The sequence below is a fragment of the Kitasatospora sp. NPDC048194 genome (assembly GCF_043202455.1).
Lineage (GTDB): Bacteria > Actinomycetota > Actinomycetes > Streptomycetales > Streptomycetaceae > Kitasatospora.
On sequence record NZ_JBIDAK010000016.1, the window covers coordinates 1 to 56671 of the forward strand.

Here is a 56671-nt window from a genome sequence, read left to right on the forward strand (position 1 = left end):
TGAGCCATGGAAAAGCCTCCTACCAGCGGGGTACGGGTGACAACGCCGTTGATCCTACTGCCCGCCCGCACCGGTGCACCGGGCGTGACCGAGGAGCGGACAGCCCTGAGCCGGACCGCCCTCCGCCCCTGAAGCGGTCGCAGGAGGTCGGCACCGGCGCCGACACCGGCGCCGGTCGGTGGGGAGGTACCCGATCTATGGCGCGGCCGTCGGAGCTGACCGGTGAGCGGAGCTGCCACCGCGCGCGGAGCCGCGCGTCGGCGGGAGCGCCGAACGGCCCGGGGGCTCCTTGCCCGAACATCCGGGTGGCACCCGATAGGCTCCGTCACCTTGGAGGTGCCTCCGGCCGGAACGGGAACCAGGGTCTCGACGGTCCTCGTCCCGGCCGGTCACGGGCACGCTGCGCTCTACCTGACGACGGGGTGAATGCGATGCCGCTCGAGGGCGAGTACGAGCCGAGTCCGGCCCAGTGGGTGCGCGACCAGGTCGAGCTGTACGAGAGCTCGGGTGGCACGCAGGGAACGACGCTTTGGGACACGGGCCTGCCCGTCGTCATCCTCACGACGCGCGGCGCGAAGAGCGGCAAGATCCGCAAGGTCCCGGTGATGCGCGTGGAGCACGGGGGGCGGTACGCGGCGGTCGCCTCGAAGGGCGGCTTCCCGCGTCACCCGGTCTGGTACTTCAACGTGAAGGCCGACCCGCACGTGGAGCTCCAGGACGGGCCCGTGCGCCAGGAGATGACGGCGCGTGAGGTGACCGGGGACGAGCGGGCGCAGTGGTGGGAGCGCGCGGTCGCCGCGTACCCGCCGTACGCCGACTACCAGCAGAAGACGGACCGGGTGATCCCCGTTTTCGTGCTGGAGCCCGCGCGCGGGTAGGACCGCCCGGGCGGTGCGGACCGCTGCCAGGCCCGCACCGCCCGGCCCCGGCCCGGCCTACCCGGCCCCGGCCTGCCGGGTCGTCGGCGCAGCCGGGGCCGGAGCCGGGGTCGGCTCAGCCGATCACCGGCCGTGCCCGCTGATGAGCTCGATCAGGGCCTGGCCCACGTCGCCCCCGGCACCGCCCTCCGGCAGCCAGGCGGCGGCTTCCGCGCTGCGGGGGAACATCGCCTGCTCGTACGCGGAGAGCGCGGCCTCCACGTCACCGGGGTGCGCGGCGAGCGCCCCGCCGAGCTCGGCGCCGTCGAGCATCGCCAGGTTGGCGCCTTCGCCGTTCGGCGGGGAGAGGTGGGCGGCGTCCCCGAGCAGGGTCACCCCCGGCACCCGCTCCCACCGGTGCCCGCCCGGGAGGGCATAGAGGTGGCGCAGGACCGGTGCGCCGTCCGCCTCGGTGATCAGCGCGGTGAGCTCCGGCGCCCAGCCGGTGAACTCCCGTGCGATCCGCGCGGTGGCCGCGGCCGTGTCGGTGACGTCGATGTCCGCGAACCAGTCCAGCGGCTCGCTGATCCCCACGTAGGCGTGCAGGGTGTCGCCGCTCTCCCGGTGGGCGAAGATCTCCCGGCCCGGCGACGACGCGATCATCGACCCGCCGCCGACCGCCCGCGCGGTGGCCGGGTACCGGGTGCGGGCGTCGAACAGGTACGTCTCGACGATCGACCTGCCGGTGTACTCGGGCCGCGCGGCCGAGAGCAGAGGCCGGACGCGCGACCACGCGCCGTCCGCGCCGACCAGCAGGTCCGTGACGACGCTGCCGCCGTCGGCGAACGCCACCTCGTGACGGCCGCCGCCCAGCGGCCGGACGGCGGTCGCCTTCCGGCCCCACCGGACGGTGCCGGCGGGCAGCGAGTCGAGCAGGATCCGCCGCAGGTCGCCGCGCTGCACCTCGGGGCGCCCGCCCGTGCCGTCGTCGGCCGTCTCGAACAGGACGGACCCGTCGGGGTCCAGCACCCGCATCGCCTGGCGGCCCTCCAGGATGATGGCGCGGAACTCCTCCGTCAGACCGCCCGCCCGCAGGGCGAGTTGCCCGTTGTAGTCGTGGATGTCGAGCATGCCGCCCTGGCTCCGCGCCGACGGGGAGGGCTCGGCCTCGTGCACCGTGACCGGTATTCCGTGCAGGTGCAGGACCCGGGCCAGGGTGAGACCGCCGAGCCCGGCGCCGATGATCGTGACGGGTGTGCGCATGGTGACTCCTTCAGGATCGGGCCGCCCGATGGCTCCGGTCGGCCGCTCCTGAAAGGTGTCAGGCGCCGCCTTCGGGTCGCCGTCATCCGGCTGACGGCCGCACCGGAGCACCGGCAGAGCACCGGCAGGCCACCGGCAGACGACTGTCGGACGACCGACACCGCAGGTGGCGGGGTCCGAACGGCGGGCAGCGGCCGGTCGGGGGCCGGCCGCGGATCGGGAAATCTCCGGGACGGCGGCGAGCTCCGATGGGATGCTGTGGCCTCGGCCTGACACCGCATCGAACCGGAGGAGCCACCCGTGCCGCTGTTCGGCAACCGCAAGAACCTTCCGAAGCCGCTGTGCGACGAGCACGGCCCGTGCAAGGCGCTGGCCAGGATCTCCGTCTTCGAGGTCCGGGACCGCCTGCGCCTGCTGGTCACCCCGACCCGTGTCCTGGGCCCCGACCCGATGGCCCGGCCGATCGACGACGAGCTGTCGGTCGTCCTGTGCGTGGACGGCGGCAAGCGCGGCGGGACGACGGAGGCCCTGTCGATAGCCGAGCACGCGGCCGACCAGTGGAGCGTCAGCCGGGCGGAGCTCTGGGAGCGGGCCTTCGCCAACCTGGCCGGCGAGCCGCTCAACCGGCAGTCCTTCAACGCGTCGAACGGCGACGTCCTCTACGCCGTCAACGGGAAGGGGGCGTGGCCCGGAGCCGCCCAGGCCCTGCGCCTGGAGAACGCCCTGGGCGGCGTCGAGCTGCCCCACGGCGCCCTGGTCACCCTGCCGACGAGGAACGCGTTCTGCGCGGCGCCGATCCGCAGCGGCGCGTCGCTGAACGCGATCCGGTTCATGATCGACCTGTCCAAGCAGCTCCAGATCAAGGATCCCGCCCCGCTGACCTCGTCGATCTTCTGGTACCGGGACGGCTGGCTGGAGAACCTGAACGTCGGCGACAACGGCATGATGCGGCCCTCCGCACGGTTCCGGGAACTGGCGAACAGCCTCCCCGCCACCTGATCGCCGCTCAGCCGTCCTCGGCGAGGTCCTGCTCGCACCAGATGGTCTTGCCGTGCGCGGACTGCCGGGTGCCCCAACGCTGGGTGAGCTGGGCGACCAGCAGCAGGCCGCGGCCGCCCTCGTCGAACATCCTGGCCCGGCGCAGGTGCGGTGCGGTGCTGCTGCCGTCGGAGACCTCGCAGATCAGCGAGCGGTCGTTGATGAGCCGTAGCTGGATCGGTTCCCTGCCGTAGCGGATGGCGTTGGTGACGAGTTCGCTGACGACCAGTTCGGTGACGAAGGCGGCGTCCTCCAGGCCCCATGCCGTCAGGCGGCGGACGGCGTCGGCCCGGACGTCGGCGACCGCCGCGAAGTCGGCGGGCACCGCCCAGGTCGCGACCCGGGCGTCGTCCAGCCGCCGGACCCGGGTGAGCAGCAGGACGGCGTCGTCGGCGGGGTGCTCCGGCACCAGGGCCCGCACGATCCGGTCGCACCGGGTCTCCAGCGAGCCGTCCGAGCCGGCCAGGAGGCCCTGCAGCTCGTCGAGTCCGGCGTCCAGCGCGCGCTGCGGGGAGGCGACCAGGCCGCCGGTGTAGAGGGCGAGCAGGCTGCCCTCGGGAAGCACCGTCTCGGCGGCTTCGAAGGGCAGCCCGCCCAGGCCGAGCGGAGGACCGGCGGGCAGTTCCAGAACGGCCGTGGTGCGGTCCGGGTGGGTCACGGCGGGCGCCGGGTGGCCGGCGCTGGCCGCCGAACAGCAGCCCGACACGGGGTCGTAGACGACGTACAGGCAGGTGGCGGCGACCTCTCCGGCGGTCGCGGCGTCCGGGGCCGGGGCGGTGTCGGCGGCCAGCCGGATGACCAGGTCGTCGAGCTGGGTGAGCAGTTCCTCCGGTGTGAGGTCGACGTCGGCGAGGGTCCTGACGGCGGAGCGCAGCTGCCCCATCACGGCGGAGGCCCGCAGACCGCGCCCGGTCACGTCCCCGACCACCAGCGCCACCCGCGCGCCGGACAGCGGGATCACGTCGACCCAGTCGCCGCCCACGCCGAACCGGGGGTCGGCCGCCAGGTAGCGGAAGGCGGCTTCCACGGCGGAGAGCTCCGGGAGCCGCTGGGGCAGCAGACTCCGTTGCAGGTCGAGCGCCGTGCTGCGCTCCCGCGTGAAGCGCCGGGCGTTGTCCAGGGCGACCGCCGCCCGGGCGACCAACTCCTCAGCCAGGGCCAGGTCGTCCTCGTCGAACGGCTCGGCGTTGCGCGAGCGGACGAACTCCACCACGCCCAGGGGCGTGCCCCGGGCGATCACCGGCACCTGGATCCAGGAGTGGAATCCGTACGTGTCGGCCTTGGCGGCCCGTGCCGGATCCTCGGCCAGCCATGCCGTGACGGCCGCGTCCGGTGCCCGGTGCAGTTCGGAGCGCCCGGTGGCCATGCTGCGCAGGTGGGGCGAGTCCTCCGGGTGGAAGTCGATCTCGCCCGCCCGGACCACCGCCTCCGGTTCGCCCTCCAGCACGGACCGGTGGGCCACTCGGCGCAGCACCCCACCGGTGACCGGTCCGGGGGCGGGCTCGTCCCCGCCCATCAGCTCCTCCAGCAGGTCGACGCTGACGAAGTCGGCGAGCCGGGGCACCGCCACGTCCGCCAGTTCCTGCGCCGTCGCGACGACGTCCAGAGTGGTGCCGATCCGGTCGCCCGCCTCGTACAGCAGCCGCAGCCGCTCCCGGGTCTCCTCCGCCCGCCCGGCCACCGCACGCAGCTCGGTGGTGTCCCGCAGCGTCGCCACGAAACCGGCGGGCCCGCTGCGGACGGCCATCGGCCGGAGGTTGACGGCCAGCAGGCGGCCCCCGGCCGGGTGCACCTCGTCCGTGACCGTCCGCCCCGAGGCCAGCAGGGCCGCCATGCCAGGGTCCAGGCCCAGCTCGTCCAGCCGCCGGCCCTCCGCGTCCGGGCGCAGGTCGAGCAGCTGCCGCGCCTGGTCGTTGGCGAGCATCAACCGCTGGTCGGCGTCCATGATCAGCACGCCCTCGCGGACCGCGTGCAGCACGGCGTCGTGGTGCTCGTACATCCGGGTCATCTCGACCGGCCCCAGGCCGTGGGTCTGGCGGCGCAGGTGCCTGCTCACCAGCACCGCTCCACCGGCGGCGACGAGGACGGCGCCCGCCGCGGCGCCGATCAGGACCGGCAGCTGGCGGTCCACGGTCGCACTGACGTCCGTGGTCTGCACGCCGGTGGCGACCAGCCCGACGACCCTGCCGTCCGCGTCCTTGACGGGGACGAGCGCCCGGACCGCGTTCTGCGGGGAGCCCTGGAAGACCTCCGTGAAGGACTGCCCCGCCGCCGCCCGGCTGATGTCGCCCTGGACGCGCTGCCCGACCAGCTCCGGCAGCGGATCGGTGTACCGGACCCCGTCGGTGCTCAGCACGTCGACGAAGTCGACGCCCGCGCCCTGCTGGGCGGCCGCGGCGAGCGGCTGGAGCACCGCGGTGGGGTCGGGCGACCGCAGCGCCGCGGCCAGGCCGGGCGAGTTCGCGAAGCCCTCCGCGACGGCGAGCGACCGGTGCCGGGCGTCGGCGTGGGCACTGCTCGTGGTCCGGACCACCAGGGCGGTGATCCCGAGCGCGGCGAGCACCAGCAGGACCGTCAGCTGCCACAGGAACGCCTGGCCGGCTACGCTCCGCAAGCCGAAGTGCGACGCCGGCCGCCCCCGCGCGGGCCGACCGCCGCCCGGCCCGGAACCCCGACCGCCCTCGGACGGCGGAGGGCGGGACGCCCGCCACGGCCGGCGACCCCGCGCCCCGAACGGGCGCAACTTACGCATACGCCATTTCTACCCGTACTGCCGCGAACCGCACGTCGCCGCCGGCCCCTGGGGCTGCCGAGGCGGCCCGTGACCCGCTGTGACCAGCCCCAGGGGCCGCCATCGCTGCGCGGCACGGCGCCCGCCGGGCGTCCCGGCGGTGCGCGGGGCCCCAGCGCTCCGGAGCGAGCCGGGTGCACGCCCTCGGGCCCTGCGGCCCGCCGTCCGGCGGGGCGGACGGGCGGTGCCCCAGCGGCCGGCTCACGGCGCGGGTCGCTGCCCGGCTCGTCAAGATCGCGTCAAGGTCGGCGCCGCCGGCGTCAAGAGCCTGTACGAACCGGAGGCCGGCCCGGCGGGCGGGACCACGATCGTCGGCATCACGATCGAGGAGCCACCGATGCCAGAGACCACGATTCCGACCGCCACCGCCACCGCCGCCGTCGACCCCGCGCCGCCGGATACCGGCGCCGGACAGGAGCGGCACCGGCTCACCGCTCCGGGCGGCCTGGCGGCGTTGTCGTTGGACGCGATGGCCTCGGTGGCGTACGGGCCGGAGTCGATCGTGCTGGTGCTGGCCGCGGCCGGTTCGTACGGGCTGGGCTTCACGCTGCCGGTGACGGTGGCGATCGCGGTGCTGCTGGCGGTGCTGGTGGCCTCCTACCGGCAGGTGATCGCGGCGTTCCCGGACGGCGGCGGCTCCTACGCGGTCGCCAAGGCGCACCTGGGCCGTCGGACGGCCCTGACGGCGGCCGCCTCACTGGTGATCGACTACGTGCTGAACGTGGCGGTCTCGGTCACCGCCGGTGTGGCCGCGCTGACCTCGGCGGTGCCGGGCCTGTACGGCCAGCGGGTCTGGCTCTGCCTGGGCGTGCTCGCCCTGGTCACCGCCGTCAACCTGCGGGGCATAGCGGAGTCGGCGCGCTGGTTCATGGCACCGACGGCGGTGTTCGTGCTGTCGATCCTGGCGATCATCGCGGTGGGGCTGTTCCGGGACGCCCCGGCGAGCACCGCGGCCGCCGCCGGGCACGCCTCGGCGCTCGCCGAGAACGCCACCACCGTGGGCGCGCTGCTGCTGCTCAGGGCCTTCGCGGCCGGCTGCTCGGCGCTGACGGGGGTGGAGGCGGTGGCCAACGCCGTCCCCTCCTTCCGGACCCCGCGGGTCAGGCGGGCCCAGCACACCGAGGTCGCCCTCGGCGCGCTGCTCGGCGTGATGCTGATCGGGCTGGCCGTGCTGATCGGGCGCTTCCACCTCCAGCCCGTCGAGGGCGTCACCGTGCTCGCCCAGCTCGCCGACGCCTCGCTCGGCCACGGCGCCGGCTTCTACGTCGTCCAGTCCGCCACCGTCGTCCTGCTCGGCCTGGCCGCCAACACCTCCTTCGGCGGCCTGCCGGTGCTGCTCGACCTCCTCGCCCGCGACAACCACCTCCCGCACGTCTTCACGCTGCGCGCCGACCGCCAGGTGTACCGGTACGGCGTACTGTTCCTGGCCGCGGCGTCCGCGGCGCTGCTGGCCGGCTCCGGCGGCGACGTCAACAGCCTGGTGCCGCTGTTCTCCATCGGCGTGTTCGTCGGCTTCACCGTCTGCCAGGTCGGCATGGTCCGGCACTGGCACCGGCACCGCCCGCACGGCTGGCGCTCCAAGGCCGCCCTGAACGGCTTCGGCGCGCTGCTCACCGGTGTCGCCGCCCTGGTCGTCACCGGCACCAAGTTCACCGAGGGCGCCTGGGGCATCGTGGTGGCCCTGCCGCTGCTGGTGCTGCTCTTCGAGGCGATCCACCGCGGCTACGCACGGATCGGCGAGCGCCTGGAGCTCGGCCGGGTGCCCGGCGCGGTCATCCGCCGGCGCAGCCTGGTCGTCGTCCCGGTCACCGCGATCAGCCGGCTGACCCGGGACGGCCTGTCGGCGGCGCTGTCGCTGGGCGACGAGGTCATGGCGGTCACCGTCGTCCACGAGCCTGCCCCGGCGGAAGCACTGCGGCGGGACTGGGAGCTGTGGCGGCCGGGCGTGCCGCTGGTGGAGATCCCGGACGAGCACCGCCGACTGGGCCGGCCGATCGCCGCCTTCGTCAACGAGCTGGGAGCGGAGCACGTCTACGACCGGGTGACCGTGCTGATCCCCGAGGTCGAGCCCGCCCACTGGTGGCAGCGCGCCCTGCAGAACCGGCGCGGCGCCGTGATCGACCGCGCCCTGCGCCGGCACACCGACGCGGTGGTCTGCCGCCTGCGCATGCGGATGTAGCGGGGGAGGGCGGGCCCGCGCCCTCCGCTCCTGCGGATCGCCGCTAAAGCCCCGATAAGATGACCACAGGTGTGCCGGGAAGCCTGGTCGGCGCGGGGGATGACTGCAGCGATCCGGCGGCGGTGACCCCGATTCTTGCGAGGGGTCCTCTCCACCGATGCACAGTGTGGCGATCGTTCTCGTCCTGGTGGTCCTGGCCACGACGGTGGCCACCTTCGCCCGGCGCCTGCGGGTGCCCGCGCCGTCGCTGCTGGTCCTGGCCGGCATCGGGGTCGCACTGGTACCGGGCGTCCCCGCCCTGCACGTCCCCCCGCAGATCATCGGCACGGTGGTCCTGCCACCGCTGCTCTACGCCTCCGCCGAGGAGCTGTCGCTGCGCGACCTGCGCACGGTCTGGCGCCCGGTGACGATCCTCTCCTTCGGGCTGGTCTTCGCCTCCGCCGCCGCCGTGGGCTTCACGGCCGTCGCCGTCGCCGGGCTGCCGCCCGCGATGGCCTTCGTCCTCGGCGCCGTGCTCTCCAGCACCGACCCGGTGGCCGTCACCGCGCTCGGCCGCCGCCTCGCCCTGCCGGGGCGGCTCCAGGTGCTGGTGCAGGCGGAGAGCCTGTTCAACGACGCCACCTCGCTCGTCCTGTTCAAGGTCGCCATCGGCATCGCGGTGGCCGTCGGCGCCTCGGTCAGCCTTCCGGCGGCGGGCGGGGAGTTCCTGCTGCTCGGCGGGGGCGGCAGCCTGGTCGGCGCCGCCGTCGCGGGCCTGGTGTGGCTGGTGCGCCGCCGCACCACCGACCCGGTGCTGGAGACGGTGATCGCGCTGGTCACTCCGTACGCGGCGTACGTGCTGGCCGAATCCGCGCACACCTCGGGCGTCACGTCCGTGGTGGTCGCCGGGGTGCTGCTCGGCCGCTCCGGCCACCGGCTCACCGACGCCCACATCCGGCTGCAACTGCACGCCGTCCACGCCGTGGTGGTCTTCCTGCTGGAGAGCGTCGTCTTCAGCATCGTCGGCCTTGAACTGCCCACCCTCGTACGGGACCTGCCCGCCGGAACCGGCTGGTGGCCGCTCCAGGCGCTCGCCCTGGCCGCCGTCCTGATCACCGTCCGCGTCCTCTCCACCCTGCCGCTCACCCGCGGCGTCAAACCCGGCCACGGCAGCGGCCGGCTGTCCTGGCGGGTCGCCGGGGTGGTCACCTGGGCCGGCACCCGCGGCGTCATGCCGCTCGCCGCCGCCCTCTCCATCCCGCTGCTCGCCGACGACGGCACCGCACTCACCGGACGCCCCCTCGTCCTGGTGCTCACCACCGCCGTCGTCGTCTTCACCCTCGTCGTCCAGGGCCTCACCCTCGCCGCCGTCGTCAACCGCTCCGGACTCGCCCTCGAACCCGAACACACCGCCCGCGAGGAGGACGACACCCGCGACGCCCTCAACCGCGCCGCCCTCCACCACGTCGAACACCTCGCCGAACTGGAAGCCGTCCCCGACACCGCCCTCGACCGGCTCCGCCGCGCCCTCACCGCCCGCCTCGACCGCACCCCGGAAACCCCCGACGGCACCACCGCCGACACCGCCTACCGCCAGCTGCGCCGCGAGGTCATCGCCGTCCAGAGCGCCGAGTTGCACCGCCTCTACGACGAGCACCGGATCAGCGACACCACCCGCCGCCGCGTCCAGCACGACCTCGACCGGGAAGAGGCCGCCCTCGGCAACCCGTGACCGCCGGGACGCCCGTTCGGGAGGAGCCCGGCGGCGGCACCGGCACCGGTCGGCAGCCTGCGCAGCGGGCGGCGGTCCGACCGGCTCGACCCGCGTAGTACCGAGGTACCGCTCCGGCTGCGAGGTTCCGTCCGGGGTACCGCGGTCCGCCGCCGCGCTGCCGCTAGCGTGAATGGCAGGACGGCCGGTCGGCCACCGGGTCGCCCCTCCGACCGGGTTCCGGCGGCAGGTTCCGACGCCACCCGGCCGTCCGTACTCGGGGTCAGCACCACCGTCGACGGCATGCGGAGGGTGGCATGAACGCTGTGACCTGTCCGACCAGGAGAGGCCCCGGGCTCACCCGGGCCGTTCGGATCCCCGACCCCGGCGTCACGCCGGCGGAGTGGGCGACCTGGAACACGTGGCCGATCTGGACGCCGCCCCCCACGGCCCGGCCCGCGCCGGGTTCGGCGGCGGCCACCTGGACCGTGCGGACGCCGGTGCCGCCGCGGTGCACCTGCCGGTGCGCGTCGTCGGCCGGGGCGTCGGCCCCGTGGCCGGCTCCGTCGGCCTCCTTCCCGTGGTGACCCACGCCCCGCCGAACGGCGCCCGCCAGCCGCCGCCCCGCCCCGGCACCCACCGCAAGGAGCACGGGAACGGCGTTCGACACCGGCGACGACACCGCCCGACTGGTGGTGGCCTACCTGGAATGCCTGTCCCGGTCGGCCGGTACGGGGGAGCCGCACCTGGCGTCCCGCTCTCGACCACGGCGCTGGACCTGCTCGCGGCGCTCGCCCACGAGCGCCGCGGCCGCTCCGGCCCGGAGGCGCCCGGGACGGCCCTCGTCACTCTGGCCCGGGTGAACTCAGCGCACCGTCTCCCGTCCGTCAGCGCACCGGCCTCTCCGGCCCGCCGGCGCACCGTCTCCGGTCCGTCCGTGCCGGAGCCGCCGGTCCGCCGGCGCACCCGCCGGCGGTGTTCCCGGCGGCCGGAGCGGAACGCGGAAAGCCCCGGGCTCTCCCGTCCCGCATGACGGGGGAGCCCGGGGCTTCCGCGCATCGCCGGGCGGGCAGGCCGCCCGGCGCGGCTACTTGGCGAGGAAGGCCAGCAGCGCGGCGTTCACCTCCTCGGCGTGGGTCCACAGCAGGCCGTGCGGCGCGCCCTCGATCTCCACGTACTCGGCCGAGGGCAGCGCCCGGTGGAACGGGCGGCCGGTGTTGTCGATCGGCAGGATGCGGTCGCCCGTGCCGTGCAGGATGAGGGCCGGCACGTCGATGCGGGGGATGTCGGCCCGGAAGTCGGTGTACCAGGTGGACGGCGCGGCCGAGGCGGCGTAGGCGCCGCCGCCCGCGGCGACGTTCCAGCTGTTGCGGACGGCCTCCTCGCTGATCCTGGTCCCGAGGTTCTCGTCCAGGTTGTAGAAGTCCCGGTAGAAGTCGGTGTAGTAGGCGAAGCGGTCGGCCTTCACCGCGGCGACGATCCCGTCGAAGAACTCCTTCGGGGCGGCGCCGTCCGGGTTGTCGTCCGTCTTCAGCAGGTACGGCTCCAGGGAGGCCAGGAAGGCGACCTTGGCGACGCGGGCGGAGCCGTAGCGGGCCACGTAGCGGGCGACCTCGCCGGTGCCCATCGAGAAGCCGACCAGCACGGCGTCCTGGACGTCGAGGGTCTCCAGCACGGTGTTCAGGTCGGCGGCGAAGGTGTCGTAGTCGAAGCCGGTGGCCGGCTGGGAGGACTGGCCGAAGCCGCGGCGGTCGTAGGTGATCACGCGGTAGCCGGCGTCGAGCAGCGCGGCGCTCTGCCGCTCCCAGGAGTGCCCGTCCAGCGGGAAGCCGTGGATCAGGACCACCGGCTGCCCCGAGCCGCGGTCCTCGTAGTACAGCTCGATGGGGGTGGTGTTCTCCTGGCCGACGGTGATGAACGGCATGGGCTGGGCTCTCTTTCCACTCGGGCAGCGGGCCGCTGCGGTGCGCCCACGCTAGGGCCGAGCGGGTGCGGACGGTTGCCGCTGCGGGCACCGCGTGTCGTCCGCGAGCGTCCATGCGTGCTCGGCCGGCGTCGGTCCTGGCCGTGTTCGGCCGCGTCCGGTGGCGTCCGGCCGCCCCCGGGAACACCGGGCCGGCTCCGCCCCCGGGAACACCGGATCGGCCCCCCGGGAACACCGGACCGGCCGGCCCGGGAGTGCCCCGGGCCGGCCGGCCTCGTGGTGGTGCGTCACGCCGTTGGGGGAGCGCCCCGGCGGATCAGTAGCGGGTCTTGATCTCGCTCCTGCCGTACGGCACCGTCCAGATGTGGTCCTGCCAGACGCCGATGGTGATGCTCACCCCCCGGCTGCCGCGTCGGTTGTTGGCCTTCTCGATGGCCTTGCCCCAGCTCTTCAGCAGCGAGCCCATGACCTTGAGGATGCCGCCGATGATCTTCGCGACGTAGTGCGGGAAGAGGGCGACGATCAGTCCGATGATCGAGCTGATCTTGCCGGTCTTCTTCAGCTGCTTGGCGACGTTGGCCGCACCGGCCTTGCTGAGCTTGGCGGTCCACTTCTTCAGCCAGCGCAGGCCGTCGAGGTCGTCGGTGGTGATCGGGTCGACCGGGTAGCCGTAGGCGTTCGGCGAGCCGGTCAGGACCGGGTCGGTCTGCAGGAAGCGGCCGGTGGTCGGGTCGTAGGCCCGGACCCCCATCAGGACCAGGCCGCTGACGGAGTCGGTGGCCCGCAGCTGTCCGCCGTGCCAGCCGTACTCGGTGGCGCCGGTGGCGTCGACGACGTTGCCGTACTCGTCGTAGTGGTAGACGGCGAGGTCCTGGGTGCCGTCGGGCGACATCTGGACGGAGGCGTCGCCGTGGAGGTTGGTCAGGATCAGGATCGCGCCGCCGTCGGTGCCGGTGGCGGCGACCAGCTGACCGGTGAGGTCGGTGACGTTGCGGGTGAGCTTGCCGTCGACCTCGCGGGTCCACGACGGGCTGTCGTCCGAGCCGTCGTAGTGGTTGGTGGCGCGGGCGGTGACCGTCCAGGTCCCGTCGTCGGCCCTGGTCTCCGTGGTGGCCGTGGCGAGGCGGCCGGCGGCGTCCAGGTCCCAGGTCCTGCGGGTGCTGCCGAGGGTCTCGCCGCGGACCAGGTCGTTGGCGAAGTAGCTCAGCTGGGTGCCCTTGGGCAGCGCCGTGGTGCGGCCGTAGGCGTCGTACGCGTAACCGGCGTCCGTGATGCGGTCGGCGGCGTCGTAGGTGTGGTTCTCGGTGGCGGTGACGGCGTCGGCGGTGGCCGGGTCGCAGTCGTCGCCGACCGTGGTGCGGTTGGTGCGGTTGCTGCTCCGGTCGAAGGCGTAGCTGCGGGTGGTGCAGTCCAGGCCGTTGCCGGAGACCGTCCTCAGCAGACGGCCGGTGGCGTCGTAGGTGTAGGAGTCGGTGGTGCTGCTGCCGTCGGTCTGGGTGCGGCCGGCCTGCTGCCCGTGGACGGTGTAGGCCGCGGTGTCGGCGAGCAGTACGGTGCCGGACTGGTTGGCGTAGGTCTTGCCGGTCTGGATGCCCCGGCTGTCGTAGCTGCTGGTGAGGGTGTTGCCGCCGGGCAGGGTCTGGGAGACCACCCGGCCCTCGACGTCGTAGCCGGCGGTGAAGGTGCCCGCGACCGAGTCGGTCATGGAGGTGGGCAGGCCGCGCGGGTCCTTGGCGGTGTCGTAGCCGTAGGTGACGCTGGAGGGCACCGAGTCGGACTTCTTCACCACGCGGTCGAGCCGGTCGTACTCGGTGGTGGTGACGTTCCCGGCGCCGTCGTCGTAGGAGACGGGGCGGCCGAGCCGGTCGAAGCCCTGGGTGACGGTCGCGCTGCCGTTGGCGATGCTGGACGCCTGGCCGGTGGCCGGGTCATAGCCGTACACGGTGTCGGCCACGGCGGTGCCGGTGCCGCCCGTCACGGAGACCTTGGTCAGGCGCCCGGCGGCGTCGTAGCCGCGGGTGGTGGTGCGGGTGACGCCGTTGGCGACCTCGGTGAGGACGGTGACGTTGCCCCAGCGGTCGTACTGGTACGTCTTGGTGGGCGTCTGCGCCGGGGCGCTGCCGCCGCTGACGGGTGCGGCCGGGGCGGTGGAGCAGACCAGTCCGGCCCACTCCGGGTGGCCGGCGCACGCGCCGGTGGCACCGGTGCCGTAGTACGTGGTGACGGTGGTGCCCGCGTCCGAGCCGGTGGAGTTCGGCCGGGACTGCGAGACGACCCGGCCGGCGGCGTCGTAGCCGGTGGCGGTGGTGATCTTCAGTCCGGCCGGGTCCTGCACGGTGCGGGTGGGCAGGCCCTGGGCCCAGTCGTAGGCGGTGGCGGTGGTGCGCACGTCCGCGTCGGCGGCGTAGCCGTCGATCCGGGCGCCGACCGCGACCGAGGTCTCGCGGTCACTGGCCGCGGCGTCCGCCGGGCGGTTCTCGTCGTAGCCGGTGACGGTGTGGGCCCGGGCCGGGACCTCGGCGCCGGCCGCGAGGGCCGGGGCGGTGCCGGAGGCGGCCAGGTCGTGCTCCAGGGTGACCAGCTGCAGCGGGTCGTACTGCTCGACCAGCCGCTTGCCGTCCGCCGAGTACACCGACAGCGAGGACAGCACCTGGGCACGGTCGGCGGTGGAGCGGCCGGCGATGCCGAGCGCCCGCAGCTTGTTCAGGCCGTCGCCGGTGGTGGCCAGGGCGAGGATGCGGTTCTCCGCGGAGAGGGTGCGCACCGGGCTGCCGTGCGCGTCGTACTCGGTGGTGGTGATCCCGCCGCCGGGGGTGGCCAGGTTGACCTCGCGCCCGGAGGCGTTGGTGTAGGTGAGCGAGGCGCGGGCGTAGGCGGCGGTGCCGAGGGCCTTGCCGTCGTGGCTCGCCGGCACGGCGTCGGGCGGGAGCACGGCCGTGGCGTCGGTCGGGGCGTCGCTCTGGCCCCAGGCGGCGACGTCGGAGGGCCCCAGCGGGTACGGGGCGTTGGCGCCGGACAGCGGCACGTCGTACACCATCGAGGTGGTCGCGGTGCCGTCGGTGACGTCCTTGCTGCCCTGCTTGAGGGTCGCCCGGGAGGCGGCGAGCAGCATGCCGTCGCCGGCCGTGGCGGCGTTGCCGGCCTTGCCGTACTCCAGCGTCCAGGGCAGCTCACCGGGCTCGGTCACGGTGGTGACCCGGCCGGCGGCGTCGTAGGCGTAGGCGGTCTTCAGCGCCGGGCTGATCCGCGGGTCCCACACCTCGCGCAGGCGGCCCTGCTCGTCGTAGGCGTACTGGGACACGACGACGGGGGTGGCGCTGCCCGCGCCGGGGTCGGTGGACCACAGGCGGATCTGCTTCACCTGCCCGGCCACGTCGCCCAGGGCGGCCGCGGTGGCGGTGGTGGTGCCGGCGTAGACGTACTCCAGCACGCGGCAGCCGGCGGTGGCGGGCGCCGCGGCGCAGTCCGCGGAGGCGGTGCCGGTGGTCGGGGCCAACACGTACTTGGGCCGGGCCAGGGTCCTACCGCCGGCCACGACCTTCTCGGAGACCACCGAGGTGGTGGAGTCGTTGCTGGGCAGCGAGGAGCCGGTGGCCTGCCAGGTGGTGGCCGCCGGGTCGACCTTGCCGAAGGTGACGGTGGTGCCGGCGGTGTCCTTCAGGGTGAAGGAGGCGGTGAACGCGCCGCTCAGGGCCAGGTCCTCGGCACCCGGCTCCGGCTTCCAGCCGCCGGTACCGGTGGCGGTGAAGCCGATCTCGCCGCCGTCCGAGGACACCACCGACACCGAGGTCGGGGAGGTCTGGCGGACGTAGCTGTAGGCGGTCTCGGTGAGTTCGGCGGAGGTGCCGGAACTCCACTGCGGGCCGAAGATCGCCGCCTGGCCCTCCTGGGCCGAGCCGTTCAGCGGCCGCCGGGAGGAGAACGACCGCTCGGCGCTCAGGCCGAAGCCCTGGGCGTCGGTGGCGGACAGGGTGAGGTCACCGGTGAGGGTGTTGACCTGGCCCGGGCCGATCGGCGTCTCCGGGGCGTCACCGGCGTTGCGGTCGACGGTGATCGTGGTCGGCGCGGTGGCGTCGGTGGCGGTGCCGTCGGTGAACACGGCGCGGACGTCGACCGGACCGTTCTCGGCGAGGGTGTCGGTGATGTTCCAGGTGAGCGCGCCCGGCTTGCCGCCCGGGGCGGCGAACGGCCAGGCGGCCACCGGCTTTCCGTCGGCCGTGGTGACGTCGGCGGTCGGCACGTCCTTCCAGGCGTCGGTCTCGCCGCGGCGGTACTGGTAGCGCACGCCGGTGTAGTTGCTGTTGCCCTCGGCCAGCAGCGAGGTGCGGCGGGCCGGGCGCTCGCCCGGGCCGGGGGCCGTCAGCGCGGAGCCCTTGCCCGCGTAGAAGGTGTACGCCTTGTCCGGCGAGACGTTGCCGGCCGCGTCACGGGTGTGCGCGGTGACGGTGTGGGTGCCCGCCTTGAAGGCGAGCTTCGCCGAGACCGGCGCACCGGTGGTCGCCGCCGTCACCCAGGTGCCGCCGTCCAGCCGGTACTGGACGTCCTTCACGTCGCTGGTGGGCGGGGTGAAGGTGAAGGTGCCGCTGAAATCGCCGTTCCCGTCGGGGGTACCGGACCACTGGCCGGCCGGGAAGTCCCCGGAGGAGATGCCGGTGGTGCCCGGCGCCGTGGTGTCCACGGTGAACGTGCGGAAGGCCGACCACGCGCTGTTGGCGGTGCCGTCCCAGGAGCGCGAGCGCCACTTGTAGGTGCCCTGCGCGAGCGCGGTGCCCGGCGTCCAGGTGAACGTCGAGCCCGAGGCGGCCAGCCCCGTCCGTCCGGACTGGAGGGCCGCGGTTCCGGTGGACGTCCAGACCTCGAAGTCCAGCGCGATGTTGCCGCCGTCCGGGTCGGTCGCCTTGGCGGACAGCGTCGGGGTGGCGTCGTTGAGCCGCACGGTGTCCGCCGGGGAGACCAGCGTGGAGACGGCCGGCGGGGTGTTGTACGTGACCGACAGGTACGGCGTGTTGGACGAGGCGTTGCCGGAGTTGAACTTCTTCCAGCCGTACGGGTCGGACTCGTCGGTGGCCCGGATGCCCAGGGTGTTGTTGGCGTTGCCGTTCGCCGCCCAGGCCTTGACCAGCGAGGTGATGTCCTGGTTCACCCAACCGTCGTTGCAGGAGCTGGAGTAGCCCTTCGTCGCGGTCGACGTGGCCCACTTCTTGTTCCAGTTGGGCTGGGCGGTCCACCGGGTGGCCGTGGTGGCCGTGCCGGTGTCCCAGACCTCCCAGCTCTTCGCGGTGCAGGACCAGCTGTGGAAGTTCCAGAGGTTGAGCTTGCCGCTGGTGATCTGCTTCCCGCTGATCTTCGCCATCGGGAACTGGAGGAAGGAGCGGGCGACCTGGCCCGAGCCGTTGTTGCCGAGCTTCAACTCGGTCTGCGCGGAGACGTCGGTGGAGTAGCCCTGCTGGACGAAGGTGTCGAAGCCGACCCCGATGTTGACCGCGGGGTCGATGGTCACCGGGTACGTGGTCCTCGGGTCGTTGAGGAAGGCCGCGTCCGGGGTGAGCGTCAGGTCGATCGCGTCGCCGGTCTGGGTGACCTTCAGCGCGACCGGCGCCGTGCGGGTGTGCTCGCCGCTGCGCTCGTCGACCTTCGCGTCCCACATCACCGGCGCCGGGAGCTGGCCGGCCTCCTGACCGGTCTTCGGGTCGAGGAACGACACCGAGCCGTCCGGGTTCTGCCGGGCCCGCAGGCCCGCGGCGTCGAGGGTGAGCGTCACGCTGCCGTTGGCGGCCACCGCCGAGCGGTCCTTCAGCTCCAGGAACTGCTCGAACCCGGTCCGGGTGGACTCGATGACCAGGTCGGTGGCGGTGAGCGCGTTCGCGTACCGGGCCCGGGCGCCCTCCACCGCGGGGGCGGGCAGGGCGCCGCGCCAGGACAGCGACATGGTGGTGCCGCTGCCGTTGTCCAGGGAGACGAGCGGTGTGCTCGGCGCCTTCTGGTCCCCGGCGGGGGCGCCGGAGGCCTTGAACGCGGACGCGGCGGCGGGCGGCGTGGCACCGGCCAGCGCGAGGCCGAAGGGGTGGCCCTTGGCCTTGAGGCTGCCGTCCGACTGCCGGGCCAGGTCGACGTCGATCGGCTGGAGGCGGCCCGACCGGTCCTTGTAGCGGATCGGCCCGGAGGCCATGTCCAGGGTCGTGGTGCCGTCCGGGTTGATCCAGGTGGTGGTCGACTCGGTGCGCTCGCCGACCACCTCGATGCGGCGGTTCTCCAACCGGGCCTTGAGGTGGGCGGTGGCCAGGTCCGCGGCTTCGGCCGGGCCCTGGGCCCGGACGGGCTTCGGGGCCTGCTCCTTGCCCACGGCCACGGCCTGACCGGTGGTCATGATGACGGCGGCCGACTCCGCCGCCAGCAGCACGGCCAGGGCGACGGCGGTGTTGCGCAGCGCGGAGCGCCGGCGTGGTGGGAGGGGAGGCTGCGGACCGGTTGCGGCCCGGGGCCGTGGAGGTTCGCCGGTGAGGCGTGACATGGAACTCCTCTGGGGGATCGTCCGGGGATGCGGAGCTGTTCGGGAATGGACGGATGGTCGGGGAGGCACGGTCGGTGACGGCGTGCCGTGACGGTGGTCCGACGGGCGCGGGAAGAGAGCCGACGCACTGCGCCGGAGCAATGCGCCGGATCAGTGCGGCGAATCAGCGCGCCGAAATCAGCGCGCCGAGTCAGCGCGGTGACCCACCGCGCGCACGCCGGCTCGCCGCTCCCGCGCCGGTCATGGCCTGGTAAAGCGATCGCAATGAATCAGCCAAATCGGCGGGCGGCCCGGGGTCGGCCGAACGCCGACCCGCGGAGCCGGGGGCGGTTCAGCTGCGATGGACGGGAGCGAGCGGACCGATGAGGGAGAAGAGCCGCAGGTCAGAACTGGTCTGCGCGGTCGGCGGCCGGCGGAGCGTCCCAACTGATCGACTGGACGGAGGGGCCGTCCCAGCCGATCGCGCCACCGGCGCCGCCGGTGGCGGCCGACGCGCTCGCGGCCGTGCTCGCGGGCGAGGCCCCGGGCGCGGTCGCGGCGGCGAGGACGAACACCACGGCGGCGAGGGCGGCGGTGGCGAGGGGGAGGAGGGTGGCGGCGAGCGGACGGACGGACACGACGGAGTCCTGTTCTGTGCGGGAACTGCGGCGGGCGGAGCCCGAGTTCGGGCGCCCGGACTTTCGGGAGAGTGCGCGCACGGCGAATCCTGCCGGTCGGCGGCCCGTGGTCGGAAGCGAATCCGGAGGCAGGATCAGGCCAGGCAGCTTGCTGCAAATCCGGCCCGGCGGCCGGATCGGGGCGTTGACCGGATCATGCCTTGTGAGGGCGTTCGGTCCGGAGGAAAGATCACCGACGGGCCGACCGAACACATACGGAATCGTCCACGGGGAGCAGGGGTTCGAAGTGCTGGAATTGCTGGGGCTGGACGCCACCGCGGAGGCCGTCTACCGCGAGATGCTCACGGACCCGGACGGCGGGGTCGCCGAACTCTGCCACCGGCTGGCGCTCCCGGAGCCCGTCGTGCGGGCCGCCCTCCACCGACTCGCCGACCTCGCCCTGCTGCGGGCCTCCCGGGAGCAGCCCGGCGCCCTGCGCCCGGTCAGCCCGGAGCGCGGACTGGACCTGCTGCTGCGCCGCCAGGAGGAGGAACTGGCCCGCCGCCAGCAGGAGTTGGCTGCCACCAAGGCGGCGGTCGCCCGTGCCCTGGCCCAGTACGCGACCCTGCGCGCCGACACCCCGACGGGTGGGCGCGAGCGGCTCATCGGCCTGGACGCCGTCCAGGACAAGCTGGAGGTGCTGACCGCCCGACTGACCACGGAGGTCCTGGCGGTGATGCCCGGGGGCGCGCAGTCCGCCGCCAGCCTGGCCGCCGCCCGTCCGCTGGACGAGGACGCCCTGGCCCGCGGGGTCAGGCTGCGCACCATCTACCAGGACGACATCCACGACGACCCGCGGACCCTCGACTACGTCCGCTGGATGACCGGCCTCGGCGGCGAGGTGCGCACCGCCCCGGTCCTGCCGCCCCGGATGCTGGTCTTCGACCGGAGCACCGCGGTGGTGCCGATCGACCCGGCCAACACCCGGGCCGGCGCGCTGTGCACCAGGGAACCGGGCATCATCGCCTCCCTGGTCGCCCTGTTCGAGCAGACCTGGGAGACCGCCGTCCCGATCGCCCACGACCGGGACGGCGCCGGGGACGGGCTCGGCGCGGACGGATCGGCCCTGAGCGCCGACGAACGCGAACTGCTGCGCCTGCTGTCCACCGGCCTCACCGACGAGGCCGCGGCCAAACGGCTCGGCATCTCGGTGCGCACCGTCCGGCGGCAGATGGCCGTCCTGATGGACCGCCTGGAGGCGGCCAGCCGCTTCGCGGCCGGTCTGAAGACCGCCCAGCGGGGCTGGCTGTAGGGCCGCGGCGTGCAGACGGTGGCGCGGTGGCGGTGGCGGCGGCACGGGAGCGGCGCCGCCACCGCGCTCGGGCCGGTGACTACCGGGTGACTACCAGCGGTCGTGCACCTGCGGCCGGATGCGGCGGTCGTAGAGCTCCCGCACGGCGTCGAGCGTGGCCGCGGGCAGCGGCTCCAGGGCCGCGGCCGCGACGTTGGACCGCGCCTGCGCCACGTTCCGGGCGCCGGGGATCACCGTCGTCACCCCGGGCTGCTGGACGACCCACCGCAGCGCCGTCTGGGCCGGGGTGGCGCCCTCGGGTGCGAGCGCGGCGAACTCCCGCGCCGCCTCGACGCCCGTCGCGAAGTCCACGCCGGAGAAGGTCTCGCCCTGGTCGAAGGCCTCGCCGTGGCGGTTGAAGCTGCGGTGGTCGTCCGGCGCGAAGGAGGTCCGCTCGCTGTAGCGGCCCGACAGCAGCCCCGAGGCGAGCGGTACCCGCGCCAGGATCCCGACCCCGGCGGCCGCGGCGGCGGGCAGCACCTGCTCCAACGGCTTGAGCCGGAAGGCGTTGAGGATGATCTGCACGCTCGCGACACCCGGGCGCGCGATCGCGGTCAGCGCCTCCGCGCACGTCTCCACGCTCACCCCGTAGGCGGCGATCCGCTCCTCCGCCACCAGGGTGTCCAGGGCGTCGAACACCTCGTCCGAGGAGTAGACCGGCGTCGGCGGGCAGTGCAGCTGCACCAGGTCCAGCCGCTCCACACCCAGATTGGCCCGTGAACGGTCCGCCCAGGAGCGGAAGTTGGCGAGGTTGTAGTGCTCGGGTCGCTGCTCCGCCCGACGGCCGAACTTGGTGGCGACGAACACCTCCGCGTCCGCGCGCTCCTTCAGGAAACGGCCGATCAGCCGCTCGCTGCGGCCGTCGCCGTAGACGTCGGCGGTGTCGAAGAGCGTGACACCCGCTTCGACGGAGGCGTCCAACACGGCCAGGGCGTCCTCCTCCCGGACGTTCCCCCAGTCCGCGCCGAGCTGCCAGGTGCCGAGTCCGACGATCGATACGGGACGGCCGGTGCGGCCGAGTACGCGCTGTTCCATGGCAGGAGCCTCTCACGTCCGTCGACCGGTCCGGGGGAACGACCCCGCCGCGGAACCGGCGCGGGGGCCGGTCTGCGCGAGGCCGGTCTGCGCGAGGGGTCGGCCTGCGCGGGTCGGGTCGGTCCGCCGGATCGGACGGTGCGGGCCCCGGTGCGGGCGGCGGGGCGTCAGGCGGGGCACCCGGCGTCGGCGAGCACGTAGAAGCCCGGGGACGTCTCCTCCAGGGTGTGGACGGTGAAGGTGTTCCACAGGCCCATGGCCTGGCCCGAGCCGTTGGCGTAGGTGAGGCCGCCGCTCTGGTGGGCGCGCCCTGCGACGGTCTGGGCGTAGTTGCTGTCCGTGAAGCAGGTCGGAGCCGGGGCGCCCCTGCCGCCGGCGCTCACGGCGGAGGACCGGGCGCCGACGGTCCCGGAGGAGTCGACGGCGGCGACGGCGTAGCCGTGGGCGACCGAGGTGTCGACACCGGTGTCGGTGTAGGTGGTGCCGGTGACGGCTCCGGTGTCGACCCTCACGCCGTCGCGGTAGACGGCGTACGAGGCCGCGCCGCTGACGGCGTTCCAGGACAGTGAGACCGCGTGGGCGGTGGTGCCGGTGACGGCGAGGCCGCCGGGTGCGGGCAGTTGGGCGGCACCGAGGCCCCAGAACCGAGCCGTGTAGTAGCTGGAGCAGAGGGCGCCCAGGAAGTACGCACTGGTCGTCCCGCACTGGTCGGGGCCGGAGCCGGGGTCGACGGCGAGGCCGTGGCCCATGCCGGAGACGGAGTACAGCGCGACGGCGGGCCGGCCGCCGCCGTCGTCGTAGGTGGTGAGGGTGGTGCCGCCGGGAAGGCTCTGGGTGCTGGACGGCGTCTGGCCGATGCCCCAGACGTCCGTCCACTGGTCGCGCAACTCGGTGCCGTTGACCGGCCGGACGGTGTAGTCGGCGGTGCCCTGCCAGATCGCCACGCGGGGCCACGGCCCGGTGTAGCCGGGGTCGGAGCCGCGGACCTTGTCGCCCCACTGCGCCGGCGTGAGGTGCTGGTCGTCGTTCTGGCAGCCGGAAGCGGCGCCGAGAGTGGTGGCGCACTGGGCCGGCAGCCCGGAGTCGACGGCGCCGCCGGCGAAGACGTCGGGATAGTCGGCGAGCAGGTCGGCGGTCAGCCCGCCGCCGGCGGACAGGCCGGTGACGAACACGCGGTGGGCGTCCGAGCCGTACAGCGACTCGGCCTTCGTCACCATCTGCACCACCGAGGCGGCTTCGCCGCGGCCGCGGGCGTCCTTGCCGGAGTCGAACCAGCTGAAGCAGGAGAGGCTGTTGTTGGCGGAGTCCGTCTGCGGGAAGACCACCGCGAAGCGGTACAGGTCCGCGTACTTGGGCCACCCGGAGGCGCTGTAGTAGTCGTTCGCGGTCTGGGTGCACCCGTGCAGCGCGACGACCAGGGGCGCTCCCGCCGGCAGAGCGGTCGGCACGTAGCTGTACATCGCGAGGTTGCCGGGGTTCGAGCCGAAGTCGCTGACCTGCTGGTACGTGCCGCTGCCGGCCGCTCCGGCGACCGCGGCGGGGGCCGGTGCGGCGGAGGCGGCGACGGCGGTGCCGGAGGCGAGGGTCAGCACGGTGGTGCCGACGGCGGTCCACCGGCGTACGGCGCGTACGGCGCGCGCGACCGGGCCGGACGTGCGCACGGGCTTGTCCATGGTGGGCTCCAGGGTGGGGGAGGGGCCCGTCGGCCGCTGGGAGGGGGGAACCGGCGGGCGAGGTCGTGCAGTGAAGCATGGAGCCGGGCGGACGGCCCGGTGAATGGGCGGGACGTCCACCTCCCACCGCCTCCCGGTGTGACGCGACGCCATGGTGCCGGGGTGGCTCTCCGGCCGACCGCCTCGGGCCGCCGACTCGGCACAGAACCCGCGGTGGTTCTGGGGCTCGGGCTCTGCGCGGTCACCTCCGCGTCGAGCAGCCGGACGGCCTCGTCCGTGCGCGGTCGGACCGGTGCGCGGATCTCCGCGAGGGCCGCGAGCCGTCGGTCGGTCCAGCGTCAACGAGTGCATGATCATGGACTGCTGACGGGGCAAATGATCACCCGTTTGAGGGGCCCCTGCGCGTGATCGGTCCGGTCGGGCGGGCCCGCAGGCGGCACGATGTGGCCCATGTGTGAGACCAGCAACCCCCGGACGGTTCGGAGCCCGGGGTCGAACGGTGCGAGCCGACGGGTGTCGGGCTGATCCATGGTGCACCCGATGCGAGCCGCTCTGCGGACGGCAGGTGCGCTGCTCGTGGCCGTGGTGGCGGTCGGCTGTGCGCCGTCGCCGTCGCCGTCGCCGTCGCCGTCGCCGTCGCCGGCCGGCCCGAGCGCGGACGAGGTGATCGCCGCGGCGACCCGGCAGCTGACCGACTCCTGCCTGCGGCGCCAGGGGATCACCCCGCCCGGGCCGGGGAAGCAGCCCCCGCCGGCGGCCGACCAGCAGCGGGTCACGGACGCGTTGTTCGGTACCGGACCGGCCCAGCTGGCCCTCACCCTGCCGACCGGATACGTCGTGCGGGCCCACACCGACGGCTGCCTGGCCGCCGCCCAGCAGCAGCTGTACGGCGACCAGGCCGGGTGGTTCCGGGCCTCGGTGGTCGTCAACAACCTCCAGCCCGAGGCCGACCACACCCACAGCAGCCTCGAACAGGTCCGCGCCCGCCACCAGGGCGACCTCGCCACCTGGCAGCGACTGCGGGCCCACGCCCTGGCCGAAGCCACGACCCTGCTCAGCAACCAACCGACTCCAGGAGGTCCACCCCGATGAGGCGCTTCACCACCCTGCTCACCACGGCCGTGCTCGCCCTCGGCTCGGCCGCCGGCACGGCCGTCCCGGCCGCCGCTTCCGCGCCGTGCGGGAGCGGGTACTTCTGCGTGTGGACGGACGCGAACTTCCAGGGCCTGAAGATCGAGCACTCGGGAGACGACCACTGGTGGGAGGGCGACATGTTCAAGCACGACTCCTCCTGGGCCGACCACGGCATTTCGGGCCCCGGCGTGAAGGACCACGTGAAGGTCTACGAAGGCCGTGAACTGCTCGGCCGCGTCACCATCTGCCTCGCCCCCGGGCAGGAGGTCGGCTACAACCAGGGCGCCAACGACCAGGGCGGGTCCCACACCTGGACGATGAGCTGCTGAAACCCGTCGGCGTCGGCACCGTCCCGGGGGAGCGGAGCACATCCGACCGGCCGGCGCTAGGCTGCCTTGCGCGCACCTCCGTTGACCGGTGCGCGCGAGGGGACGGGGGCGGGCGCATGGCGCTGCTGGAGAACGATCCGCGCGAGATCGGTGGTTACCGGCTGGAGGACCGGCTGGGCGCCGGCGGGATGGGCGTGGTCTACCTCGCCCGGTCCTTGTCGGGCCGGCAGGTGGCGGTCAAGGTGATCCGCGCCGACCTGGCCTCGGACACCGAGTTCCGCGCCCGCTTCCGGCACGAGGTCGCGGCCGCCCGGCTGGTCAGCGGGGCGTTCACCGCGCCGGTCGTCGACGCTGACGCCGACGCGGTGCTCCCCTGGCTGGCCACCCTCTACATCCCGGGCCCGTCGCTGGCCCAACGCGTCGCCGCCCGGGGCCCGTTCATCGCCGACGAGGTGCGACGGCTGGCGGTCGGCCTGGCCGAGGCGCTCCAGGACATCCACCGCGCCGGCCTGGTGCACCGCGACCTGAAGCCCGGCAACGTCCTCCTCGCCCAGGACGGCCCGCGCGTCATCGACTTCGGCATCGCCCGGGCCCTCGACGGCACCCAGCTCACCAGCACCGGGGTGGCCGTCGGCACCCCGCCGTTCATGGCGCCCGAGCAGTTCCGGGACGGCACCGCCGACCCGGCCACCGACGTGTTCGCCCTCGGCTCGGTGCTGGTGTTCGCGGCCACCGGCCGCGGCCCCTTCGGCGGTGACTCCTCACACGCGGTCGGCTACCGGGTGGTGCACGAGGACCCGGACCTGACCGGTGTGCCGGCCGAACTGGTGCCCCTGGTCACCGCGTGCCTGGCCAAGGACCCGGCCGGGCGGCCCACCGCCGACCAGCTGCTGCAGCGGCTCGCCGGGGCGGAGCGGACGGCGGCCGAACGGCCGCAGACGCAGCCGGCGGCGCCCGCGACCGTCCTCGACGCGTCCGTACCCGACCCGGCACCCGCGCCCGAAGCCGTCGGCGTACCGGACGGCGCTGCGCGCCCGAGTGGCCGCCGTGGGCTGATCGTCGGCGCGACGCTGCTCGCGCTCGCTGCGGCTGCGGGGCTGTCCATCGCCACCTGGCCGTCGGGGACCTACGACAACCCGACCCCCCTGCTCGGTCCGGACGCGCCGCCCGGGCCGGTCACCTGCGGCCCGGCGGGGGACGCGGTGATCGGCGCGGACACCCAGCAGGCGGTCCTCGTCGACCGGTGGACGCAGAACTACCACCAGGCCTGCCCCACCGCGAACCTCACCGCCAAGGACGGCACCCGCTACGGCGCGGCGGGCGACGACTTCGCCGCCGGCCGGGTCGCCGCCGCGGTCCTCGACGTCCCACCCGGGGACCAGGACCTCGGATCGCGGTGCGCGGGCGGCCGCGCCGTCCGACTCCCGGTGGACGTGACGCCGATCGCCGTGGTCTACAACGTCCCGGGGGCGGGCCAACTGATCCTGGACGCCCCGGTCATCGCCCGGATCTTCAACCGCCGGATCGTCAGCTGGGACGACCCGGCGATCCAGGCGCTCAACCCGGCGTCCTCACTTCCGGCCAAGGACATCATCGTGTACCGCCCGTCCGGCGAGCTGTCGACCACGCTCGCCTTCACCCGGTACCTGGCCGCGGCAGCGCCCGCGGACTGGCCGTTCCCCCCGAGCACGTCCTGGCCGGCCCAGGCCCACGGCACCACGCAGCAGACGCTCGACCTCACCGGACGGACCGCCGACACGCCGTACGCGATCTCCTTCGCGCCGCTGGCCGCCTCCGGCAAGCCAGCCGCCGTCGGCAAGCTGGGTACCGCGTCGCTCCCGGCGGGGCCCGGCGGCGCCCCCGTGCCGGCCAAGCCCCAGGCCGCCACGACGGCGGCCGCGTCCGCCCGGGTGGCCGGGTCGGGCGCCGACCTGACGGTCAGCCCGACCTACGACCAGCTCGTGCCGGGCGGGTATCCGCTGATCCAGATCGGCTACGCGGTGTACTGCGACCACGGCGGCACGGACGACCGTTCCGCCTCCGCCGTGGCGGGCTACCTCTCCCACATCGTCAGCGGGACCGGCCAGCTGACGGCCGAGAACCTGGGCTACGCCCAGCTGCCGCCCGACCTGCTGGAGCGCGTCCGGGCCGTCCTGAAGGACCAGGCGAAGCACTGACCCCGTGCGGATCCGGGGAGCCGGTCGCCCTGGGCGCCTCCCGGAGCGCACTCCGCCCCGTCCGATGACGTCGGAGCCCCGCCGGTGTCGTTTCAGTTCACGTGTGCACGTGTGCAGGTGCGCGTGAGGTATGTCAGGGGCGGTGGAGCAGCCGTTCGGCGAGCTGCTCGAGGGCCTCGATCCGGAGGGTCTCCAGCCGCGGCGCGGCGCCCTCGCAGCGGCACCGCCGCCCCGTCGGCGGACTCGCTCCGGGCCCGGTCGAGCAGACGGGGCAGAGCCGGTACCCGGCCGAGAGCGAGCGCGAGCTTCAGGGCGAGGTCGACGGCCATAGCCGGGAGACCGCGCCCGGGGTCAGGCGGTGACCTTGGCGACGAAGGCGGCGAGGTTGGCCACCGTGCGGCGGATCTTCTCCTCGACGGTGAGCGACTCGTGCAGCCGGGTGCCCACCTCGCGCTTCCCGCGCACGTAGAGCGAGCAGGCGAGGTCGCTGCACATGTACGCCCCCACCGAGTTGCCCTGCTTGCCGGCCTGCCCGGCCCGTGGTGCCACCAGCAGCGAGACGCCCCCGGTGTGCGTGGTCACGCAGAGCGAGCAGATGCTCCGCCGGGCCTGCCAGGAGGCGGCGCCGGAGGATCGCAGCGCGACCGCCACCGTCCGCCCGTCCAGCTCGGCGGCGAGGTAGCCGCGATCGGGTGCCTGCGGGTCGCGCCAGCCGAGGAAGTCCAGGTCCTCCCAGGGCTGTTCGGCCAGGTCGCGGGGAACGTGCAGGCGCTTGGCCTCGCCCTTGCTGCAGTTGACGAAGGCGGAGCGGATCTCGTGCTCGGTCAAAGGCTTCATAGAGTGGATAGTAAATAACCTAGGAGGGCTAGGCAAACGTATACTGGGTCCAGGCGATCGAAGGGAAGCGCATGGCACGCGTGGGGCTGAACGCGGAACGACTCACCCGGGCGGGAGCGGAGCTGGCCGACGAGGTGGGCTTCGACAAGGTCACCGTCTCGGCGCTGGCACGACGCTTCGGGGTGAAGGACGCGAGTCTGTACTCGCACGTCAGGAACTCCCAGGACCTCAAGACCAGGATCGCGCTGCTCGCGCTGGAGGAACTCGCCGACCGGGTCGCCACCGCACTGGCCGGGCGCGCCGGCAAGGACGCCCTGGCCGCCTTCGCCAACGCCTACCGCGACTACGCCCGCGAACACCCCGGCCGCTACGCCGCCGCGCAACTGGAACTCGACTACGAGACCGCGGTCAACAGCGCCGCCGTCCGGCACTCCCGGATGACGCGTGCCATCCTGCGCGGCTACGACCTCGCGGAACCCGACGAGACGGACGCCGTCCGGCTGCTCGGCAGCACCTTCCACGGCTACGTCGCCCTGGAACGGGCCGGAGGATTCCAGCACACCCCCCGCGACACCGAGGACACCTGGGCGCGCATCCTGGACGCCCTCGACGCCCTGCTGCGCAACTGGCCGGCGCCCTGACCCCGGTGACGCCCCGTTGGCCGACCGGTGCCGCAGCCGCGTGCAGCCGCGTGCAGCCGCATGCAGCCGCGCGCAGCCGCGTCAGGTGCGCCGGGGCAGCCGGTGCAGGCGCAGGTCGGTGAGGCGGCCGCCCTCCGCGTCGGCGGTCAGGTACGTGGCGAAGGGCTGGCGGCGCCGGTCGGTGGGGGAGCCCGGATTGAGCAGCCGCAGGCCGCCCGGGGTGCGGCTGTCCCACGGGATGTGGCTGTGGCCGAACACCAGGACGTCCGCGTCGGGGAAGCGCTCCTCGCACCGCTGCTCGCGGCCCCGCGCCGGCCCGGTCTCGTGCACGACGGCGAAGCGCAGACCCCCCAGCTCCGCCCGGGCCACCTCGGGCAGCCGCTCCCGCAGCGCCGGCCCGTCGTTGTTGCCGTGGACGGCGACCAGCCGCCGGGCCCGGGCCTCGAACAGGTCGAGCGTGGCGGCGTCCACCCAGTCGCCGGCGTGGAACACCACCTCGGCCTCCTCGACGGCCCGCAGCAGCGGTTCGGGCAGGGCGCGCGCCCGGGTGGGGACGTGGGTGTCCGTGGTCAGCAGCAGTCGCACGCCGCGCTCCGGTTCTCGTACGGGTTCGGGCCGGCAGGGGCGGCGTCAGCCGGGCAGGAGGGACCGGAGGGCGTACGGCAGGATGCCGCCGTGCCGGTAGTACTCGGCCTCGGTCGGGGTGTCGAGGCGGATGCGGGCGGTGAAGCGGATGGTGCCGGACGGCCCGGTGGCCTCGACTTCGGCCGTCCTGGCCGTCCCCGCCGCCCCCGCCGCCCCTGCCGTCCCGTCCGTCCCGTCCGTCCCGGCCAGTTCGGCGAGGCCCCGGACGGCGTAGGTCTCCTCGCCGGTGAGCCCCAGTGAGCCGGCGTTCTGACCGGGCTGGAACTGCAGCGGCAGGACGCCCATGCCGACGAGGTTGGAGCGGTGGATGCGCTCGAAGGACTCCGCCAGCACGGCCCTGACGCCGAGCAGCGCGGTGCCCTTGGCCGCCCAGTCCCGGGAGGATCCGGAGCCGTACTCCGTGCCCGCGACCACGAGCAGCGGCACGCCCTCCTCGGCGTACCGCACGGCCGCCCCGTGGATGGTGGTCTGCTCGCCGTCGGGCAGGTGGCGGGTGAAGCCGCCCTCGGTGCCGGGCGCGAGCAGGTTGCGCAGGCGGACGTTGGCGAAGGTGCCGCGGATCATCACCTCGTGGTTGCCGCGCCGCGAACCGTAGGAGTTGAAGTCCCGCGGCGCGACCCCGTGGGCCTGCAGGTACGCGCCGGCCGGCGAGTCGGGCCGGATCGCGCCGGCGGGGGAGATGTGGTCGGTGGTGACCGAGTCGCCCAGCAGCGCCAGCACCCGGGCGCCGGTCAGGTCGCCGGGCGGCAGGGGCTGCCGGGGCATCTCCTGGAAGTAGGGCGGGCACCGTACGTAGGTCGAGTCGGGGTTCCAGGTGAACAGGTCGCTGCGGGGCGCGGGCAGGGCGCGCCAGCGCTCGTCACCGGTGAACAGGTCGGCGTAGCCGGCCGTGAACATCTCCGGCCGCAGACTGGCGGTGACCACCTGCTGGATCTCGTCCGGGTCCGGCCAGACGTCGCGCAGGTGAACGGGCCGGCCGTCGTCGCCGATGCCGAGCGGGTCGCGGGTGAGGTCGACGGCCATCGATCCGGCGAGCGCGTAGGCGACCACGAGCGGGGGCGAGGCCAGGTAGTTGAGCCTGGTCTCGGGGTGGATGCGGCCCTCGAAGTTCCGGTTGCCGGAGAGGACGGACACCACGGTGAGGTCGTCGGCGGCCACGGCCCGCGACACCTCCTCGATCAGCGGCCCGGAGTTGCCGATGCAGGTCGTGCACCCGTAGCCGACCAGGTCGAAGCCGAGAGCCTCCAGCGGCGGCAGGAGTCCGGCGTGCGCGAGGTAGTCCATCACGATCCGGGAGCCCGGCGCGAGGCTGGTCTTCACCCAGGGCTTGGAGCGCAGGCCGCGCTCGACGGCCTTGCGGGCCAGCAGCCCGGCGGCGACCATCACCTGCGGGTTGGAGGTGTTGGTGCAGGAGGTGATCGCCGCGATGACCACCGAGCCGTGGCCGATCCGGTCGACGGTGGCGCCTCCCGCCGGGGCGGAGACCGGACCGGGCGGTGGGGGCGGCGCAGCACCGGACCGGGGCGGCGGGGCGGGCCGGTCGCCGGGGTGGTCGCCGGTCACCGACAGGGGGTCGGAGGCGGGGAAGGACTCCTCGTCGCCCTCGTCGACTCCGGCCGGGGCGCCGGTGTCCGGGCTCCCGTCCGTGCCGAGGGCCGCGAACAGGGCCGCGGGCGCGTCGGCCAGGGCGATGCGGTCCTGAGGCCGCTTCGGCCCGGCGATCGAGGGGACGACGGCGGACAGGTCGATGTCCAGCGTCTCGCTGTAGTCGGCGGTGTGCCCGGGGTCGTGCCACAGCCCCTGCTCCTTGGCGTAGGCCTCCACCAGGGCCACGTGCCGCTCGTCGCGGCCGGTGAGGCGGAGGTAGGCGAGCGTCTCCGCGTCGATCGGGAAGATGGCGCAGGTGGCGCCGTACTCCGGGCTCATGTTGCCGATGGTGGCCCGGTTGGCCACCGGCACCTCGCCGACGCCCGGCCCGTGGAACTCCACGAAGGAGCCGACCACGCCGTGGGCGCGGAGCCGTTCGGCGATCGTCAGGACCAGGTCGGTGGCGGTGCTGCCCGCCGGGAGCGCTCCGCTCAGCCGTACGCCCACGACCTTGGGCAGCAGCATGCTCACCGGGCGGCCGAGCATCGCGGCCTCCGCCTCGATCCCGCCGACGCCCCAGCCCAGCACGCCGAGCCCGTTGACCATCGGCGTGTGGGAGTCGGTGCCGACCAGGGTGTCGGGGAAGGCCAGCCCGTCCTCGTCGAACACCACCCGGGCGAGGTGCTCCAGGTTGACCTGGTGGCAGATGCCCGTCCCCGGCGGGACGACGCGCAGGTTCCGCAGCGCGCCCTGCCCCCACCGCAGGAACTCGTAGCGCTCCCGGTTGCGCTCGTACTCGAGCTCCACGTTGCGGTCGAAGGCCTCGCGGGAGCCGAAGCGGTCGGCGATCACGGAGTGGTCGATCACCAGCTCCACGGGCCGGCGGGTGTCGATCAGCGCCGGGTCGCCGCCGCGGTCGGTCATCGCCTCCCGCATCGCGACCAGGTCCACCAGGCACGGCACCCCGGTGAAGTCCTGCATCAGCACCCGCGCGGGCGTGAACTGGATCTCGGTCGCCGGCTCGGCACGCGGGTCCCAGTCGGCGACCGCACTGATCTGGTCACCGGTGACGCCGTGCCCGTCCTCGTTGCGCAGCAGGTTCTCCAACAGCACCTTGAGGCTGTACGGGAGCCGGTCGGCGCCGGGCACCGCGTCGAGCCGGTAGAGCGTGTGGGACGAGCCCATGGCTTCGAAGGTCCCACGGGCGGCGAAGCTGTCCGACGGCATGGTGGTGACTCCTCCCGGGGGCGCGGCGGCCCGTGCGGGCCGGGGACCGCACGCGGCGGCTACCCGGGGGCGGCGGAGCCAACCGGGACGACCGCATCCCGGGCCAGGGCCACCGCACCCCGGGCCAGGGCGACCGCACTCCAGGGCCACCGCACCCCGGGCCAAGGCGACCGCACTCCAGGACCGGACAGCGGGCGGGATCAGCCCGGCCGGCCGGCCGACGCGGCCGGGGTCGAGCCGCCGTCAGCGGCGCCGTCGGGCGAGCAGGGCCGCGCCCGCCGCGAGCGCCCCGCCGGCCACGGCGGTCACCGCTGCGGCGTGCTGCGAGGCCCAGAGCTGGAGGCTGCGCCCGTGGGACCGCCCGTCGAACTCGCCGTGCGCCCCGTGATCGGTGCCGACGGCGCCGTCCACCGGGTGCCAGAGGTTGTTCGGCCGGCCCGGCCCGACGGTGTCGCCGGTCTGCTGGGAGTCGAAGCCGGTCCGGGCGAGGTAGCGGTCCAGCAGCGGCGCGGCCGCCTTCTGGGCGAGGATGGTGGCGGCCGTGCTCCCGCCCACCCAGTACTGCTTGCGCTGCGGGTGGTCGGCCGCGAAGGCCACCGCCCGGGCGCACAGCTCGGGTTGGTAGATCGGCGGCACCGGCTGGGGGTGGCGCGGCAGTCGGGAGAGCACCCAGGAGAACTGCGGGGTGTTGGCGGCCGGCATCTGGACGACCGTGACGCGGACGTTGCTCTTCTCGTGCAGCAACTCGCAGCGCAGCGACTCGGTGAAGCCGTTGACGGCGTGCTTGGCTCCGCAGTACGCGGACTGCAGGGGAATGGCGCGCGCGCCCAGTGCGGAACCGACCTGGACGATCGTGCCCCGGTCGCGCGGCTTCATCCGCTCCAGCGCGGCCATGGTGCCGTACACGAAGCCCAGGTACGTCACCTCGGTGACCCGCCGGAACTCCTCCGGCCGGATCTCGTCGAAGGGGGCGAACACGGAGGTGAAGGCGACGTTGATCCACACGTCGATGGCGCCGAACCGCTCCTCCACACGGCTCGCCGCAGCGGACACCGCCCGGTGGTCGGCGACGTCGGTCGGCAGGACCAGCGCGGTGCCCCCGGCCCGCTCGACCTCCTCGGCCGCCGCCTCCAGGCCCGCGCTGCCGCGGGCGAGGAGCGCCACGTTCGCGCCCCGGCGCCCGTACAACCGGGCCGTGGCACGGCCGATGCCGGCGCTCGCCCCGGTGATCACCACGGTCTGGGTCATCTCGCTCCTCGTTCCGGTCGCCGCGCTGGGGACGATCCGGTCGCCGCGGTACCGCCCGGCCACCGGACGCCCTGACGGGTTTCCCCAACCGCGCGGCCGAAACGGCCGACTCCCGTCGGCGCCGTTTCGCCGGAGCCGCTGCGGGGCAGGCGCGGACGGAATCGACGGGCCGCCCACGGCCGCCGACGGCCGCCGACGGTTGGGACGACGGGCGTGGCTCCGGGGCAGGCCCCCCGGCGTTCACCGCCCGCCCCGGCCGCGCCTGCGGCGGCCACCGACACAGGAGCACCGCGATGACCGTGGCGACCGCACCCGTCCGCGTGGACCGCCTCACCGTGCACGCCTTCACCGTCCCCACCGACGGACCGGACGGCAGGGAGCAGGACGGCACCCTGGAATGGGACTCGACCACCATGGTGCTGGTCGAGGCCCACGGCGGAGGCCGCACCGGCATCGGCTACACCTACGGCGACGTCTCCACCGCGGTGTTCGCCGAGTCCCAGCTCGCGCCCGTCGTCGCCGGTGCCGACGCGCTCGCCCCGCCCGCGCTCTGGCGCCGGCTGCGGCGGGCCGTGCGCAACGCCGGGCAACCCGGCGTCGGAGCCATGGCCGTCTCGGCCGTCGACCTGGCGCTGTGGGACCTCAAGGGGCGGCTGCTGGACCTCCCGGTCGTGGACCTGCTGCCGTCCTTCCACGAGCGGGTGCCCGTCTACGGCAGCGGCGGCTTCACCAACTACCCCCTGGCCCGGCTGGCGGAGCAGCTGTCCGGCTGGGCCGCCCAGGGCATCCCGCGCGTCAAGCTCAAGACCTCCCGGCACCCCGACCAGGACCCGGAACGGCTGCGCGCCGTCCGCCGCGCCGTCGGGGACGGCACCGAGCTGTTCGCCGACGCCAACGGCGCCCTGACCCGCACCGAGGCGGTGCACTGGGCGCGGCGGTTCGCCGAGGAGTGGGACGTCCGCTGGTTCGAGGAACCGGTCAGCTCCCTGAACCCCGACGGCCTCCGGTCCGTGCGGCAACACACCGCGGGCCGGCCGGAGATCACCGCCGGCGAGTACGGCTACCTCCTGACGGACTTCGCCACGCTGCTGGCGGCCGACGCGGTCGACTGCCTCCAGGCCGACGTCACCCGCTGCGGCGGCATCACCGGCCTCCTCCAGGTCGCCGGCCTCGCCGCCGCCCACGACATCGACCTGTCCGGGCACTGCGCCCCCGCCCTCTCCGCCCACGGCTTCTGCGCGGTCGACCGGCTGCGCCACCTCGAGTACTTCCACGACCACGTCCGGCTGGAGGGCATGCTGCTGGACGGCACCCTGCGACCGGACGGCGGCGCGCTGCGCCCCGCGCGGGACCGCCCGGGCTTCGGCCTGGAGGTCAGGTGGGCGGACGCGGAGCGCTACCGGGTGCACGGCTCCCGGCCGGCCCCGGCGGCCCGCTGAAGCCGCCGGAGCAGCCGTCCGTCCGTCGGGCTGCCCGGGGCAGGCGTCCGTCCGCCGGTCCGCCCGGAGCAGCCGTCCGTCCGCCGGTCCGCCCGGGTCGACCGTCCGCCCGCCCCTCCGGGCCGTGCCCGGGAGGCCGCGCTCAGGCCGCGACGCTGAGGTCGGCCCGGCCGAACAGCAGGGCGTACCCGCGCGGGAGGCCGGCCAGGATGCGGTCCGCGAGGTGCTGGTCCGTCACGGCGGCGAGCGCGGTCAGGACGGAGGAGGCGTCCCAGCGGGCGGCGGTGAGGCTGGTGCCCAGGGTCCGGGCGAGCGCCTCGACGAAGGCGGGGGCGCTGACCGGCTCCGGCAGCGGGATCTGGCCGGTGAAGACGGCGCGCCAGCGCTGGGGCAGGGCCGCGGCCAGCTCGCAGCGCTCCTCGCCGGTGAGCTGGGCGCCGAGCTGGGTCAGGACGGCGGTGAGGACGCGGTCGGCCTCCTCGTCGGTGGGGTACCGGCCGTTGGTGCGGACCTGCTGGAGGAGGCGGCGGTGCCGGGTCATCGGTGGTGCCCTTCCGGGACGGGCCGCTGCGTGCGCGCTGCGGCGGGTGGCTGGGGTCAGGGGCGGTGGCCGGCGGCGGGCCGGCCGAAGAGCAGGTCGTAGCCGGGCGGCAGCTGGAGCAGGACGCGTTCCATGAGCTCGTCGCCCGCCGCGTCGGCGACCGTGGACAGCACGGCGCCGATGTCCCAGGGGGCGGTCCGCTCGGTGGCCCCCTCGATCCAGGCCGCGGTGGCGCGCACGAACCGGTCGGGGCTGAGCGGCTCGGCGGCCTGCAGGGGATTGAGCAGGACCAGGGAGAGTGCCTCCGGCAGGCGGGCCGCGAGCTCGGCCCGGACCTCGCCGACCAGGTGGGCGCCGAGCAGGGCCAGCACGACGCGTGCCGCCCGTTCGGCTTCCTGCGGGTTGTCGTATTCGCCGCGTTCCTGGACCTGGTCCAGGAACGCCTCCCAACGGAGCGTCACCGCGGATCCTCCCTTCGCTCTTCGCGCCGTCGGCGCGGAACGGGGTCGGGTCGGGCAGGGCCGGTCCACCCGGCCGTGCCGTCAGGGCGTGGGGGCCAGGTGGCCGGTGAGGCCGGTGAGCTTGAGGAGCCTGGCCACGGGGCGGCCGACACCGCGCAGGAGCAGACGCGAACCCTGCCGGTCGGCCTGGTTCCGGGCGTCGACGAGGACGCCCAGGCCCGAGCAGTCCATGAACGTCACGCCGGACAGGTCCAGCACCACGTCCCGGTGCTCGGCCAGCGCGCGGGACAGGTCGCGGCGCAGACGGGGGGCGGTGTCGAGGTCGATCTCGCCGTACGCCCTCACCACGTGGGGTGCCGGTCCGCGGTCTGACATGGGCGTGCTCTCTCTTCGGGCGGGCCGCTCGCGGCGAGCGGCCCGGGAAGAGGCGGGGCCGTGATGCCCCGCGCCGCCCTCTCGGGGGGTTTTCGGGGCGGCGCGGGGCGGCAACGGGGGCAGCCGGCGGATCAGGCCTGGATCTGCTTGCGGGTCCCGCTGTGGCTGATCGCCACCTTGCGGGGCTTGGCCCGCTCCGCGACCGGGATGCGCAGGGTCAGGACGCCCTCTTCGTAGTCGGCCGAGATGCCCTCGGGGTCGAGGGTGTCGGACAGCATCACCTGGCGCGAGAAGACGCCGAGCGGACGCTCCGAGAGCTCCCACTTCACGTCGTCGCCCTGGTGGCGCGGACGGCGCTCGGCCTTGACGGTCAGCATGTTCCGCTCGACGTCGATGTCGATCGCCTCCGGGTCCACGCCGGGGAGGTCGAAGCAGATCACGTACTCGTCGCCGGTGCGGTACGCGTCCAGCGGCATGGGGGTGGGACGGGTCCACGTGCCGGTCGTGCCCAGGAACTGCTGGGTCAGACGGTCCAGCTCGCGGAACGGGTCGGTGCGCAGCAGCATCGCGAAACACCTCCAGTCGGATCGATGGGTGCCAGTGCGCTTCACCTGTCATTGTTGTAACACGTCATCCATCCGATGACAAACCCCTCGTGTCGTCGGTACGGTGACTACATGAGTGCGAAGCCGCCGAAGCCCGTTTCCGGTCCCGCTCCGAGCGCGGAGCCCGTCTCCTTCCTCGCCGCCGCGGCGGCGCTGGCCGCCATCGACGACGCCGTCCGGGCCGCCCAGGCGCCCGACGCGCCCGGGGCGACCGATACCGCCGGGCGCCCCGCGCCGGTGCCCCATCAGGGAGGCCAGGAGCCCGACCCCGACCAGGCGCTGGCCGCCCTGGTGCTGCTGCGCGAGCTCCGCACCCAGCTGGCCGGCTGGGAGGCCGGCCTGGTGGAGACCGCCCGCGCCGCGGGTGCCACCTGGGCGGACCTGGCCCGGCCCATGGGCGTCGCCAGCCGCCAGGCCGCCGAGAACCGCTACCTGCGGCTGCGCCCCGCCGGTGCCGCCGACTCCGGCGCCGGGACCGGCGCCGAGCGCGTCAAGGCCGTCCGTGACCGCCGGGCCGCCGAACGCGCGATCACCGCCTGGGCCCGCGACAACGCCGCCGAACTGCGCGTCCTGGCCGCCCAGATCACCGCGGTCGGCCTCGCCCGCGAGGCCCGCCCCGCCCAGGCCGCGCTGACCGCCGCCCTCGGCACCACCGACGCCGCCGACCTGATCGAGCCCCTCGCCGGCATACGACCCCACCTGGGCACCGGCCACGCCGACCTCGCCACCCGCCTCGAAGCCCTGGCCCGCCACACCGACCGGCTCCGCGACGCCAGCAACCGCCGCCGCGCCTGACCGGGCCTACCCGCTCCGAGCGGTCGGATCCGAGTACGCGTACTCATGCCGCCCCCGCCGCCGTGCGGAACGATCGTCGCCGGACGGATCAGCCGGTGGAGCAGAGAGGGCGCGGACGGTGGGCACACCCGGGGGGCGGGCGGCGGACGCTCGACGACAGGACTACCGGTCGGCGATCGGCCGGTCCCGGACGGTCAGGGCGGCGGGGGTGGGAGCCGGTCTCGGGGCCGTGTCGATCGTGCTGGCCGCGCTGCCGTGGGCGGACGTCCTGCCGTGCGACGCACGGCAGGACTGGGACTGCCTGGGAGTGGCTCTGATGTTCCTTGCGGTGGCCGCGGTGGTCGGTTTCCTGGCGAGCTGGCTGGCGCTGCGGTTGGCGGGCGTCCGCCCGGCCTGGCGAGTTGCCGTGGCGGTCGTCCTGGTCTTCTGGCTGGCGCGCGAACTGTTCGACCGGGCCGGGGCACCGGGCCTCCCGGAGGTGCTGTCCCCCCTGGTCACGGCCGCCGTGTTCGCGGTCGCCGCGGTCCTGGCCGCGCCCAGGCCGCTGCTCTGGCGGCCGCGGATCGCCCTGCTGGCCGCCCTCGCGCTGTGCTCGCCGCTGTCGGCGGTCCTCGGCGGTCACCGCACGGACGAGCGCCTGCGGGAGGCGCTCGCCGACGTCGGCGTGCCGCTGTACGCGCCCGACGTCACCGGCTACCACCTCGGCACTCCGCTGACCAGCAAGCCCGGCCGGTGGTTCGGCTACACCCTGCTGCCCGACCGCCCGGGCGTGGACGCGGGCGATCCCGGCCACTGGGCCGTCAGGGTGACGGTCCAACCCGTGGAGCGCACCTTCCGGCCTCCGCACTGCGACTCGCTGGACCTGGGCAGCACGGTGTCCGGCGACGGCTGCGAGCAGGTCGCGCCGAACACCTGGCGCCGGGTCAACCCGTACGTGCTCTTCTACTTCGTCCGCCGTGGCGACCACCTGATCGTGATGTCCGCGGACGCCAGGAACACCCCCGAGGCCGACCTGCGCGCGCTGGCGTCGAGCCTCGCGGAGCGCGACCCGGACTACTTCGTCCGGTGAGGCCGCCCGCGCCGGTGGCGGTGCCGCGGCGGCCCGGCGCCCGTACCGCCCTCGCGGGCGCCGGGGCCGGCCACTCGTCCGCCGTAGACCGCCGTGCGGCCCTCGCGTCGGCGTGCTCGACTGAGGCTCGTCCCCCTCCACACCCCGACACTGGAGCGCACCATGGCGATCGTCGTCGTCATCGAGACCCCGGGCATGAACCAGGCCATGTACGAACAGGGCACCGACAGACTCACCGGGGGCCGCGGGGTGGTCAAGAAGGCCTCCGACTGGCCCGTGCCGGGTCTCATCTCCCACACGGCCGCACCCACCCCCGACGGCTGGTTGGTGGTGGACGTCTGGGAGTCGGAGGACGCCTTCCGGAAGTTCGGCGAGCACCTCCGGCCGATGCTCAGGGAGATCGGCGCGCCGGACGTGGAGCCGAAGATCTACCCGGCCTACAACGTCGTCACGTCCTGACCGGAGCCGCTGCCGCCCGGCGGTGCGGGCCCGGGTTCCGATTCCGGCCCAAGGCCTTCGGCCCGTCGCTCAGGCCGCGGGAGCGGACTGCACGGGCACCCGGACCGCGCCGCCGGGGCCGGTGGCCTCCCGCCCGGACTCCGCGGCGGCGATCCGCTCCAGGCTCCGCCACAGGTCCAGGGCCTGCTCGTGCAGCCCCACGACGGTGAGGCTGCCCGCCTCGACCGCGCTGAGGTAGGCGTCTATGCCGGTGACCGCGTGGTGCACCTGTCGGCGCAGCGGCTCCACCCGCCCGGCGTCCTCGCCGTGCTCGCGCGGCGCGCCGATCCGCTCGGCCAGCAGGGACCTGAGCCGCTCCAGACCTTCCCTGCTCATCGGGTCCACGCTAACCATCTCCTGTCGAAGGGCCGCCACACGGATCCGCCGGGTCGGCGACGGCGGTGGCACCCCCACTGTTGGCCCGGCCGCCGCACATGTCAACAATTGCACGAATTGTATGTCGTGTTTTTTCGGTCGTAAAACCGGGTGGCACCGCACAGCCCGTCCGGGATCCGCGGCCCTTCGCGGAAACGCGTTGAGGCGACGGCCGTCGCCGCATGGCGTCGCTGGCGTGGCTGACGAGTGCTTCGGGCATCCACGGCTCGCCGCGATCCACGACCTCCTCGACCCCGACCGCGGTGACCTCCTGCCGTACGTCCGCATCGCCGAGGAGTACGGAGCGCGCCGGGTGCTGGACATCGCCGCTCGAGGGCCGCCGGGAGGCCGGGAAGTCCGGCCACCGTCGGTGAGCGACCGCATTGACCGGGTGACGTCCGGGACAACGTAGGATGATTCAACTCCCGCGCTACGCGCGAAGAGTTCCATGAATTTTCCAAATGTCCGATTCTTCTCCCGCTTCACACGCTCGGAGCCACCCTCATGGACAACCTGTCCACCGCCGACACCGACGGCGCGATAGAGACGCGCGGTATCGAACCCGTCCCCGACCACGAGCGCGGGGGCAGAGTCCGCGAGCTCTTCCCGACCTGGGTCGCGGCGAACATCAGCGTCCTGCTGCTCACCATGGGCGCCGCCCTGGTCGTGTTCAACCAGTTGAACTTCTGGCAGGTCCTGGTCGTCGCGGCGTGTGCCGCCGTCGTCTCGTTCGGCATGGTCGGCGTGCTGTCGGTCTCCGGGAAGTGGGGCGGCGCCCCGGGCGCGACCCTGTCGCGGGCCACCTTCGGGGTGCGCGGGAACCTCTTCCCCGGCGCGATCCTCTGGATCGCCCGGTTCGGCTGGGAGACGATCAACGCCGTCACCGGCGCCTACGCCGTGCTGACCGTGCTCGACCTGCTCTTCGGCGTCAAGAGCAACACCGCGCTGATCGTGATCACGCTCTTCCTCTTCGTCGCCTGCACCTTCCTGGTCTCCGGCATGGGCCGCAAGGCGCTGAACGTCTGCAACACCTGGTCGACGTACCTCTTCGGCCTCTTCAGCGTGCTGGTGCTGGGCTACCTGGTCGCGACCATCCACTGGAGCGAGGTCTTCTCCAAGCCCGCGGGCACCACGGCGATGATGGTCGCCGGCGTCGGCACCATCGCCGCCGGCGGCATCAGCTGGGTCCCCACCGGCCCGGACTTCGCCCGCTACCTGCCGCACGCCGCCTCCGGGAAGAAGATCGTCGGCGTGACGGTCTCGGGCGCCGGCCTGGTGATGGTGCCGATGGTGCTGATGGGCGCGGTGATGGCGGTGGCCTCGCCCGGTCTGGCCGAGGCCTCCGACCCGGTCTCCTTCCTCGGTGACCTGCTGCCGACCTGGCTGGCGGTGCCCTACCTGCTGACCGCGATCGTGGGCATGCTGCTGATCAACAGCCTCTCGATGTACTCGGCCGGCTTCACCGCGCAGACCATGGGCGTCAAGCTGCCGCGCGCGCTGGCCGTCAGCATCAACGCGGTGATCTCGCTGGTCGGCGGCCTGATGCTGATGCTGGTCGCCAAGAGCTTCCTGGGCTCCTTCATCACCTTCCTGATCCTGCTCGCGGTGTCCTTCTCGGCCTGGATCGGCGTCTACGCGGTGGACATGTTCCGCCGCCGCTCCCGGGCGGTGCGCTACGACGCCGCCGCGCTGATGGACACCAGCAGGAACAGCCGGTACTGGTACGCGGGCGGCTTCTGCTGGCAGGCGATGGTGTCCTGGGTGGTCGCCCTGCTGTTCGGGCTGGCCTTCACCACGTGCGACTGGTTCGCCGGCCCGCTCTCCGGCACTCCCGTCGGCAAGTACGGGCTGGCCTGGGCGGCGACCATCGTGATCTCCGGCGTGATCATGGCCGTGCTCCCCGCGCCCCGGGAAAACATTTCCGCCACCGCCGGGCAGCCCGCCGGTCTCCCGGCGGAGCGCACCGACCGGGTCACCGTCTGACCCGGCCCCCCGCGCACCCCGGGCCGCCCGGTCCCCGGCTCGGCCGAGCCGGGGACCGGGCGGTCCGCTGATCGGCACCAGCGTGCGGCGGCTCCCTCCGGAGAGGGAGGCGAGCCCCTCCTCGGCGGGATCCGCCCGGACCGCCGCCCCGGTTGACTGGTGATCGACGACGAGCGGGGAGGAAGACCCATGGTGCGCAGGCGAATCGGGCGACTGGTGGCCCAGGCGGTGGCGGTGGCGGTTTTGGCCGGAGCGGCCGCCGTGCCCGCCGCGGCGGTGGAGGGCGGGACGGGTGACATCCGCGCCGCCATCGAGGCCGTGCCGGGACTGCGGATCGTGGAGGAGAAGCCCGCCGCGCCCGGCTTCCGCTTCTTCGTCCTGACGCTGCACCAGCCCGCCGACCACCACCACCCCGAGCGGGGCGGCTTCGAGCAGCGGCTCACCCTCCTCCACCGGGGCACCGACCGCCCGACCGTGCTCTACACCAGCGGCTACGAGGTCTCCACCAGCCAGAACCGCACGGAACCCGCCGAACTGCTGGACGGCAACCAGGTGAGCACCGAGCAGCGGTTCTTCGGCACCTCCCGGCCCGAACCCGCCGACTGGAACGACCTCGACATCGAGCAGGCCGCCGCCGACCACCACCACGTGATCGAGGCGCTGCGCGCCGTCTACCGGGCGCCGTGGATCTCCACCGGTGGCAGCAAGGGCGGCATGACCACCGTCTACCACCGCCGGTTCTACCCGCAGGACGTGGCCGGATCCGTCGCCTACTCGGCGCCGAACAACGTCGACGACCGCGAGGACTCCGCCTACCTGGACTTCCTGCGCACGGTCGGCACCCCCGAGTGCCGCAGCGCCCTGCAGGCCGCCCAGCGGGCCCTGCTGGAGCGCCGCACCGTCCTGGTCGCCCGCTACCAGGCGTGGGCGGACTCCCGGGGCGACGGCTTCCGGCTGGTCGGCAGCGCGGACCGGGCGTTCGAGGCTGCCGTGCTGCGCGCGCCCTTCATGTTCTGGCAGGCGCAGGGCCAGGCGGCCTGCCCGTCGGTGCCGGCCGCGGACGCCTCCGACGACGTCCTCTACGACTGGCTCGCCCGCGTCGCCCAACTGCCCGTCTACGCCGACGCGGTGGCCACCGGCTTCATCCCGTACTTCTACCAGCTGGGCACCCAGCTGGGCTACTTCCCGGTCGAGACGGCCCACCTGGCGGACCTGCTCCGCTACCCCGGCGTCACCGAGCCGCGCACCTTTGTCCCCCGCGAGATCCCCCTGCGCTACCGGCCGCAGGCGATGCGGGACGTGGACCGCTGGGTCCGCACCCGCGGCGAGCGGCTGATGTTCGTCAACGGCGCCGCGGACCCGTCCGTCGCCGAGCCGTTCCGGCTCGGGAACGGCTCCCGGGACTCCTACCTCATCCAGGTGCCGGGCGGGACGCACTCGGCGCGGATCGCCCGACTGCCCGCCGCGGACGCCGCGGCGGCGACCGCCACCCTGCGGCGCTGGGCGGGGGTGTGACGGGCGGGTGGCAGGGGGCGACCGGGGCCCGCCGGTCCTGTGGCGGGCCGCTCGCCCCGGGCGCCCGTGCGGGTGAGACGCCGTGTCGGCGCACCCTCCGGCCGCGGCCCGGGGCGGTGGCCGGTCTCAGTAGAGGGCGTCGCCCATCGGCGAGCCGTCACCCGTGACGTAGGCGCGGATCGCCGCCAGGTACTCCTGGCGGCCCACCCGCCCGTCCCCGTCGCCGTCCAGCGCGTCGAACGCCGCGTCGGCGTTGTCGGCCCGGTTGCCCAGGGCCTGCCGCAGGAGGGTGAACTGCGCCCGGTCCAGGGCGCCGTCCTGATCGTCGTCGGCGAGGTCGAACAGGGCGCCCAGGGCGTACTGGCAGACGTTGTCGAACTTGTCGGCGTCCACCCAGTCGACGTACTCCTGATAGGTCATCACGCCGTCGCCGTTGGCGTCCATCGCGGCCCAGGCCCGCTCGCCGGTGGCGCGGGCGGCGGCGACCAGCGGATCGTCGTCACCGCGGCCGGTCGCCCGCTGGGCCCGCTCGATGCGGACGAAGTAGTCGTGCCGGGAGGCGACTCCGTCCCCGTCGGTGTCGAGTATCGCGTAGACGCGGGCCTTCGGGCCGGTCGGATCGGCCGGGGTCGAGTACGGCTCCGTGAAGGGGAGCGGCATGTGGGTCTTCCTTCGGGTTCGGGGCGGGCGTGCGTCGCCGGGCGGTCCGTTCAGCGGGTGAGGCGGAGCACCAGGGTCGAGTCGAGGGCGGTCTCGCCCGCGGGGGTGCCGCAGCCGGTACCGGCGCTGGTGCCCACGGCGTTGACGGCGTCGCCCGCGAAGCGCGCGCTGTCGGTGGCGACGGCGCCGGTGACGACCAGTGAGGCGGTGCCGTTCACCTTCACGACGTCGGTCCGGTCGAACCGGAAGGTGGACACCGAGCCGTCGGTCCAGTGGACGGTCGTCGTCGAGGTGTCCCCGTGCTCGTCGCCGGTGCACTCGGTGGCCGGCATGGCGACGGTCCGCTGGAAGGTGCCGGTGCCCGCGTCGGCGCCGGCGGCGTCCACGCAGGAGACGGTGCCGGTCATGGCCAGGGTGTCGGGTACCGGGAGGTTCGTCCCACCGAGGCCGACGGCGTGGGCGAAGACGCCGTGCCCCTTCAGCACGCAGGTGGCGTCGGTCACCGGTGCGGCGGCCGGGGCGGCCTCGGTCGGGGTCCCGGCCAGCAGCGGCACGGCGGCGACCAGCGGCACCACGGCCAGCAGCGCCCCACGGACGGTGATCTTCATGAGTCGTTCTCCCGATGTCCTCGGCCTCGGCGCGGGCGCACCCGCCCTCCGGGCCCGCCCCCTGACGCGGCCCTCCGGCCGCCCTGGGCATGTTCGGGGTCGGGGCCGCGCCCGTCCCGGCGGCGCGCCACGCGCGGTCGCAGGTTCCCCCCATCGGGTGGACGCGGGGTGGCCGGCTTCACTCCTCGACGGCCACCCGGACGGTGTCCAGGCCGGGATCCGCGGCGTCGGGGATGAGCATGCCGGCCTCGAGGCCGCTGCGCAGGTAGCGGACCACCTCGCCGTTGAGGCGCTCCCCGGGCAGCGCGGCGGGGATGCCGGGCGGGTAGGGGGTGAGCATCTCGGCGGCGATCCGGCCGGCGGCCTTCTCGACCGGGACCTGTTCGGTGGGCCCGAAGAAGGCGTCGCGGGGCAGCAGCACCTGTTCCAGGCGCAGTTCGGCGGGCTCGGGGACGTGCACCCGGCCGGCGGGCCGCAGGGTGGGCGCGACGTCGACGAGCTCGGTCAGGGCGTCGAGCAGGACGTGGGTGGTGGTGTTGTCGTCGGCGTGGCTGAGCTGGGCGCTGATCCGGCGGTGGTCGCACACGTGCAGGTTGATCTGGTGGTGGGAGCGCAGCCAGTCGCCGGCGCGGTAGCCGGTCGTGCCGAGCGCCGAGATGTCGACGACGACCTGGAGCGGGTCGAGGTCGGCGGCGCGTCCCGCCCCGCAGAAGTCCGCCCGGCCGTGGACGTGCAGGCCGTCCAGCCGGTCGATGTCCCGGCGGAGCTCCTCGGCGAGCTGCAGCGTCCGGTCGTAGAGCTCGCGTCCGTGCTGGACCATCTGCCGGCGCCAGCCGTCCAGGGCGGCGTACACCAGGACGGAGGGGCTGGTGGTGCCGAGCAGGTCCTCGCGCTGACTGAGCACGGCCGGATCGATCCGGTCGCCCTGGAGGTGGAAGACCGAGCTCTGTTCGAGGGCGGAGCCCATCTTGTGCACGGAGGTGACGCAGACGTCCGCGCCGACGTCCATGGCCCACCGCGGCAGGTCCGGGTGGAAGGGCAGGTGCGCGCCCCACGCCTCGTCGACGATCAGCGGCAGGCCCCGCTCGTGGCAGACCTCGGTGATCGCGGCGAGGTCCGCGCAGGCGCCGTAGGGCGTGGGCGAGGTGACGAGCGCGCCGCGGGCGTCCGGGTGCTGCTCGAACACGGCGCGGACGGAGTCGGCGGAGGGCGGGTGCGCGAGGTGCAGGTCGGGGTCCCACTGGGGCTCGACCCAGATGGGGCGGATGCCGGCGAGGATGAGGCCGGCCACGACGGACTTGTGGACGTCACGGCCGACCAGCAGCTCCTCGTGGGGGCCGGCGACGGACAGCATGGCGGCCTTCACCGACAGCGAGCTGCCGCAGGTGGAGAAGAACGTGTGGTCCGCGCCGACGGCTTCGGCCATCAGCTCCTGGGCGTGCTCCAGGATGCCCCGTGAGGACGTCCGGTCGTCCAGGCCACCCGTCGCCAGGACGTCGGAACGGAACACCTCGGCGCCGAGCGCCTGCAGGACGCGCGGGTCGGTGCCGCGACCCTGCCGGTGGCCGGGGGGCGTGAAGCCGGTCATCGGGTTGGCGTGGAAGGCCGCGAGGGCCTCGAGAACGGGGGCTTGGGACTGGTCCATGGGCGGCGCCTGCCCGGACGGCCCGGAAGGAAACGGGAGCGGCCGGCGGGTGGCGCCCGGTGCACGGGCCGACCGACGTTTGGGACGGGCTCGGCGGGTAACCGTGCGTATGTGCTGACCATCGGCGTGGAGGAGGAGTACGTCCTCATCGATCCGGCCAGCGGCGTGCCGGTGGCCCGCGCGGCCGACGTCCAGGCTGCCGCGAACCGCCAACGCGCCCTGACCGAGGGCGAGGTCCAGCGGGAGCTGAGCCAGGCGCAGATCGAGGTCGCGACCCCGGTGTGCCGCAGCCTGGACGAGGTCGGCGGGCACCTGCTGCGCCTGCGGCACTCGCTGGCCCAGGCCGCCCGGGCGTGCGGCTGCCGGCTCGCGGCCACCGGGTCGGTGCCCTTCACCGACCGGCTGCGCGTCCCCGTCACCCGCACCCCCCGCTACCTGCGGCTCCGGCGGGCCGCACCGGCCCTCGTCGACGAGCAGCTGATCAACGGCATGCACGTCCACGTCGGCGTCCCGGACCGCGAGGCGGGCGTCCGGGTCCTCAACGGCCTGCGGCCCTGGCTGCCGGTGCTGACCGCGGTCGCCGCGAACTCCCCGTTCTGGCACGGCGGCGACACCGGTTTCGCCAGCTGGCGCACGGTTGTCTTCGACCGTTGGCCGGTGTCCGGTCCGCCGCCCGAGTTCGCCGACGCCGCGGACTACGACCGCCGCATCAGCACCCTCGTCGAGCGCGGGCTGATCGCCGACACCGGACAGATCTACTGGCAGGCCCGCTTGTCCGAGCGCTACCCCACGGTCGAGGTCAGGGCCATGGACGTGCAGCTCACGGTGGACGAGGCCGTACTCGTCGCCGGGCTCGTCCGGGCGCTGTGCGCCAGCACCCTCGGCGGCGCCGAAACACCCCCCTCCGAGCCGGAGTTCATCCGGGCGGCGGGTTGGTACGCCGCCCGGCACGGGACGACGGGCGTGCTGCACGATCCGGTCACCGGCCGACCGGTGCCCGCCCGGCAGGCCACCGGATCCCTGGTCGCCCGGGTCGACGACGCACTGGCGGCCACCGGCGACCGGGACCGGGCCGCGTGCCTGCTCGGACGCCTCCACCGGGACGGCAACGGCGCGGTGCGGCAACGCCGGGCCCTGCGCCGGGAGGGCCGCGCCTCGGTGATCGGCCTGATCGTCGACGAGACCGCCTGAACCGCACGGCCCGGGCCCGCCGGCTCACCCCCCTCCGCCGGCGTGCCCGCGGACGCTGCCCCGGCGGCCGCCGACCGACGGGGGAGGGCGGGTCCGACGGCGTGATCTACTGAAGGCACCCCTCCCGACCCCCGACCTTCCGACCCCTCCGACCGACGTGTGAAGGGTGCACCATGCGAGAGCAGGAGTCCGCACCGGCGGCCCCAGGCGTGGCTCCCGCGATCGGCGACCTCGGTTGCTACGCGGTCGACGGCAGCGGGCGGATCGTCGCGGTCAACGACCACGGCCTCCGGCTGCTGCGGCTGACCCTCGCGGACGCGCTCGGCCGCGACCACCACGAGCTGCTGCACCGCAGTCCGGACGGGAGCGTCGTGCCGCGGGCGCAGTGCCCGGTCCTGGACGCCGTCCTGTCCCGGGCCACGTGCAGCGGTTCGGAGCTGTGCTTCCTGCGCGGTGACGGCCTGCTGCTGCCGGTGCACTGGACGACCACCCCCTGCCTCGGAGAGAGCGAGAACGGCGCGGCCACCCTGGTGCTGTTCCACCCCAGTGCGGAGGACGTGGCGGTCAACGCCCCGGGGACGCTGTCGGAGCTCGAACGGCTCGCGCTGCTCGCCGAGACCACCACCTCCCTGACGTCGACCATGAACGAGCAGGACACCGTCGACCGGCTGGCCGGGCTGGTGCTGCCGCGGTTGGCCGACTGGGCGGTGGTCGACCTCATCGACGACAGCGGCGACGTCTGGCGCACCCGGGTGGTCGAGCACCAGGACGGCCGCACCGTCCGGCACGAGCAGCTGGAGGGGCCGATTCCCGCCGTCGCCCCGCAGTCCACGCTGCCGCTGTCGCGCGCCCTGCGCGGGACCGCGGCCTCCCTGGCCGATCCGGGGGTCTACGAGGGCGAGCCGGACTCCGGCATCGCCGTCGTCCAGCGCGAGCTGTTCCTCGCGACCGGCATGCACTCGGCCGCCATCGCGCCGATCCGCGGGCCGCGGGAGGTCCTCGGCGCGCTCACCCTGGGGCGCGGCGCCAACCCCGTGCCGTTCGCCACCCGCGACCTGTCGCTGCTGGAGGACATCACCCGCCGGGTGGGACTGGCGATCTCCAACTCGCGGCTGTACCAGCGCCAGAGGCGCGTCGCCGAGACGATGCAGCGCCACCTGCTGCCCCGGCTGCCCGACGTGCCGGGGGTGGAGCTCCACGCCGGCTACCTGTCCGCGCCGGACGCCTCCCAGGTCGGAGGCGACTGGTACGACGCCTTCGGCCTCTCGGACGACGCCACCGCCCTGGTGATCGGCGACGTCGTCGGCCACGACCTGGAGGCCGCCGCCGGCATGGCGCAGCTGCGCAACATGCTCCGGGCGCTCGCGTGGGCCCACCAGCGCCGGCCGAGCGGCGTCGTCGAGCAGCTCGACCAGGCCATGGGCCGCATCACCGACCTGCCCACCGCGACGCTCATCCTGGGCCACCTCGCCCCGGACGCGGACGGCGGCTGGACGTGGACGTGGACCAACGCGGGCCACCCGCCGGCCCCTCCTGGTCACGTACGACGGCCGCGCCGACTACCTCCAGGCCCCGCGCAGCCTCCTCCTCGGCAGCGGCGTCGCGGCGCCCCGTGCCGACGCCTCGGTGCGGCTGCCGCCGGGATCCACGCTCGTGCTGTACACCGACGGCCTCATCGAGTCGCGCGCCAGCGGCGTCGAGCCGGGCCTGGCCCGGCTGCGCCGGCACGCCGCCGCCCTCGCCCACCACCACGTGGAGTCCTTCTGCGACCGGCTGCTGGAGCGCGTCCGGCCGCCGGACAACGACGACGACGTGGCCCTGCTGGTGCTGCGCGTCCCCCGCCGCCGGGGCCGCTGACACCCGTCGGCGCCACGGGACGGGTCGTCCCCGGCGGCCGCCCGGGCGGCCGTCAGCCGTCAGCCGTCTCCTGCCGAGCCGCGCTGCTTCCGGCCCTCCCGCTCGGGGCCGTCCCGCTCGGGGCCGTCCCGCTCGGGAGCATCCCGCTCCGCGCCGTCCCGCTTCGCGTCGTCCCGTCCGCCGTCCCGGAGCTCGGTGATCACCGCCCAGGCGACCGACACCACCGGCACGGCGACCAGCGCCCCCAGCACCCCGGCCAGGACGGCTCCGCCCGTCACCGACAGGGCGATGGCCACCGGATGGATGCGCACCGACCAACCGAGCACCAGCGGGTGCAGCAGGTGCCCCTCGATCTGGCCGATGATCACGATCAGGGCGAGCACGAGCAGCGCGACCACCGGCCCGCGGGCGGCCAGGGCGACCAGCGCCGCGATGGCCAGGGCGATCGGCGAGCCGATCAGCGGGATCAGCGTGGCCACGAACTCCAGCACGATCAGCGGCAGCACCAGCGGCACCCGCAGCAGCGCCAGGGCGATGCCGACCAGCACGGCGTTGGTCGCCGCCACGATCAGCACGCCCCGGGTGTACCCGGCGAAGGTGTGCCACGCGGCCGGCCCGGCCCGTCCCAGGACGGGTCGCGCGCCGGCGGGGAACTGCCGCTGGGCCCAGGACCACATCCGGTCGCCGGAGTGCAGGAAGAACACCGAGCAGAACACCGCGAGGGCGAGCCCCGTGACGAGCTCGACGGCCCGGCTCGCTCCGCTGAGCGCGGTGCTCAGCAGCGCCGAGCGGTGGGCGGAGATCCAGTCGCCGATCTTGGCCCTCAGGTCCGCGACGGTGCCGGGGCGCAGGTGGAAGGGGGCCTTGGCGAGCCAGTGGTCGATCCGGCCGAGGCCGCCGGTCAGCTCGCTGCTGAGCCGGTTCCACTCGTCGGCGACGTTCGTCCCGACCAGGGCCAGGACCCCGGCGACGACCACGATGGCGAGGAGGAAGGCGAACAGCACGGCGAGCGAGCGCGGCAGCACCCGGTCGAGCAGGTCGACCAGCGGGCGCAGGACGGAGGTGATGACCAGGGCCAGGAACAGCGCGATCACCGGGAGCTGGAGCTCGCCGAGGACGCCGACGAACAGGTACGCGACCACGCCGAGCAGGCCCAGCCGCCAGGCGTACCCGGCGGCGGTCCGCAGCCCGGCGGGGACCCGCTCCCCGGCAGGTGCCGGGCGGCCCCCGCGGGGCACCACGCGGGCCGGACGGGGCGCCACCCGCGCGGGGCGCAGTGCCGCCCGGGGCCGGCGGCTGCCGAGCGGCCGGGGGTGGCGGCCGGGCCGACCCGGTCCGGCGCCGTTCACGTCCACGGGGTGCCTCCCTGACGACGGCCGGGCTCGATCCGGTCCTCGCGGCTACCCCCGGCGGGCGGGGCGGAAACGGGCCCGCTCACAGCTGGGCCATGAGCGTGACCAGCATCGCGGCCAGCCCGACCGCGAGCCACGCGACGTAGTCGCCGAGCAGCCCGGAGTGCAGGCGGCGCAGCGGCAGCACCGCCCTGCGGTACAGCCCGCCGGTGCCGCGCCTCGGATCCCGGCGCACGGCCGCGGTGGCGAAGGCCACGGCCAGCAGGGCGGAGAGCAGCCCCAGCCCGACGCCGGAGGCCGTCCACCAGGCCTCCGGCGCGGGGGCGGGCGGCGGCCCGGGGTGCCCGAGGACGTCGGCGAGGTAGCCGGCGCGGTCGGTGAAGACGGCCGCCGCGGACGCCAGGGCCCGCCCCACCCCCGGCAGCACTCCCACGGACAGGCACCCGGCCAGCAGCAGCGCGGGAACGACGACCATCGGCTTCGGCACCCGGCCCTCGGCCGGACGGATCTCCGGCCCCTCGCCCTCCCCGGTGGTCGCGGCCACCTCGGGCCGTTCGATCGGCGGGAGGCCGAAGCCGCCGAAGACCCGCAGGCCGGCCCGGAGCACCGCGCCGCCGGTGAGCGCGGAGACCAGGACGAACACCACGGGCAGCCAGCCGAGTTCACGCCCGGCGGCCTCCTCGGCGACGGCCTTGCCGAGGCCGGTGCCGTACGGGGGCAGGCCCGCCAGGGCGAGCGCACCGAGGACGAACAGCACCCCGGGCAGCCGGAGTTCGCGGGCCCGGCCGTGCAGGCCGTGTTCGTCCACCGAGCCGTACCGGTCGAGCAGGACCCCGGTGAGGCCGAACAGGGCGGCTTTGGCGCCCGCGTGGCCGGCCACGTACACGGCGGCGCCGCTCAGGCCGGCCGGATCCAGCAGGGCGGCGCCGATCAGGAACAGGCCGACGTGCCCGACGGTGGAGAACGCGAGCATCCGTTTGAGGTGCCGCTGCTCCCAGCACATCGCGGCGCCGACCAGGGCGGTGACGACGCCCACCGCGAGCAGGGTGTCCCGGACGACGGCGTCCGGAAGGCCGCCGGCTCCGGCGAAGACCACCCGGTGGATCCGCGCCACGCCGTAGAGGCCGAGTTCGACCATCACGCCGGACAGCAGCATGCACACCGGGCTCGGGGCGACGGCGTGGGCGTCCGGCAGCCAGAAGTGGAAGGGCGCCGCCGCGGCCTTCACCAGGGGGCCCGCCAGCACCAGGACGAACGCGATCACGACCAGGGCGTCCCGGCCGTGCCCGGCTGCGGCCCGTTCGTCCAGGGCGGCCCCGATCTGGGCGAGGCCGAGCTCCCCGGTGCGGGCGTAGAGCAGGCCGATGCCGACCAGTGAGAGGTAGGCGGCGGCCGAGTTGACCAGTCCGAAGGCGAGGGCGCCCTGGAGCGGCCGCGGGTCCTCGATCCGGTAGCCGGTCAGCGCGTAGGCGACGGCGCCCATGAGCTCGAAGAAGACGAAGGCGTCGAAGAGGTCCCCGGTGAGCGCGAAGCCGCACATCCCGGCCTCGAAGAGCAGCAGCAGGGCGGGGAACATCCCGCCGTGCTCGCCGGAGGGTTCGTCGAAGTACCGCCAGGAGTAGCACAGGACGGCCAGCACCAGGACGGTGACGAGCAGCGCGAGGCCGCTGCCGATCCGGTCGGCGACCAGGACGATGCCCACGCTGTGGCCGCCCGTCGGCGTCCAGTCGCCCAGCCAGGACACCGCCCGCCCGTCGGAGCCGGTGCGGGCCCACAGCGCGCAGAGGCAGACGACGTCGGCGGCGGCCCACAGGGTGGCGAGGGCGTCGCGGCCCCGGCGGGGGAGCCACCGGCCGGCGACGGCCAGGACGGCCGCGCCCAGCAGCGGGATCGCGACGGCCAGCGGGAGGAGGTCCGCGGTGCGCACCCGGCCTCACCCACGCAGCCCGGTGAGTTCCTCCGGGTCCACCGTGCCGTGCCGCTTGCGCAGTTGGATCACCAGGGAGAGGAGCAGCGCGGTGACGGTCGCCCCGACCACGATGTCGGTGAGGGCGAGCGCCTGGACGACCGGGTCGACCACCGGGGCGTCGGTCGGCAGGTCGGAGTAGACGGGGGCGGTGGCGCCGCTGCGGTAGCCGACCGCGAGCAGCAGGACGTACGTCGAGGACTGCGCGACGGCCAGGCAGCCGACCGCCTGCACCAGGTTGCGGCTGGTGACCAGTCCGTACAGCCCGGCGAGCAGGATCCATCCGGCCACCAGGTAGGGGAAGACGCTCATGGGTCCACCTCGGTCCGCTGGTTCATCGGTCGCTCCTGCGCGGGACGACTTCCACCGCCTGGTCCAGGAAGTGGGCGAGCAGCACCACCACGCCGGAGGCGACCTCCACCCCGACGGCGGCGTTGATCACCGCGACCAGCCCGCTGGAGGACAGCTCGTTGAAGGTGCCGAGCGGCAGGGTGTTGGTGAGGTAGGCCGTGCCCTGGGCGAGGCCGAGCAGGCCGAGGCCGGCGTACGCCCCGGCGGCCAGGGCGTCCGCGACGTCCAGCACCGCGAGCGGGCGGATCCGCTTGAGCACCAGGTAGTCGGCGGCGACGTAGGCCAGGTGCAGGGCGGTGGCCAGCACCACGCCCCCCTGGAAGCCGCCCCCGGGGCTCAACTGGCCGTGGGCGACGAGGTATCCGCCGACCAGCACGGTGACCGGCAGCAGCGTGGCGCCGAACAGCCGGGTGCTGGGCAGCACGGGTTCGGCGGAGGCGCGGCGCTTGTGCTCGTCCCGGGCCAGTCGCAGCAGTATCCCCGCGCCGAGCACCGAGCCGAAGAGGATCGACTCCTCCCCGAGGGTGTCGAAGGCGCGCTGGTCGAAGTTGACGGAGGAGATGATGTTGGCCGTTTGGCGGGCCAGTCCGGCGGCCACGGCCCGTTCCCCGTACGGGTGCCGGGCCCCGCCGAAGCCCGGGAGCTGGGTCGCGGCGGTGATCAGGGCGGCGGCGAGGACGGCCGCGGCGGTCAGGAAGAGCCGCAGCCGGGCGGTGCGGCTCACTCGCCGCGGTCCGAACGGTCGTCCGGGTGTTCCTCGCGGCGCACCCGGCGGACGGTCAGCAGGATCAGCAGCGGGGTGATCGCGCTGCCCACGCCGAGTTGGGAGAGTGCGACGTCGGGGGCCTGGAGGACGGTGAACAGGAGGGCGAGGCAGAGCCCGAGCAGGGCGAGGACGGCCGCCTGGCGGACCGGGTCGCGGGTGAGTGCGGCGGCGGTCGCGGTGATGGCGGTGAGCAGCAGCGCGACCACGATCAGGGTGTTGTTCACCGCTTCGCCTCCCGTTCGGCGCGGACGGTGGTCCGGGCGACGGCCATCGTGGCGATGGTGCCGCCGGCCGCCAGCAGCAGGCCGATCACCAGCAGCTTCGCGGCTCCCCGGCCGGGCCCGGTGTCGACGGCGAGGGCGAGGGCGACCAGTGGGGCGCCCAGCGCGGCGGCGGGGGAGAGGGCGTGCAGCCGCAGGTAGGGGCCCGGCAGCAGGACGAGGGCGAACGCGGCGAGCAGCAGGGTGGCGGTGCCCGCGCCCAGCAGGGCCAGGGCGACGGTGTGACGGCCCATCAGCGCTCCCTCCCGGCCAGGAAGCGGGTGAACACCAAGGTCCCGGCGGGGGCGAGCACCGCGAGGTCCAGCGCCAGGTCGGTGTAGGAGGTGCGGCTGAACCCCTGGGCGAGCAGCAGCAGGACGACGGCCGTCACCGTCGCGGCGAGGTTGAGAGCGGCCAGGCGCTGCTCGGCGGCGCCGCGCAGCCCGAGCAGCAGGCAGGGCCCGATCGCGCCGACGGCCAGCAGGGCGGCCGTCAGCAGCCAGGCGTTCACCGGGCGTCTCCGGTCAACGCCCGCTCCAGCGCCGAGGGTTCGTCGCCGAGCGTGTGGACGCTCAGGTCGCCGTCCTGCGCGTCGACCGCGATCGCGCCGGGAGTGGAGGACAGCAGCGCCGCCGCCCAGGCCGTGCCGGTGCCGGGGGCGAACCGGACGGTGCGGAAGCCGCCGTGCCGGTGCCGCGGCGACAGGACGGCGAGCGCGAGCCGACCGGTGTCGGCCAGCAGTGTCCGGGGGAACGCCCAGAGCGCGTGCGCCAGTCGGGCCCCGCCGCCGGGTGCGGCCCCGGACGCGCGCCGCACCGCGAGGGCGCCGACGGCGCCGAGGAGGGCGATGCCGCCGCCGACCGCCACCTCCAGGGGCGTCACCGAACTGATCAGCACCGTGTTGAGCAACAGCAAAACCCCCCACCAGAGCGTGAGTTCGACCGCCGTCCGCATCGCACCACCCCCAAGTCCTCGATGTCAGGGCGCCCGCCGCGGTGGCGGGCGCCCCAGGTCTACCGCCCGGTCGGCGTACGCGCGTCGCACGCAACGCCGCCGGGGTCGCGATCGCCGTACCGGACCACCCGTTCGCCGGACGGCGCGGCCGAAACCTCCGATGATCGGCCCGGTCGGCTCAGTCGGGCGTCTCGTGCGGCTCCGCCGCGTGGCCGGGTCCGGCCGACGACTGCTCCGACTCCGCAGCCGGTTCCGTCACCTCGAACTCCGGGCCGTCCTGCGGCCCCTTCTCCTGCTCGGGGGCGGGCGGTGGTCCGCCCTCGCCGGTCATCCGGGACTCGGGGGTCTCCACCGGCACCGGCGGATCCTTCGGAACGGGCTTTCCGGGGTCGCTCATTCGCGTTCACCTCCTGGGGCGGGGCGGGCGGGGTCGGGCGCACTTCTGCGCGGCCTGGACAAGCGAGGCCTTGCCCGGCCGGCCGGGGCCGGAACGCCGGCCCGGACGGTCGTCGCCAGGCCTGGACGTCAGGGCTGGAAGAGCACCTTGACCACGCCGTCCTGCTTCTGTTGGAACATCTCGTACGCGGCGGGGGCCTCGGTCAGCGGCACGTGGTGGGTGGCGAAGCCCTCCACCCCCAGCGGGTCGCCGTCGCCGAGCAGCGGCAGCAGGTCCTCCGACCACCGCAGGACGTTGGCCTGGCCCATCCGCAGCCGCAGTTGCTTGTCGAACATGGTCATCATCGGCAGGGGGTCGGTCATGCCGCCGTACACGCCGGACAGCGAGATGGTGCCGCCGCGGCGCACCATGTCCACCGCCAGGTGCAGGGCGTGCAGCCGGTCGAGGCCGACCCGGGTCATCAGCCGGGAGGCCACCGCGTCCGGCAGCAGCGAGGTCATCCGCTGGGCGGCGGTCGCGGCGGGGGAGCCGTGCGCCTCCATGCCGACCGCGTCGATCACGGCGTGCGGGCCCCGGCCGTCGGTCAGCTCCCGGGCGGTGTCGACCACCCGGGACCCGTGCCGGGCGAGGTCCAGCACCTCGACGCCGTGCTTCCTGGCGCGTTCCAGCCGCTCCGGGACGAGGTCCACGCCGATCACGGTGCCGGCCCCGCGGTGGCGCGCGATGCGGGTGCACATGTCCCCGATCGGGCCGAGGCCGAGCACCGCGACGCTGCCGCCGGGCGGGATCTCGGCGTACTCCACCGCCTGCCAGGCGGTCGGCAGGACGTCGGACAGCAGGACGAAGCGGTCGTCCGGCGGCCCGTGCGGCACCGTGATGGGCAGCGTGTTGCCGAACGGGACGCGCAGCAACTCGGCCTGACCGCCGGGCACCTGGCCGTAGAGCTTGGTGTAGCCGAAGAGCGCGGCGCCGGTGCCGTAGGCGTGCACCTGGGTGGTCTCGCACTGGGACTGCAGGCCCTGCACGCAGAAGTGGCAGGTGCCGCAGGAGACGTTGAACGGGACGACCACGCGATCGCCCGGCTCGACGGCGTGCACGGCGCTGCCCGTCTCGCGGACCACGCCCATCGCCTCGTGCCCCAGGATGTCGCCCTCGTCCAGGAAGGCGCCGAGGACCTCGTACAGGTGCAGGTCGGATCCGCAGAGTCCGGTGGTGGTGACCTCGACCAGGATGTCCGTGGGCTCCTGGATCACCGGGTCGGGGACGGAGTCGACGCGGACGTCGCGGCGCCCGTGCCAGGTCACGGCCTTCATGCTGGATCTCCCTCCGGTCGGACCGGGCCGGCGGCCGCGCGCGCGGCCGCCGGCTGCCCGGACTCAGTCCTTGCCGACGTCCTTGATCTTCTCCGCGGCCTGCTTGAGGTCGCTCTTCATCTGCTTGCCCCGGCCCTCGGCCTCGACGCCCGGGTCGTCCGTGGCCTTGCCGACTGCCTCCTTGGCCTTGCCGTGGACCTTCTCGGCGGCGTTGCGCAGCTTGTCGTCGGTACCCATCGGGTGCACTCCTCTCATGGCGGGGGGCTGATGGCGCCCCGGGGCCGCGTGTGCCCCGCGCTGGGGATTCCACACCGGGAATTCCCGTCCCGGCGCGGAGCGTCAGCCCTCGGACGGCTCGGCGTGGGCGCGGAGCGTCAGCCCTCGGACGGCTCGGCGTGGGCGGGGAGCCCGCGGACGACCCGCCCGTCCGGCCCGGTCATCACGACCAGGCCGTCCAGGTGGGCGAGGTGGTACGGCTGGCCGCCGTCCACCATGATCATGTAGACCAGGCCGCAGGGCGCGACCTCGGCCCGCACCCGCTCGTCGCAGTCCTGGTAGACCGGGTGGCCGTGCGGGCCCGGCGGGCCGTCCAGCGAGAGCAGGCACCGGCCGACGGGCTCCGGGCACACCACGAGCCACACGGGGGGCGGTTCCACGGGCACCGGGGCCTCCGTCATGACGCCGTCGGCTCGTTGTGCGCCCGGCTCGCCCGGCGCCCCAGGGTGGTCAGCCGGTGGACCGGGCCGCCCCGCGGGTGCCGGCTCGCGGCCAGCGAGCCGGGGACGCCGTGCTCCGGCGCGCTGCCCGCCCCCGGCAGCAGCCGCGCCGTCAGGCCCAGCAGGCGGTTCGTGGTCGCGGGCGCCACCCCGTGGGCCAGCACGGCGGCCTTGGCGAGCGGCGTCAGCACCAGCTCCCGCCGCCCGCTCTCGGCCGCCCGGACGATCCTCCGGGCGGCCCGCCGC

Annotated in this window: 48 protein-coding genes and 2 pseudogenes (1 of these 50 cut by a window edge); 18 read left to right on the forward strand and 32 right to left on the reverse strand. The window is 74.5% G+C overall.

All coding sequences use genetic code 11. The features are described from left to right. The first annotated feature begins 431 nt into the window (after positions 1-431). Positions 432-878, forward strand: a complete 447-nt coding sequence (locus ACGF07_RS20215; protein WP_350747482.1) for a nitroreductase family deazaflavin-dependent oxidoreductase — start codon at positions 432-434, stop codon at positions 876-878. 123 nt (positions 879-1001) lie between these two features. Here ACGF07_RS20215 and ACGF07_RS20220 read toward each other — a convergent pair whose 3' ends face one another. Beyond that, positions 1002-2120 carry an FAD-dependent oxidoreductase gene (locus tag ACGF07_RS20220; RefSeq protein WP_392900657.1) on the reverse strand — a complete coding sequence of 373 codons (1119 nt, stop codon included), beginning with the start codon at positions 2118-2120 and terminating at the stop codon, positions 1002-1004. A gap of 300 nt (positions 2121-2420) precedes the next feature. Here ACGF07_RS20220 and ACGF07_RS20225 point away from each other — a divergent pair, with 300 nt between their 5' ends. Continuing rightward, entirely contained in the window at positions 2421-3119 is a 699-nt protein-coding gene (locus tag ACGF07_RS20225) for a hypothetical protein (RefSeq protein WP_350747478.1), read from the forward strand. 7 nt (positions 3120-3126) lie between these two features. Here the strand turns inward: ACGF07_RS20225 and ACGF07_RS20230 are convergent, their stop codons facing one another. Next, a complete protein-coding gene (locus ACGF07_RS20230) occupies positions 3127-5772 on the reverse strand; it encodes a SpoIIE family protein phosphatase (RefSeq protein WP_392900660.1) in 2646 nt (881 codons plus the stop codon). A 514-nt stretch (positions 5773-6286) separates the two neighbouring features. Between ACGF07_RS20230 and ACGF07_RS20235 the strand changes: the two genes are divergently transcribed. Both ACGF07_RS20235 and ACGF07_RS20240 read left to right on the forward strand, forming a co-directional pair. After that, a complete protein-coding gene (locus ACGF07_RS20235) occupies positions 6287-8128 on the forward strand; it encodes an APC family permease (RefSeq protein WP_392900662.1) in 1842 nt (613 codons plus the stop codon). Between the two features lie 157 nt (positions 8129-8285). Continuing rightward, entirely contained in the window at positions 8286-9839 is a 1554-nt protein-coding gene (locus tag ACGF07_RS20240) for a Na+/H+ antiporter (RefSeq protein ID WP_392900664.1), read from the forward strand. 1066 nt (positions 9840-10905) lie between these two features. Here the strand turns inward: ACGF07_RS20240 and ACGF07_RS20245 are convergent. The 3 genes from ACGF07_RS20245 to ACGF07_RS20255 all read right to left on the reverse strand — a co-directional run bounded on the left by ACGF07_RS20245 (position 10906) and on the right by ACGF07_RS20255 (position 18870). Further along, entirely contained in the window at positions 10906-11742 is an 837-nt protein-coding gene (locus ACGF07_RS20245) for an alpha/beta fold hydrolase (RefSeq protein ID WP_392900667.1), read from the reverse strand. A gap of 316 nt (positions 11743-12058) precedes the next feature. Then, a complete protein-coding gene (locus tag ACGF07_RS20250; protein WP_392900670.1) occupies positions 12059-18253 on the reverse strand; it encodes a DNRLRE domain-containing protein in 6195 nt (2064 codons plus the stop codon). A 383-nt stretch (positions 18254-18636) separates the two neighbouring features. Next, positions 18637-18870 carry a hypothetical protein gene (locus ACGF07_RS20255; protein WP_392900673.1) on the reverse strand — a complete coding sequence of 78 codons (234 nt, stop codon included), beginning with the start codon at positions 18868-18870 and terminating at the stop codon, positions 18637-18639. 286 nt (positions 18871-19156) lie between these two features. Between ACGF07_RS20255 and ACGF07_RS20260 the strand changes: the two genes are divergently transcribed. After that, positions 19157-20161: a LuxR C-terminal-related transcriptional regulator gene (locus ACGF07_RS20260; RefSeq protein ID WP_392900675.1), complete on the forward strand. Its 1005-nt coding sequence runs from the start codon at positions 19157-19159 to the stop codon at positions 20159-20161. 90 nt (positions 20162-20251) lie between these two features. Here ACGF07_RS20260 and ACGF07_RS20265 read toward each other — a convergent pair whose 3' ends face one another. After that, the gene (locus tag ACGF07_RS20265) at positions 20252-21235 is read right to left on the reverse strand and encodes an aldo/keto reductase (RefSeq protein WP_392900677.1); all 984 of its coding nucleotides are present in this window, start codon (positions 21233-21235) and stop codon (positions 20252-20254) included. A 167-nt stretch (positions 21236-21402) separates the two neighbouring features. Further along, a complete protein-coding gene (locus tag ACGF07_RS20270) occupies positions 21403-22908 on the reverse strand; it encodes a PHB depolymerase family esterase (RefSeq protein ID WP_392900680.1) in 1506 nt (501 codons plus the stop codon). Positions 22909-23448: 540 nt separating this feature from the next. Here ACGF07_RS20270 and ACGF07_RS20275 point away from each other — a divergent pair. From ACGF07_RS20275 to ACGF07_RS20285, 3 genes are all read left to right on the forward strand, one after another. Then, positions 23449-24000, forward strand: a complete 552-nt coding sequence (locus ACGF07_RS20275) for a hypothetical protein (RefSeq protein WP_392900683.1) — start codon at positions 23449-23451, stop codon at positions 23998-24000. Next, a complete protein-coding gene (locus ACGF07_RS20280) occupies positions 23997-24371 on the forward strand; it encodes a peptidase inhibitor family I36 protein (RefSeq protein ID WP_392900686.1) in 375 nt (124 codons plus the stop codon). The genes ACGF07_RS20275 and ACGF07_RS20280 overlap by 4 nt, the downstream gene beginning before the upstream one ends. A gap of 116 nt (positions 24372-24487) precedes the next feature. Further along, positions 24488-26548 (forward strand): serine/threonine-protein kinase, encoded by a 2061-nt coding sequence (locus ACGF07_RS20285; RefSeq protein ID WP_392900689.1) that lies wholly within the window; start codon positions 24488-24490, stop codon positions 26546-26548. Positions 26549-26899: 351 nt separating this feature from the next. Here ACGF07_RS20285 and ACGF07_RS20290 read toward each other — a convergent pair whose 3' ends face one another. Then, positions 26900-27385, reverse strand: coding sequence for an FBP domain-containing protein (locus tag ACGF07_RS20290; RefSeq protein ID WP_350738183.1), 486 nt, complete (start codon positions 27383-27385; stop codon positions 26900-26902). A gap of 71 nt (positions 27386-27456) precedes the next feature. On the opposite strand from ACGF07_RS20290, the gene ACGF07_RS20295 reads away from it, so the two are divergent. Then, the gene (locus tag ACGF07_RS20295) at positions 27457-28026 is read left to right on the forward strand and encodes a TetR/AcrR family transcriptional regulator (RefSeq protein ID WP_392900692.1); all 570 of its coding nucleotides are present in this window, start codon (positions 27457-27459) and stop codon (positions 28024-28026) included. 81 nt (positions 28027-28107) lie between these two features. On the opposite strand, the gene ACGF07_RS20300 is transcribed toward ACGF07_RS20295, so the two are convergent. The 3 genes from ACGF07_RS20300 to ACGF07_RS20310 form a co-directional block, all read right to left on the reverse strand. Continuing rightward, positions 28108-28611 carry a metallophosphoesterase family protein gene (locus ACGF07_RS20300; RefSeq protein ID WP_392900695.1) on the reverse strand — a complete coding sequence of 168 codons (504 nt, stop codon included), beginning with the start codon at positions 28609-28611 and terminating at the stop codon, positions 28108-28110. Between the two features lie 45 nt (positions 28612-28656). Continuing rightward, entirely contained in the window at positions 28657-31485 is a 2829-nt protein-coding gene (locus ACGF07_RS20305; RefSeq protein ID WP_392900698.1) for an aconitate hydratase, read from the reverse strand. Positions 31486-31728: 243 nt separating this feature from the next. Then, positions 31729-32733 (reverse strand): SDR family oxidoreductase, encoded by a 1005-nt coding sequence (locus tag ACGF07_RS20310; protein WP_392900701.1) that lies wholly within the window; start codon positions 32731-32733, stop codon positions 31729-31731. A gap of 293 nt (positions 32734-33026) precedes the next feature. Between ACGF07_RS20310 and ACGF07_RS20315 the strand changes: the two genes are divergently transcribed. Continuing rightward, positions 33027-34172, forward strand: coding sequence for an enolase C-terminal domain-like protein (locus tag ACGF07_RS20315; RefSeq protein WP_392900703.1), 1146 nt, complete (start codon positions 33027-33029; stop codon positions 34170-34172). A 142-nt stretch (positions 34173-34314) separates the two neighbouring features. Here ACGF07_RS20315 and ACGF07_RS20320 read toward each other — a convergent pair whose 3' ends face one another. The 4 genes from ACGF07_RS20320 to ACGF07_RS20335 form a co-directional block, all read right to left on the reverse strand. After that, positions 34315-34713, reverse strand: coding sequence for a DUF2267 domain-containing protein (locus tag ACGF07_RS20320; RefSeq protein ID WP_350738167.1), 399 nt, complete (start codon positions 34711-34713; stop codon positions 34315-34317). A gap of 56 nt (positions 34714-34769) precedes the next feature. After that, on the reverse strand, positions 34770-35174 hold the full coding sequence (locus tag ACGF07_RS20325) for a DUF2267 domain-containing protein (RefSeq protein ID WP_392900706.1): 405 nt from the start codon (positions 35172-35174) through the stop codon (positions 34770-34772). Positions 35175-35255: 81 nt separating this feature from the next. Further along, entirely contained in the window at positions 35256-35549 is a 294-nt protein-coding gene (locus ACGF07_RS20330) for an STAS domain-containing protein (protein ID WP_350738161.1), read from the reverse strand. Positions 35550-35680: 131 nt separating this feature from the next. Continuing rightward, complete coding sequence (locus tag ACGF07_RS20335; protein WP_350749319.1) at positions 35681-36115, reverse strand: Hsp20/alpha crystallin family protein; 435 nt, start codon at positions 36113-36115, stop codon at positions 35681-35683. Positions 36116-36226: 111 nt separating this feature from the next. Here ACGF07_RS20335 and ACGF07_RS20340 point away from each other — a divergent pair, with 111 nt between their 5' ends. The 3 genes from ACGF07_RS20340 (at position 36227) to ACGF07_RS20350 (ending at position 38477) form a co-directional block, all read left to right on the forward strand. Further along, positions 36227-36949, forward strand: a complete 723-nt coding sequence (locus ACGF07_RS20340) for a hypothetical protein (protein WP_392900710.1) — start codon at positions 36227-36229, stop codon at positions 36947-36949. A 229-nt stretch (positions 36950-37178) separates the two neighbouring features. After that, the gene (locus ACGF07_RS20345; RefSeq protein ID WP_392900713.1) at positions 37179-38018 is read left to right on the forward strand and encodes a hypothetical protein; all 840 of its coding nucleotides are present in this window, start codon (positions 37179-37181) and stop codon (positions 38016-38018) included. Between the two features lie 162 nt (positions 38019-38180). Beyond that, complete coding sequence (locus ACGF07_RS20350; RefSeq protein WP_392900716.1) at positions 38181-38477, forward strand: hypothetical protein; 297 nt, start codon at positions 38181-38183, stop codon at positions 38475-38477. A 69-nt stretch (positions 38478-38546) separates the two neighbouring features. On the opposite strand, the gene ACGF07_RS20355 is transcribed toward ACGF07_RS20350, so the two are convergent. Beyond that, the gene (locus ACGF07_RS20355) at positions 38547-38852 is read right to left on the reverse strand and encodes a hypothetical protein (protein ID WP_392900719.1); all 306 of its coding nucleotides are present in this window, start codon (positions 38850-38852) and stop codon (positions 38547-38549) included. A gap of 235 nt (positions 38853-39087) precedes the next feature. Here ACGF07_RS20355 and ACGF07_RS20360 point away from each other — a divergent pair. From ACGF07_RS20360 to ACGF07_RS20370, 3 genes and pseudogenes are all read left to right on the forward strand, one after another. Next, positions 39088-39216 (forward strand): annotated as a pseudogene (locus ACGF07_RS20360) (SAM-dependent methyltransferase); the annotation flags it as partial. Between the two features lie 179 nt (positions 39217-39395). Continuing rightward, positions 39396-40874, forward strand: coding sequence for a purine-cytosine permease family protein (locus ACGF07_RS20365; RefSeq protein ID WP_392900721.1), 1479 nt, complete (start codon positions 39396-39398; stop codon positions 40872-40874). Positions 40875-41063: 189 nt separating this feature from the next. Then, a complete protein-coding gene (locus ACGF07_RS20370; protein WP_392900724.1) occupies positions 41064-42389 on the forward strand; it encodes a S28 family serine protease in 1326 nt (441 codons plus the stop codon). Between the two features lie 126 nt (positions 42390-42515). On the opposite strand, the gene ACGF07_RS20375 is transcribed toward ACGF07_RS20370, so the two are convergent. The 3 genes from ACGF07_RS20375 to ACGF07_RS20385 form a co-directional block, all read right to left on the reverse strand. Beyond that, positions 42516-43049 carry an EF-hand domain-containing protein gene (locus tag ACGF07_RS20375; protein ID WP_392900727.1) on the reverse strand — a complete coding sequence of 178 codons (534 nt, stop codon included), beginning with the start codon at positions 43047-43049 and terminating at the stop codon, positions 42516-42518. Positions 43050-43099: 50 nt separating this feature from the next. After that, positions 43100-43657 carry a hypothetical protein gene (locus ACGF07_RS20380; protein WP_392900730.1) on the reverse strand — a complete coding sequence of 186 codons (558 nt, stop codon included), beginning with the start codon at positions 43655-43657 and terminating at the stop codon, positions 43100-43102. A gap of 178 nt (positions 43658-43835) precedes the next feature. Continuing rightward, on the reverse strand, positions 43836-45302 hold the full coding sequence (locus ACGF07_RS20385; RefSeq protein ID WP_392900733.1) for an aminotransferase class I/II-fold pyridoxal phosphate-dependent enzyme: 1467 nt from the start codon (positions 45300-45302) through the stop codon (positions 43836-43838). 111 nt (positions 45303-45413) lie between these two features. Here ACGF07_RS20385 and ACGF07_RS20390 point away from each other — a divergent pair, with 111 nt between their 5' ends. Together ACGF07_RS20390 and ACGF07_RS20395 are read left to right on the forward strand one after the other, a co-directional pair. Further along, positions 45414-46493 (forward strand): glutamate--cysteine ligase, encoded by a 1080-nt coding sequence (locus ACGF07_RS20390; RefSeq protein WP_392900736.1) that lies wholly within the window; start codon positions 45414-45416, stop codon positions 46491-46493. A 173-nt stretch (positions 46494-46666) separates the two neighbouring features. Continuing rightward, positions 46667-48350, forward strand: a pseudogene (locus tag ACGF07_RS20395) (SpoIIE family protein phosphatase). A 59-nt stretch (positions 48351-48409) separates the two neighbouring features. On the opposite strand, the gene ACGF07_RS20400 reads toward ACGF07_RS20395, so the two are convergent. The 13 genes from ACGF07_RS20400 to ACGF07_RS20460 form a co-directional block, all read right to left on the reverse strand. Continuing rightward, complete coding sequence (locus tag ACGF07_RS20400) at positions 48410-49705, reverse strand: AI-2E family transporter (protein WP_392900740.1); 1296 nt, start codon at positions 49703-49705, stop codon at positions 48410-48412. 79 nt (positions 49706-49784) lie between these two features. Beyond that, positions 49785-51629, reverse strand: coding sequence for a complex I subunit 5 family protein (locus tag ACGF07_RS20405; RefSeq protein WP_392900743.1), 1845 nt, complete (start codon positions 51627-51629; stop codon positions 49785-49787). Positions 51630-51635: 6 nt separating this feature from the next. Next, positions 51636-51980: a cation:proton antiporter subunit C gene (locus ACGF07_RS20410; protein WP_350744030.1), complete on the reverse strand. Its 345-nt coding sequence runs from the start codon at positions 51978-51980 to the stop codon at positions 51636-51638. 22 nt (positions 51981-52002) lie between these two features. Further along, the gene (locus ACGF07_RS20415; protein ID WP_392900746.1) at positions 52003-52743 is read right to left on the reverse strand and encodes an MnhB domain-containing protein; all 741 of its coding nucleotides are present in this window, start codon (positions 52741-52743) and stop codon (positions 52003-52005) included. Beyond that, a complete protein-coding gene (locus tag ACGF07_RS20420) occupies positions 52740-53009 on the reverse strand; it encodes a Na(+)/H(+) antiporter subunit B (protein ID WP_392900749.1) in 270 nt (89 codons plus the stop codon). The genes ACGF07_RS20415 and ACGF07_RS20420 overlap by 4 nt, the downstream gene beginning before the upstream one ends. Next, on the reverse strand, positions 53006-53299 hold the full coding sequence (locus ACGF07_RS20425) for a monovalent cation/H(+) antiporter subunit G (protein WP_392900752.1): 294 nt from the start codon (positions 53297-53299) through the stop codon (positions 53006-53008). The genes ACGF07_RS20420 and ACGF07_RS20425 overlap by 4 nt, the downstream gene beginning before the upstream one ends. Then, the gene (locus ACGF07_RS20430; protein ID WP_392900755.1) at positions 53299-53556 is read right to left on the reverse strand and encodes a monovalent cation/H+ antiporter complex subunit F; all 258 of its coding nucleotides are present in this window, start codon (positions 53554-53556) and stop codon (positions 53299-53301) included. The genes ACGF07_RS20425 and ACGF07_RS20430 overlap by 1 nt, the downstream gene beginning before the upstream one ends. Then, the gene (locus tag ACGF07_RS20435) at positions 53553-53960 is read right to left on the reverse strand and encodes a hypothetical protein (RefSeq protein ID WP_392900758.1); all 408 of its coding nucleotides are present in this window, start codon (positions 53958-53960) and stop codon (positions 53553-53555) included. The genes ACGF07_RS20430 and ACGF07_RS20435 overlap by 4 nt, the downstream gene beginning before the upstream one ends. 217 nt (positions 53961-54177) lie before the next feature. After that, entirely contained in the window at positions 54178-54396 is a 219-nt protein-coding gene (locus ACGF07_RS20440) for a hypothetical protein (RefSeq protein WP_350744024.1), read from the reverse strand. A gap of 128 nt (positions 54397-54524) precedes the next feature. Continuing rightward, positions 54525-55709, reverse strand: coding sequence for an alcohol dehydrogenase catalytic domain-containing protein (locus ACGF07_RS20445; RefSeq protein ID WP_392900761.1), 1185 nt, complete (start codon positions 55707-55709; stop codon positions 54525-54527). A 63-nt stretch (positions 55710-55772) separates the two neighbouring features. Continuing rightward, positions 55773-55946 (reverse strand): CsbD family protein, encoded by a 174-nt coding sequence (locus ACGF07_RS20450; protein WP_350744022.1) that lies wholly within the window; start codon positions 55944-55946, stop codon positions 55773-55775. A 137-nt stretch (positions 55947-56083) separates the two neighbouring features. Continuing rightward, the gene (locus ACGF07_RS20455) at positions 56084-56365 is read right to left on the reverse strand and encodes a DUF6296 family protein (RefSeq protein ID WP_350744021.1); all 282 of its coding nucleotides are present in this window, start codon (positions 56363-56365) and stop codon (positions 56084-56086) included. A gap of 17 nt (positions 56366-56382) precedes the next feature. Continuing rightward, positions 56383-56671: the end of an SDR family NAD(P)-dependent oxidoreductase gene (locus ACGF07_RS20460; RefSeq protein ID WP_392900765.1), read on the reverse strand. The gene runs 674 nt beyond the window's last position; only the last 289 of its 963 coding nucleotides appear in the window; its start codon lies off the right edge, out of view; it ends in the stop codon at positions 56383-56385.

Coding starts and splice junctions, on each gene's coding strand:
- ACGF07_RS20385 (WP_392900733.1), bottom strand. CDS start 45,302: ATGGACCAGTCCCAAGCCCCCGTTCTCGAGGCCCTCGCGGCCTTCCAC.
- ACGF07_RS20315 (WP_392900703.1), top strand. CDS start 33,027: ATGACCGTGGCGACCGCACCCGTCCGCGTGGACCGCCTCACCGTGCAC.
- ACGF07_RS20365 (WP_392900721.1), top strand. CDS start 39,396: ATGGACAACCTGTCCACCGCCGACACCGACGGCGCGATAGAGACGCGC.
- ACGF07_RS20350 (WP_392900716.1), top strand. CDS start 38,181: ATGGCGATCGTCGTCGTCATCGAGACCCCGGGCATGAACCAGGCCATG.
- ACGF07_RS20220 (WP_392900657.1), bottom strand. CDS start 2,120: ATGCGCACACCCGTCACGATCATCGGCGCCGGGCTCGGCGGTCTCACC.
- ACGF07_RS20380 (WP_392900730.1), bottom strand. CDS start 43,657: ATGAAGATCACCGTCCGTGGGGCGCTGCTGGCCGTGGTGCCGCTGGTC.
- ACGF07_RS20240 (WP_392900664.1), top strand. CDS start 8,286: ATGCACAGTGTGGCGATCGTTCTCGTCCTGGTGGTCCTGGCCACGACG.
- ACGF07_RS20245 (WP_392900667.1), bottom strand. CDS start 11,742: ATGCCGTTCATCACCGTCGGCCAGGAGAACACCACCCCCATCGAGCTG.
- ACGF07_RS20265 (WP_392900677.1), bottom strand. CDS start 21,235: ATGGAACAGCGCGTACTCGGCCGCACCGGCCGTCCCGTATCGATCGTC.
- ACGF07_RS20320 (WP_350738167.1), bottom strand. CDS start 34,713: ATGACCCGGCACCGCCGCCTCCTCCAGCAGGTCCGCACCAACGGCCGG.
- ACGF07_RS20440 (WP_350744024.1), bottom strand. CDS start 54,396: ATGAGCGACCCCGGAAAGCCCGTTCCGAAGGATCCGCCGGTGCCGGTG.
- ACGF07_RS20295 (WP_392900692.1), top strand. CDS start 27,457: ATGGCACGCGTGGGGCTGAACGCGGAACGACTCACCCGGGCGGGAGCG.
- ACGF07_RS20340 (WP_392900710.1), top strand. CDS start 36,227: ATGAGTGCGAAGCCGCCGAAGCCCGTTTCCGGTCCCGCTCCGAGCGCG.
- ACGF07_RS20425 (WP_392900752.1), bottom strand. CDS start 53,299: ATGGGCCGTCACACCGTCGCCCTGGCCCTGCTGGGCGCGGGCACCGCC.
- ACGF07_RS20215 (WP_350747482.1), top strand. CDS start 432: ATGCCGCTCGAGGGCGAGTACGAGCCGAGTCCGGCCCAGTGGGTGCGC.
- ACGF07_RS20450 (WP_350744022.1), bottom strand. CDS start 55,946: ATGGGTACCGACGACAAGCTGCGCAACGCCGCCGAGAAGGTCCACGGC.
- ACGF07_RS20290 (WP_350738183.1), bottom strand. CDS start 27,385: ATGAAGCCTTTGACCGAGCACGAGATCCGCTCCGCCTTCGTCAACTGC.
- ACGF07_RS20335 (WP_350749319.1), bottom strand. CDS start 36,115: ATGCTGCTGCGCACCGACCCGTTCCGCGAGCTGGACCGTCTGACCCAG.
- ACGF07_RS20355 (WP_392900719.1), bottom strand. CDS start 38,852: ATGAGCAGGGAAGGTCTGGAGCGGCTCAGGTCCCTGCTGGCCGAGCGG.
- ACGF07_RS20280 (WP_392900686.1), top strand. CDS start 23,997: ATGAGGCGCTTCACCACCCTGCTCACCACGGCCGTGCTCGCCCTCGGC.
- ACGF07_RS20275 (WP_392900683.1), top strand. CDS start 23,449: ATGCGAGCCGCTCTGCGGACGGCAGGTGCGCTGCTCGTGGCCGTGGTG.
- ACGF07_RS20305 (WP_392900698.1), bottom strand. CDS start 31,485: ATGCCGTCGGACAGCTTCGCCGCCCGTGGGACCTTCGAAGCCATGGGC.
- ACGF07_RS20445 (WP_392900761.1), bottom strand. CDS start 55,709: ATGAAGGCCGTGACCTGGCACGGGCGCCGCGACGTCCGCGTCGACTCC.
- ACGF07_RS20330 (WP_350738161.1), bottom strand. CDS start 35,549: ATGTCAGACCGCGGACCGGCACCCCACGTGGTGAGGGCGTACGGCGAG.
- ACGF07_RS20410 (WP_350744030.1), bottom strand. CDS start 51,980: ATGAGCGTCTTCCCCTACCTGGTGGCCGGATGGATCCTGCTCGCCGGG.
- ACGF07_RS20270 (WP_392900680.1), bottom strand. CDS start 22,908: ATGGACAAGCCCGTGCGCACGTCCGGCCCGGTCGCGCGCGCCGTACGC.
- ACGF07_RS20310 (WP_392900701.1), bottom strand. CDS start 32,733: ATGACCCAGACCGTGGTGATCACCGGGGCGAGCGCCGGCATCGGCCGT.
- ACGF07_RS20250 (WP_392900670.1), bottom strand. CDS start 18,253: ATGTCACGCCTCACCGGCGAACCTCCACGGCCCCGGGCCGCAACCGGT.
- ACGF07_RS20375 (WP_392900727.1), bottom strand. CDS start 43,049: ATGCCGCTCCCCTTCACGGAGCCGTACTCGACCCCGGCCGATCCGACC.
- ACGF07_RS20285 (WP_392900689.1), top strand. CDS start 24,488: ATGGCGCTGCTGGAGAACGATCCGCGCGAGATCGGTGGTTACCGGCTG.
- ACGF07_RS20370 (WP_392900724.1), top strand. CDS start 41,064: ATGGTGCGCAGGCGAATCGGGCGACTGGTGGCCCAGGCGGTGGCGGTG.
- ACGF07_RS20235 (WP_392900662.1), top strand. CDS start 6,287: ATGCCAGAGACCACGATTCCGACCGCCACCGCCACCGCCGCCGTCGAC.